Below are 57,671 nucleotides of genomic sequence, written 5' to 3' on the forward strand. Positions count from 1 at the left end.
ATCTTTTTCCTTTCATGCTGCTTATCCCCTTCCCGTTAATTTTAGTTTATACCATCAGGGGACAAGACTCAATTCTCATAAAGGGGCTAAATAGGGAAGACTTGGATCGTTTAGATGGTTGCCCACTAAAAAAAGCGGACAATTTAAAAATCCTGATAAATAAAAATATACTTCATAACACCAGGCAACGTTTTACTCTGGCTCACGAATTGGGGCATCTGCGAATTAAAAGTCATGACCAAAAAATGTATACATGTTTGCCGTCAGACAGCTGGAGGGGAAAAATCCCAAAGATATACTGGAACTTGCCAAGGTATTCTTTCTTTTCAGCGGAGATATGGCTGAACTTGCCAGGGGGATAAAGGCTTATTACCAGGAGTTGGGGATGGGGAGAATGTGCGCTGATAAATCCTTTGATTGAGTTCAGACAGTACCGGACAGCTTTAAAGAATATGACGGGGAGCACCTGGTTCTGCCCGGCCTGTCGCCTGATGGCGGCAAATCACACTGGCAATCGCTGCGAGAGAGGAAGTCGGTGCGCAAATGCACCGGGGAGAAGCTCTCCCCGGAGGAGCTTAGCAGGCTGTTGTGGGCGGTCATTGGTGCCACCAGGGGTACCACCCGCAGGGACTATTCCTTCAGATGGCCCCCCGTAGTAGAAAAGAGCAGGGGAGAACAAAGGAGTAGAGTTGTCCAAAAATACATAAAGGCTCTTTCCAAGAGGGATAACTAATTTAAATAGTTTGGGAAGGGGTGGTATTTCGAAACTATGGGTAATAAGGTCAACTCGGAAACAATTGCCAATAACCCATGACAGGGGTGGGCTTATTATCCGGCTTTGGTGTGCCGGATCAGCCCCCGGAGTACAATTTGGATCGATCTGAGCAAGAAACCAAACGTGATACGGACCTGGATAAAATAATGGAATTAGAAGAAATTGAATCCGGTAAGCGTCATAGTAAAAGCTTTATAGATTAAATATCAGAAAAACGCCCCTAGCGGGCGTTTTTCTGATATTGGGGAGAGCGGATTCTCTAATTCTAATAGTTGGATATATACATGGATTTATAATAAAGTATTATTAAGAGGAGCCAATTTAAATTTAAAATATAAGCGAGGTGCTGATGTTGAAAATAATTGGGTTAAATGGAAGTCCAAGGGGCTCACAGAGTCGAACCAGGCAGTTAATTGAACAGGTATTAAACTATACCCGGTCAAACGGAGCGGAAACAGAATTTTACGATATTGCCAAATTAGATGTTAAACCTTGTATAGCATGTGACAGGTGCCATAAAATTGGCTCTTGCTTCCAAAAAGATGATTATCAGCGAATCATTGACGGTATTTTGTCTGCGGATGGTATTGTTATTGGAAGTCCGGTATATAATTATCAGGTTACGGCGCAGCTAAAAACCTGGCTTGATCGCCTGGGGATGATCATTCATTGCCAAATGTTCTCGGGTAAATACGGTGTTGTGGTTACCACGTCAGGTGGAGCCGGAGAAACTGAAACAGCAGATTATCTTGATTTTGCAGTCAGACGTACTGGTGCGCAATGTGTTGGGAGGTTGGTCAGCGGCATAGAAAATGATGGATTATTGGAAAAAGGGTCACCGTTATTTGACGAGGCCAATAAATTAGGCCGGCAGTTAATGGATGCAATCAAGGAAAAGAAAGTTTTCCCCCGGCAGATCGAAGAACAGGAGCAGTTAAAAGGGTTTTTTGCCTACATGATAGGACAGCGGAAAGAAAAATGGGAATGGGAATATAACTACTGGCAGCAAAAAGGGTGGCTCTGATTATTTTAAAAAACTCTCTCCCCTGGGTAAAAGTGGCCCGGGGGAGAGCTCATATAACTGCATCATGTTGACAGAGCTAATTACCGGGATCAGTCGGATGACGGCGTGGGAACTAAGAGAAGCCGGGTTACAAAGGCTTGAATGCTTCCGTTTGTTCTGTTCACCTTCGTAAGCTTATTGACGAAATATTTAGAATATTATTATTGATCCCCCAAAGCATGTTCTGTATACTTTTAATAAGTAATTAAAAGGACATATTAAAATTAAATTGTTTTGATTGGGGGAAAACGACAATGAGACTTCAGGGGAAGGTTGCTGTAGTAACAGGAGCCGCTTTTGGTATGGGAAAAGCTATCGCTGAACTTTTTGCAAAAGAAGGCTCTAAAGTAGTAGTTTCAGATATTATTTTAGAGCAGCGAATGCAACAGTAGAAGAAATTAAGTCTAATGATGGGGAAGCAATATCAGTATTAGCCGATGTTGCAAAAGAAGAAGATATACAGAATTTAATTGATACAGCTGTCAATATGTATGGCACATTAGATATTCTGGTTAATAACGCTGGGATTATGGATAATTTTGAACCAGCCGGGGATATTGAAGATGATAATTGGGAACGTATCTTTGCTATTAATACTACGAGCGTAATGCGTGCAACACGCAAGGCATTACCTATCTTTTTAGAAAAACAGCAAGGGGTAATTGTTAATATCGCCTCAGCGGGCGGATTGGCTGGAGCTCGTGCTGGGGCAGCTTATACAGCTTCTAAACACGCAGTTGTTGGATTCACAAAAAACACCGGTTTTATGTATGCTCTAAAAGGTATTCGTTGTAATGCAATCGCACCTGGTGGCGTTGAGACAAATATTGGTACTACTATGACTAATATTAATAAATTTGGTATTGGACGCACAGAACCTGGAATGGCTGTTAATCCACGTATGGGTAAACCGGAAGAAATCGCAAAATTAGCCTTATTCCTTGCTTTAGATGAATCAAGTTTTGTTAACGGGGCAGTAATAACCGCAGATGCCGGTTGGACAGCGTATTAATAGAACCAAACCAAAAACAAAATATTAAATATGGAGTGTATAGAAAGCCATAATACGTACGGGCTTTTTCAACTTGAAACAATAAAGTATGTTAACCGCAGCACACCAATCTTATTTATGGGGGAAATAACATGGAAAAGCACCTGGGCCAACTATACCAGCAGAAAACGAAGTATTCCCGCAGCAGCCTGGAAGGAAGAAAGCTTGACTGGGACAACAGGCCGGACAGCTTTAAAGAATATGACGGGGAGTATCTAATTTTGCCCGGCCCGCTGCCTGACGACGGCAAATCACTGTGGCAATCGCTGCGGGAGAGGAAGTCGGTGCGCAAATACACCGGGGAGAAGCTTTCCCCGGAGGAGCTTAACCGGCTGTTGTGGGCGGTCAATGGCACCACCAGGGGTACCGCCCCCAAAGACTTCTACTTCAGAACGGCACCTTCTGCCGGAGGCCTATACCCCGTTGAAACATATATACAAATTAATCGAGTAAGGGATTTTAAACCCGGCATATATCATTACAGTGTTCCAAAACACGGGCTGCATCTACTGCAGGAGGGAGAATTCGGATCTTCTCTGGCCGGGGCGGCGTTAGACCAGCCCATGGTGGAAAACTCCGCGGTTAACTTCCTCTGGACGGCGGTTACCAGCCGTACTTTCTGGAAATACGGCCAGCGGGGTATCCGCTATATCTACATGGATGCCGGCCACGTAGGGCAAAATCTTTACCTGGCGGCTGCGGCGCTGGATCTTGGCTGCTGTGTTATAGGTGCTTTTTTTGACGATGAGGTGAATAAACTCCTTGGTGTGGACGGTGAAGACGAGACCATAGTATATATGGCCTCTGTTGGTAGACCATAGTAAGACAGGGGAACCCGCTGCAAAACAAAGAATATCCCACACCATCCTTTTCCCACAGAGTATGAGGCTCTGTCCAGGCACCTTTACCTCCGTGGAACTCAACTTCCCCAAGAGGGAATCCAAAGGGGCTTGTGCGATTCTCTTGCTTCTCTTTTTTTGTTGTGGTAAAAAATAAATAAAACTTTGGAATGATACTTACGTCACGAAAGGCTCGAGAGGGAAAAAAAGTGAAATCAGGGAGGTATCGTTGTTGAAACAAGAAGTTTTGAAAGCAATCAATGGCCGGCATAGTGTAAGGGCGTATCTGGATCGACCTGTTCCTGAGGATGTCATCAAACAGGTATTAATGGCAGCGCTGATGGCGCCTTCCTGGGGGAACAATCAACCATGGGAGATAGCGGTTGTAAGCGGGCCGGCGCTTGAACGGATTAAAAAGGGCTTCTTAAAAGCTGTGGATGAGGGACAACCTCTCGCGTCTGATTTTACTTTCCCCGCTTCATGGCCGGAGGCCAATCAGAAACGCTATTTTGAAAACGGTGAACGCATGTATTTGACCCTGGGTATTGCACGTGATGACCAAAAGGCCCGGGAAGAATTCGGGAGAAGAGGTTGTGAATTTTTTGGAGCCCCCCATGTTATATTTTTGTTTCTGGACGAGGGCCTGTCTCCTTGGGCTTTGCATGATCTGGGACTTTTTTGTCAGACGCTTATGCTGGCGGCCCATAGCATGGGGCTGGGTACCTGTCCAATGGCCAGCGCTATTATTTATCCGGACCTGGTACGCGAAGCGCTTGGGTTGCCATCGAACAAAAAGCTGGCTCTAGGCATTCCCATAGGATATCCTGATCAGGAGTCCAAAATTAACCAACATCGAAGCACGAGGATTTCCATGGATGAAGCAGTACGGTGGTACCATGAATAAGGAAGGGACGGAAGGGACCTTAGGAGCAGGTCCCTTCTGATTTATTAAATAGGACTTGCTGAACAGAACAAAAGAGACCTTGGCTTTTTATAAATTAAATTAGATTCTGAGTTTGGAGGTGCAAAATGAATATACCAAGAATCGCAGTAATGTCAGACATTCATGGTAATTTTTTGGTTTTGGATGCAGTACTTGATGATATAAAGAGTAAAAATATTACAACTATCATTAATTTAGGAGACAGTTTTTATGGTCCATTATTTCCCGATATTACAGCTAATCGATTAATTAAGACAAATGTAATTAATATTATGGGGAATCAAGACAGGTTACTTCTCGAGGGACTTGACATGTCAGAGTACCCTTCCCTTAAATTTGTCAAAGAACGTTTATCTCCAGACCATATATCCTGGATAAAGACGTTTCCTAAAAATATGGTTGTCTATGAAAGCATTTATGCTTGTCATGGTTCCCCTGACTCCGATCAAGCTTATTTAATTGAAGATGTAACTGAAGAAGGAGTAAGGATTCGTGGCGTTGAGGACATTATGATGGAAATTCAAAGAATAGATCAACCAATTATTCTTTGTGGGCATAGCCATGTTCCAAGAACAGTCTATCTTCCTGATGGAAGAATAATTATAAATCCTGGTAGTGTTGGCTTGCCAGCCTATGCAGATGATGTACCACAAAAGCATAAAATGGAAAGTTATTCTCCCCATGCTAAATACGCCATTGTTTCTAATAATGGTGGAGGTTGGTTAGTGGAACAGATTTCCGTTCCCTATGATTGGAACAAAGCATGGGAACAAGCCAATAAAAATAACCGAAATGACTGGGCTTTTTGACTTGAGACGGGTAGAGCCTTAGAAAATTTATAATAAGCCGTGCTCTTTTGCAATAATCAATCCCTTTTCAATTGCTTCTTCGTTGTCGGCAGCTTGGTAATACTCTATAGGATGGCCGTTACCGAATAAACCAACTGGTTTTTCCATAACAACATATTTAAAGGATGTTCCTTCTTCCTTGATAATCCAAAATTTATCGGCATTATGAATAATTAAGTTCCAATGGTCGGACACTTAATCACTCCCTTCGGGAATAAGGCTACTTTAATTATAGTATATTTTAAAGTCGATTCCGATATCCATGCCATAGCCCCCTGCAGTACGGGGTATCAGGCATCAAACTGAGGATAAGGCTGCTTCCACGTGCTTATTAAGGAAAGTAGGGATGATTTATCAAAAAAGCTGTTAAGTTTAGCTTGTTGGTTGTTTTGTTAATTTTTATCCTTGCAATTTCCATAAATATACCTAAGGCAAATATGCCTAAGGCTGCTGCTAAAGAAACTGGGAAACAGATAACGATTCTTTTTACGCATGATCTGCACGACCATTTTCTACCGGTCAAGGATGAACAAGACGGAGTATTGGTGGAATTAGGAGGATATGATCGATTACAGAGTGCAATTTTAACTGAAAAAAAGAACAACACAGGTGCTTTATTATTGGATGCCGGAGATTTCTCAATGGGAACACCTTTTCAGACGATATTTGAAAGTGATTCTCCGGAGCTTAGAATGTTGGGCAAGATGGGATATGATGTTGTGACGCTTGGAAACCATGAATATGACTATCAGGCTCCGGGACTTGCGGAAAGCTTGCAAGCCGCCCGACAAAGCGGGGATGAATTACCCCGGATTGTACAGTCCAATGTAATATTCCCAACAGATCAAAATGCCAATTTAACTCCTTCATTAAGGTCATTAAAGCAAGCTTATGATGACTACGGAGTGAAAGATTATGTGGTTATACAAAGAAATGGCATTAAAATAGGGATTTTTGGCTTGATGGGGGTGGATGCGGCTTCGAAGGCACCAATGTCTGAAGTGAAGTTTACCGTTCCAATTGAAAATGCCTTGCGAGTAGTAAAAATCTTAAAACAGCAGGAAAAAGCAGATCTAATTATTTGTCTTTCTCATTCCGGCACAGAGGTGGATCAGGCGAAATCTGAGGATGAGATCCTGGCCAGAAAAGTTCCTGAAATAGATGTTATTATCAGTGCTCATACCCATACTAAGCTCCCCGAACCGATTATGGTAGGGAACACGATTATTGGTTCCGCTGAAGACAGCGGGAAATATCTTGGTGTGATTAAGATTTCACAGGAATCAAAATCAGAGTGGAAGCTTAATGATTATCACCTGCTGCCAATCAATGAGCACTTACCCGGTGATGCGTATATTTCTAAAATTATAAATCGAGATAAGCAACTGGTTGATGAGAAATACTTTAGTCTATTTGATCTGAGTTTTGATCAGGTACTGGCTGTTTCGCCTTTTAACTTTCATACAGTTGACAGAATATATGAACAACACCATGAGGAACAACTCGGAAACCTCATCAGTGATGCCTATATCTATGCTGTGAAGAAGGCTGAAGGGGCAAATCATATTCCGGTTGATGTGGCAATTGTTCCGGCCGGCACTATCAGAAGTTCCTTTTTTCAAGGAAATATTACCGTCGCGGATGTCTTTAATCTAAGTTCTTTAGGAATAGGTCCCGACAATATTCCGGGTTATCCTTTAGTCTCAGCATACCTTACCGGCAAAGAACTAAAGACGGTTTGTGAGGTGGACGCATCGGTTTCTCCGATTATGGATGATGCCCAACTTTTTATGTCCGGCATGAATTTTACATTTAATCCAAACAGATTGATTTTCAATAAAGTAACTAAGGCGTCCCTGCAAAGACCGGATGGATCTGTTGAAGAAATTAATGATCAGAAACTTTACCGTGTTGTTGCCGGACTATACTCTGCTCAAATGCTCTCTGTTGCTGGGGATAAATCCTTTGGACTATTGTCTATTATACCAAAAAAGAGGGATGGGACTCCTATCACGGATTTTGAGGCCCAAATCGTAAAGGATCAGGTTAGTGGAAAAAATAATGAAGTGAAAGAATGGCTGGCAATTGCCGAGTATCTGCAATCCTTTGAAAAAGTTAACGGAGTTCCTCAGATCCCTCAGTATTATAACGTCACACATGGCAGAAAGATTGTTGATAACAGTCATAGTCTCTCAGCCTTGTTAAGTGCCCCAAATAAAATTGCACTGACGGTATATGCCGTTGTTATTATTGTGGCAGCTCTGGTGAGCTTTATTGCATATAAGATTGTGAAAAGGAAGAACCGCCTGGAACGCGACAGCAATAAGCCGGACAATTGGGTCAAAATTTGACCACTAACCAAATCAATCCCACCATTAAGCTGGAGTGTGCTGGACGGCGGGAAGCAGCCCGCTTTACTCTCGCGGATGTAAGGCAGGGCTGTCCCGCAGGAGGAGCAGTTTCGTCTAAACGCTTTTCAGCGCCGCCTTAAATATTGCCAGCCCTTCGTCAACAACTGACTTGCTGATATTCAGCGGAGTGATAAATCTAATGCAATTTTTGTAAACACCGCAGTTGTAGAACAATAATTTATGTTCCAGGCAGTAATTAGTTACCTTATTGGTCGCGGCGGGGTTCGGGCTGCCGCTGCTATCTACAAGTTCAACGGCAAGCATTAATCCAAGACCCCGCACATCTCCGATAACGGGGAATTGTTCTTGAAGGGCCAGCAGCTGTGCTTTAAAATACTCACCTACCGTATTGCAATTTTGCAGCACATTCTCTTCTTCAAACACTTCCAGCATCGCCACCGCGGCGGCACAGCTTACCGGGTTGGCACCGAAGGTACTGCCGTGCGCGCCGGGGGCCCAGTCGCCGATTATCGCTTCCCTGGAGGCTACGGCGGAAAGCGGCATGCCGCTGGCGATAGCTTTACCCAGGCACACAATATCGGGGATCACGCCAAAATGTTCAGCGGCAAACATTTTCCCGGTCCTGCCGAAACCGGTTTGCACTTCATCAAAAATTAAGTAAATGTTATGATCGCTGCATAACGCCCTCAACCCATGCACGTATTTTGCCGGAGGTACAATGTAGCCGCCTTCGCCCTGCACCGGCTCAAAAATCATCGCAGCAACATCCGAAGGAGAGATTACAGAGTTAAATACCCTTTTAATTTCCGCCAAACATTCCAGTGAGCATGCATCAGTCTTTTGGCCGTAGGGGCACCTGTAACAATACGGGTAGGGTACATGCACGATTGTAGGTAAAAAAGGCGCGTAGCGATCCCTAAAGCCGGCTCTGGATGATGTTACAGAAAGGGCCCCCATGCTGCGGCCGTGAAAGCCGCCCCGGAAGGCTATATATCCGGGCTTCTTTGTTTTCCACCGGGCCAGTTTGAGCGCTCCTTCTACAGCTTCGGCACCTGAGTTGCTGAAAAAGAACATATCCAAATCCCCGGGGGTTACTTCAGCAAGCTTTACTGCAAGTTTTAACGCGCTGGGGTAATACCCCAAACTAAATGAACCATGCATTAATTGATCAATTTGTTCTTTAGCCGCCGCAACAACTTTGGGGTGACAGTGGCCCAAATTGTTCACCGCAATGCCGCTGACAAAATCCAAGTACTTTTCCCCGTCAATGCTGTAAAGGTAGGCTCCCTCACCCCGTTCTATAATCATCTGGGTAGCCCTGGCCAGAACTGGTGACAAGCGCTTCTTACCTTTATTCAGCAAGTCCATGTCAACCATGCCAAACACTCCTTTCAAATTTTACTTTGCATCAGCCCGCATGGGAAAGCATGTTATATATTTACTTTATGAAGTTATGGCTTTAAAGTTCTGGAAATGCATTAATACAAAAAATAATTTAGTGCTCCGTCTGGCCCCGCGTGATGATGTCGGCACCTTGTAGGAAAAATCTGTACCAATCTATAGTAAAGACAACAAAGAAGGTTTTTTGCAACATTCCCCAGATGATTATAATCAGGGAGTGTTTCACTATAAGCGTTCTCTCATGCCCGTTGATATTTACTATTTTTGAAATTAGAAGAGGAGTAACTATTGAAGTCATTTTTTACCTGTATCATCAAGCTTTAGAAGAATGCCCTTGAGCTTTTGCGGAAACGGCATCTCCATTTTTGCGGCGTTTTCGAGGATGCTAATACCTAAAAATGGCTGAAAGCGTGACCTTGATAAAATAATTTAAATTGAGGTGTTGCAAAAAGATTTGTGGATTGTCTTTACATAATAAGAAATGCTATTAAGGAGGGTTCCTAATGAAACAGGGTATTATTATCAATAAAGAGAATAATTACTAAAAAGGAGGCATCATGATCAAAAAAGCTGTTAAGTTTAGCTTGTTGGTTGTTTTGTTAATTTTTATCCTTGCAATTTCCATAAATATATTTACCATTTACCAAATCAATCCCGCCATTAAACTAAAGGGTGCAATGAAGAATGACCTTCAATTGAATGCTTCTGTCCTTTTTTTATTTCAGCACTAATTTAAGATTGGTGTCCCCAAAGGATTGAGATTCTCTTGTCTAACAATTTTTGTTTGATTTTTGAAAATAAAAATTGGTTTAGATTGTTCAGAGTTCTAAAAAAAAAGATCTGCCCGGTAAAAATGTAGAATTATTTGCCAATCTCTTTGACCACCAGTTGTAAATTTGTTAAGGGGTTTCGGATGTTAACATTAGGTTGGTCGGACGGGCACTCTTTTGTTAATTATAATGAGCAGTAGTTTGGCTGCTAGTTGCACCTATTATTTGTATTTTAAAAATCCGTTATGGATTTACAGAGAGTTCTGTTTCAATATTCTTTTGAGAAAATTCATACCAAACAACATCTTTTTTTCCATCTTGTTCTTTAATGAAAGAATTAAACGATTCTTTTGTAACGGGTTTATTATTAATGTAGTATGATATGGTTATGCTATCATTGTTTTGACTTGACTTCATATACCCTAATATGTCAGTTTCATAGGCATTTGATTGGAATTTCAGTTTTCCATATCCATTATCTGCTGCACCGTTTGAATACTGAAATGTCCCGTCTGTTTTAAGCCCTTCTAAACCTCTGTATACAATATTGTATCCATAAACTGCACCATTCATATAATGCAAGACTTCGTAAAACTCTGGATTATTACCTACTGTTAATTCAAGAACAACTTCGGGCACCTTGTCACCATCCATGTCAAGTACTGTAAAGTGTGTTACTTTGAAGATGGCTCCATAAATCTCTTTGTTAGTTAAAAAGTCATTCAAAGATAATTTTTTCTTGTTATCTATGCTGAAAAATTCAGCATTATTTAGCAATACTGCTTTATATGCTTCTAATACCGAATTATTATTAGATGGCATCTTGGTCTTTGTATTTTCACTTTTGCTGTCTGAAGAAGGGGAAGAAGAACTCGTTGGAATACTGGTGTCAGTAATTTTGTTACCACTTGCACTACTGCTATTGTTTAGGTTTAAATTGTTTTTACTGCTCGAACACGCAGTAATTGAAGTACTTAACAGGAACACAAGAAGTACACGCATAATTCGTGATTTCATCTAAGCTCTCCTTTTAAAAATATAGATTGCATTTTAACTTTATCCTAATTATAACATCAATTTCAAGATAATGTATAACCCCTGGCGGGAAACTATGTCTTTCAGGGGTAATATTTCAATAATAGTAAAATAATTTCCAGTTCTATAGGTAGCCAGGTGCTGTATTTTTGTTGGCCGAAAATGCTGTATTTCTATTGACCGCTAACAGGGGTTACGGGACAGTTGTTTATAGCGAAGAATACCCGATTTCCTTTTCCTTGGAAATCGGGCATTTTATTATTTTCGAGGTTTACTTTATTAACAACATGGACCTGCTATTAGCCCAGAGGTTAGTTTTTGCATAAATATGGAAGGATGGTTTTTATAAGTTTTTTCATAATGTCTAATTCTTTTGGCGTTCATTTGTTGAGTAAATGTGTCAACTCCGTATCTTTATTACCTTCATAAGCATCGTAAGCAGTTTTGTCGAAAATCAAGTAATCTAAAGACAAATGTAAGCAATTTGCCACTTTTACCAGAACGGGGAGGCTCATTTGTCTCTTTCCTCGTTCCAGTTGCCTGATATAATAGTCCGAAAGTCCTAGTATTTCCGCAAACTCTTCACGGGAAAGTTTAAATTTTTCTCTTTCTTCCCGTATTTTCTGTCCGATGGCTTTGTTATCTATTTCAATGTTTTTCTTCATATTTCTTCCACTCTCCCTGTTTCGTTATACTCTATCTAAATCATGGTAATATACTAATCTTCGAACATGAACAGGACTTATCCTAATATTGTAGAAATATGTAAGAACATCATGGACTGGCATAAAGATGCAAATCTCCAGTACCCGTATGGGAATAAGAGATGTGGAGTATTACTATGGTTTTAGAAAATAAATGGCAATATTTGCGCAGTATTATACTATTGCGGGATAAAATAACTTCCTTTTCCCAGTATCCCTTTTCCTTGCCTGTGATTTGCACGTTGGAAACTCTGGAATTTCACCCAAGGGTTACTTTTATTGTTGGTGAAAACGGAACAGGAAAGTCCACGTTTTTGGAGGCCATTGCCGTAGCCTGGGGATTTAACCCGGAGGGCGGTACGATCAATTTTAATTTCCATACCCGGAATACCCACTCGGAACTGTATAAATATTTACGCCTGGTTAGAAGCGCCAAAAAACCCCGGGACGGCTTCTTCCTGAGGGCTGAAAGTTTTTACAACCTGGCGACGAATATTGACGAACTGGGGCCGGACCTCATCAATTCCTACGGTGGGCGTTCCTTGCATAAGCAATCCCACGGGGAGTCATTCTTTGCCGCCTTTATGAACAGATTCGGTGGCCGGGGTCTGTACATTCTGGACGAACCCGAGGCTGCTCTTTCCCCGGTACGCCAGATGGCCCTGGTTTCCAGAATACACGACCTGGTCCGGCAAGATTCCCAGTTTATTATTGCCACTCATTCGCCGATTATCATGGGCTATCCTGAAGCGGCCATTCTCCAGCTTTCGGCCGGGGGCTTCGAGACGGTCCGGTATGAAGAGACGGAACACTATATGGTGATGAAGGAGTTTGTAAACAACAGGGAGAAAATGCTCAAGGTGCTGTTGATGCCTTGAGATTACCTATTAATGTCTGCTTGCCTATAAAGTGCTATTAAATACTGCGAAGTTGCTCTTTAATCCAGCTGGTGACTAAGTCATGTTTAAATGTGTAACATAAGATGCCGCATTTAATTTTTAGGCCTCATTTTAACCAAACCACGATTTCCATCCACTTCGATAATACATCCATCCTTTAGAGTTCTTGTGGCATTCTTTATATCCAGCACCCCTTAACATGGATAATACAATATCCGGGTTTTCCCACCAAAAATCACTTGCTATTGAAGAGGCAAGGTAATTTTGGGATACGCATTCCCTGGCCGATTTTACCGACGAAGTTGAGGTAGCCAATATTATGTTTTCCAGCTTCAAGGGTAGAATATATAACCGGTAAAGATAATAATTATTTGGGGGTTTGCATCATGTTGACAGAGCTAATTACCGGGATCAGTCAGATGACGGCGCGGGAACTAAGAGAAGCCGGTGAACCGGAAAGAAAAAAGTTGGTTGAAGCACTAACCGACCTTACCGAGCTGGGCATTGCTTTACTGCACGAAAGTCCGGAATTTCGCCAGGCCTTCGCCAGAATCCACAGTGAATTTTTGATGTTCCCCGAAAGCCGGGACACTATTGAACAGGCGTTTACGGCTTATAACAAGTTTTGCCCGGAAAATTAACCCATGCCCGATAAAAGTAAGTAATTAAAGCGAAAGAAGAGTCCGCGATGTTTTTAATTTGCATCAATAAGCCTTGACTTACTTGATACACAAAACTAGTATATTGGTACAGATAATAATTGTAAGGGGGTAGACAAATGACGCTGGATCCCCATAACCCAATTCCTTTGCATGTGCAGTTGAAAGAAGTTATCCGGACACAAATCGACAAAGGAATTTACATTGAAAAAATTCCCAGCGAAAGAGAATTGATGGAGAGGTTTCTGGTTAGCCGTTCTACTGTTAGAGAGGCGGTATCTGCTTTAGTTCGTGAAGGTGTTTTGGAGAAAATTCATGGTAAAGGCACGTTTATCAATTCGCATACGGTTAACGAGTGGTTGGGAAACATAAGTGGCTTAACCGAGACAATTGATAAAATGGGCATGAAACCTGGTAGTAAACTGCTTTCTCATGGTCGTGGTAACGATAAATCCATTGCCCGGACATTGGGAGTAAAACAATACTATGCCATTGAAAGACTGCGTTTTGCCAACGACGATGCTATTGCCATTGAAAGAACCTATTACCGGGAAAAAGTAGGACTGGAACTGGCAAAGCAAAACCTTAATGAAGTTTCTTTATACCCGATACTGGAATCCATCGGCGTAATATTTGCTGAGGCTGAACAAAAAATCGTTGCCGATATGCCCTCCCGGAATGATGCCAAACTGCTTGAAATCTTACCGACACAGGCAGTATTGGTGGCTAAACGTGTTAGTCACGATGCTCGTGGTAAAGTTGTTGAATTTTATAATGGTATCTTTAGGTCAGACAAGTATGCCTTTTGCATCAAACTGTCCAAAAAACCCACTATGCTTTATGCCGGTAAGTAATTTCACTGCTTTTTTACCTACCCCGCAGGGTGATCTGACCGGGCCCCCGGCTGCTTATTTTACCCCAATCTCGAGCGGTAAGTTGTAAGTACCATAAATCACTTGTTAAAAATTATAGCGTCATTTAGATGAATTTTTTATGTCGGCTAGTTGACAGCTTAATTTGTAAAATATAAAATATCAGTAACTGGTACGTACGTCCCGACATTGCAATGTCATTACCTCTCGTTACGCGTATATTTGTAAGTCTTTAAATTAAAAAGGAGGGGAATACGGGCAAGCAGCAGGGTGGTTTTTATTGATTTGTGCTAGTGAAAACATTCATTAAGAATTATTTTTTCTGTTCCGTTAGATAGTATCATTATAAGTTTGAAATCTTAAAGGAGGAAAAGCTATGTCAACTAATAGTGCTAAACAGCAAGAAATAAATTTATTATCTAGAATCGACAGGCTGCCAATTACTGGTTTTCATATCAGCATTATGGCTTTATTGGTAATGGCATGGATTATCGAAGCCTTTGATATTGGTATTGTTGGCCAGGTTGTTCTGGTCCTGAAGAATATCTGGAATCTTTCCCCTGGAGACGTTGGTTTGCTGGGAACCTCCTCGACAGTGGGTATTGTAATTGGTGTATATTGCGCCGGGCGTTTGATGGACAGGTTCGGGCGTAAAAAAATTCTAATCTGGGGTGTTACATGGTTCTGTATCTTTACCGGTATCGGGGCTATCTTCCCTAATCTTTATTGGGTTGCAGCTATGAGATTTATTGCCGGTCTGGGGGAAGGTGCGGTATTTCCGATTCCCTACTTGATGATTTCTGAATTTGTCAGCGCCAAAAAACGGGGCACAATCGTAAGCTATCAAAACGCTATCCTCTGTGCGGCTTATATCCTGCCAAGTATTGTTGGCGCCTGGGCTCTTACCGCTTTCGATTTAAATATAGCCTGGCGGGTTCCCTTTCTCATTGGTGCTCTACCGATAGTATATGTGGGTTTATTAGCCAAATTTATGCCTGAGTCCCCAAGATGGTTGTTGCAGCAAGGGCGGGTGGAAGAAGTTAATAAACTGGTGCAAAAGTTGGAAAAGCAAGCCGGTATCGCACACGATGACGATTATATTGATGAAGGTATTGCCAAATCTTTAAAAAGTAATAAGCAAAACAACAAGGGCAGTATCGGCATGTTGTTTAAAAAGCCGTTCTTGTCACGTAGTTTAATTGCCTGGGGCATATATACCGGGACCATGATCTTCTGGTATGCCATGCTGGTATACGCTCCCACAATTTTTGCGGAAAAAGGATTTGAGATGAAGAACGCGGTTATGTTTACAGGCGCCATGATGGTTATCGGCGGGATTGGCGAAGTGGTTATCGGCCACCTGTCGGATACCCGGGGCAGGAAACCGGTATATTTCATTTTCAGTATTCTGGCGGCGGTTGGTTGTTTAATGTTAGCTCAATTCAACAGCCTGTCCGGACTGTTTATCGCAGGATTTGTTGCAGCTTTCTTTGGTTTCGGCACATTGCCCTGCGCCAAGATTTATATTGCCGAACAATATCCCACCTACCTCCGCGGCACCGGCAGCGGTGTAGGCGAAGCAGTGGCAAGATTATTGGGCGGCGTATTGGTTGCTTACTACATCTCTTTCATCCTGTCCGCGGGTGGCGTGAAAGCGGTATTCTGGTTTGTCGCAGTGGCCTTTGTCGTATTAGTAATCCCGATGATGCTCTGGGGCCAGGAAACTGCCGGCCGGAGCGTTGAAGAAACCGGTTCTGCAGCAGACGATGAGGTTGCCAATACTAAAATCATGAAAACTGAAACTGCTAATAAAACTACTTAAACTCTTTAGAAAGGAGAGACATAATGAGGCTTAAAGACAGAGTTGCTTTAGTTACCGGCGGCAATGCCGGACTGGGCCGGGGAATAGCCCTGGCCTTTGCCAGGGAGGGGGCCAAGGTTGCCATATGCGGCAGAAGAGAAGAAAAATTGCAGCAGGTGGTTAAAGAAATAGAAGCGCTGGGAGCCGGGGCGCTGGGAGTTAAAGTAGACATCACCAACAGTGAAGACGTCAAAAATATGTTTGTTGAAACAGTTGAAAGGTTTGGCACTTTGGATATTCTTGTTAACAATGCGGGTATTTTCCGATCTGATGAAGCGGGAGTACAGGACAGGAAGAACCACCTTGACTTGGTAACCACGCCAATTCCCGCCCGTTCTCTGAGCATTACTAAAAATATGAGTGATGAAAACTGGAAAAAAATGTTTGAAGTCAACGTGCACGGTCTTTTCTACTGTACCCGTGAAGCATTAAAAATAATGGAAGATAAGGGCTACGGCAAGATTATCAACATTGCTTCAATCTCCGGTATTTCCGGTATCAGCGCTCACAGCCCCAACTACTCGGCCTCTAAAGGGGCAGTGGTGGCCTTTACCAGGTCTTTAGGCTACGAGGTGGCCGGAGCGGGAATTTGTGTAAATTGTATTGCTCCCGGTTATATAGAAACAGACGAGTTTATGAGAGGCATTAATTCAATGGATCCTGAAACCCGGGCCCGTTTCATGCAGCTTATGCCAACCCGCCGGGTGGGTAAAGTTGAGGAATATGCAGCATTGGCCGTGCACCTGGCTTCCGAAGAAGGCAACTATATGGTTGGCCAGATTATAAGCCCCAACGGTGGCCTGGTTATCGCGGCCAACTAAAGGGTTAAGTATCATTAAAAAGGAGGAGACGCCATGTCCTGTTGTTGTACATTAAGCCCGCAGGAAGAAAGAATTTTAAATGAAAAGCTGAGTCAGGCGGAAATGCAAAAGGGTAGAGAAAGAGTATGCCGTATTTTAAATAGCTTTAAAGGTGATGTACCCCGGATTAGCGTGGAAAGAGCCCGTTTAATGACCGAGTCCTTTAAAGGGACGGAAGGCCAGCCGCTGGTTTTAAGATGGGCCAAAGCATTAAAGCATATTTGCGAAAACATTACTGTTTATATCGGCGATTATGATATCGTTGTTGGCCGGGCCGACGGTCACCCGGGCAGACATGGTTTGGTTTACCCTGAGTTGGATGGCGCTTTCTTGGATGTGGCCGTTGATATGTTGCTTAAAAGCAAAACTCCCTATAAGGTATCGGAAGATGATTTAAAGGCGATTAAGGAAGATATCGTACCATATTGGAAGGATAAAACCCTGCACGAAGTATTTGCAGCCTCAATGCCCGAGGAAACTAAAAATATTATTTATAACCCGGAAAATAACTTCTACCAACGGTACATTATTACCCAAACCGTTACTATCAGGTCATCTTTACAGTGGATTCACGACTATGAAAAGGTTTTGCAGCGGGGTTTTAAAGACCTGAAAAGAGAAGCCCTGGAAAAATTAACGGCCCTTGATCCCAACAACCCCAAAGATACAATTGAAAAAAGACCCTTCCTGGAAGCTGCTGTAATAGTTTGTGACGCAACCGTCATCTTATCCAGAAGGTATGCGGCAATGGCTGCCGGCATGGCGGATAAGGAAACCGATGAACAAAGAAAAAAAGAACTTTTAGATATTGCCGCCATCTGTAACTATGTTCCGGAAAACCCCGCCCGGACGTTCCGGGAAGCTGTGCAGTCCGTATGGATGGCCCAAATTGTATCCAGATTGGAACAGAACGTCGGCGCCGTAGTGGGCAATGGACGTATGGATCAGTATTTCTATCCCTATTACAAGAAGGATATTGAAGAAGGCCGCATCAATGATGAATTTACCCTGGAACTGCTGGAGTCATTGTGGTTAAATATGGCCCAATTCCTGAACTTAAAAGTATCTCCCGCAGGTGCCGCCTTTACCGAAGGTTATTCCCACTGGGAAGCGCTGACTGTTGGTGGTAAGACTAAAGACGGACGGGATGCAACTAACGAATTATCTTACTTAATTCTAAGGTCTAAACGGGAATTTCCTTTAAACTATCCCGACCTGGCCGCCAGGGTACACGCCCGGACCCCGGAAAAGTTCATGCACGAAATTGCCGCTACCATTAAAGAAGGTTCAGGATTTCCCAAACTAATTAATGATGAAGAAGTAATTCCCCTGCTATTGTCCAAAGGTGCGCCTTTTGCGGATGCCAACGATTATGCTGTTTCCGGTTGCAGTGAAGTAAGGATGCCCAATCGTGACACCTTTACCAGTCCCTGCGCTTGGGTCAACCTGGGCGCCGTTTTGGAAATGGCTCTCAACGACGGTAAAATCAAGTCCTTAAACAATGAACAAATTGGCCCCCAAACCGGTGATCCCAGAGAGTTTACTTCCTTTGAAGATCTCTGGCGGGCTTACACCACCCAGCAAGAGTTTATCTTAAAGCATACCTTTATTCAGCAGTACCTGGCTGACATGATCAGATCAAAATATCTGGCAGCACCCTTTGCCTCGGTGCTCCACGATCTCTGTATGAATGATTGCAAAGATTTGTATTCCGGACCTATTGAAGGTGGCGTAAGCCTGGGCTTCTATGATCTGCTGGGCTTCGGCACCGTAATTGATTCCCTGGCAGCTATTAAGAAGCTGGTTTTTGAGGATCAGAAACTTACCATGGCTGAATTAATTGAAGCGCTGGATGCCAACTTTGAAGGTAAAGAAGTAATCAGACAAATGCTGCTGAATGCTCCCAAGTACGGTAACAACGATATGTATGCCGACTCCATCGGCTTTAACATTGAGTCTCACGCCATTAACTTTGCCAAACAGTACCGCACAGCTTTTGGCGGACAACTAGATGCCAGATATGTTCCGGTTACCGCCCACATACCCCTGGGTAAAATTGTGGGTGCCACTCCTAACGGCAGGAAAGCCGGCATGCCTTTGGCCGACGGCGGTGGACCTTCCCACGGCGCCGATACCAAAGGACCAAGCGCAAGCCTGCAGTCCATAGCCAATACCAAGTGCATGGGTGAAAAAGAAAGAGCGGCCCGTCTGGTTAACCTTAAACTTAGCCCTTCGACCGTTGCCGGCGATGAAGGAACCCAAAAGTTAATTGCTCTAATGAGAACCTTCTGCGACTTAAAACTGTGGCACCTGCAGTTTAACGTAATCAACCGCGATACCCTGCTGGCTGCTCAAAAAGACCCCGAGAAATATCGCAACCTGCTGGTGCGTGTTGCCGGTTATAGTGCTTATTTTGTAGACCTTTCACCTGAATTGCAGGATGAAATTATTGCCAGAACAGAACACAGTTTTTAAACGCACTCCATTTAGTTCAAAGGATCAAAGTCCTGCTCATTTAGGGCAGGACTTGCTCCTTATTCTTTCAACAGAGCAGAGGAGAGTATTATGACACACAAGGATGCGGGTCTTGTTTTCAATATACAACAGTTTTCAGTTCACGATGGTCCCGGTATTCGAACCATTGTTTTTTTTAAAGGTTGTCCTTTAAGATGCCAATGGTGTGCCAATCCTGAATCTCAAAATCAAAACACCGAACTATCCTTTAATTACAATAAATGTATTGGTACCAAGGAGTGCGCACTGTGCATTAAGGCCTGCCCGGAAGAAGCCATAGCGGAGTCGGGCGATAACAGCATCAAGATCAACCGGGAACTATGCGTTAATTGTAATATTTGTGCCGGAGTATGCCCCGCAAAGGCGCTGGAGATTTTTGGTAGATTTATGACCGTCAATGAAGTGTTAAAGATTGTGGAAGAGGACAGTGTGTTTTATTCAAGATCCGGCGGCGGTATAACACTAAGTGGCGGAGAGCCGCTAATGCAGGCTGATTTTGCCTGGCAATTGCTTAAGGAAGCAAAAAGCAGGGGGATCAACACGGCTATCGAAACTTGCGGCTATGCTAATTGGGATAACGCCAAAAAGGTATTTAAATATGTAAATACAGTATTTTACGACATTAAGTGTTTAGATGCAGATAAACATAAGCAGTTCACTAGTGTTTCCAATAAAATCATTCTTGATAACCTTGAAAAACTGTGCCGGGAATTTCCCCATATCCCGGTTATTGTAAGAACGCCGGTTATTCCGGGCTTTAACGATGGTGCTGAGGATATCATAGCCATCCGGGATTATATCAAGAATATACCCAATATAAGCTATGAGCTTTTGGCTTACCACCGCTTCGGTGAATCCAAGTATCCTTACCTCGGAAGAGATTATTTGTTTAAAGATGCTGAGCCACTTTCACAAGAACGGATTAAACAGCTTAAGGCAATTGTTGAATGAACAATAAGCAGGTAAGATGGACCTATGCCCCGGACATTCCAATGCTCCGGGGCACAGCATTTGATATTGAATGCAAATTGTGAAATTTGCGTTACAGATCATTACCATTTAGTTTATTGATTACATAAGTATTGAGGATGCAATTAAAGAAATGGCGGGATTAAACAGCTCATTGGTAAACTTTCTTTTCAAAGGAGATATGGCTGAACTTGCCAGGGGGATAGGGGCTTATTTATAATTAAAATTGTAGATGAGACGAGTTAATTTAAGAGGAGAGATAATGATGAGCATGGCAATTCCTGTTAAACAAGCATCCTTTGATTTAAACATGGCCATTGAGTATCTGACCCAAAATAACGGCCTGGTTAAAGTAGGCAGTGAAGTTGACATTTATCAGGAGCTGGCCGGAGTGGCCAAATGTTTTGAAGGGCGCCAAACGGTACTCTTTGAACGGGTGAAAGGTCAGGATTATCCCGTGTTTACCGGCCTTTACTGGAACCGTGAGCTATTGGCCGGTTTGTTTGGCTGTGATGGCCGGCGGCTGCCTTTTTTGCTGCGGGACGCGGTGCAAGCATGGCAGCAGTCCCCAATTCATCCGGTGGTGGTTGATCGGGGACCCGCCAATAAAGTGGTTGAGCCGGTTGTAGATTTAACCGGACTTCCGGTGCCGGTGCACGCTTTGCAAGATGGAGGGGCATATTTTACCTGCAGCGTGGTTATCGCCAAAGATCCGGATACCGGTGTGCGTAATGCCTCGGTCAACCGGATCATGGTCACAGGGAAAAACCGGCTGGCTATGCTGATGGATGTGGGTCGCCACCTGCGCCATTACTATGAGCGGGCTGAAAAGGCCGGCAAACCGTTGGAAATAACTATCTCCAACGGAGTGGACCCCACGGTTTATATGGCGGCGGTGGTTCCTGCCGCATCGGCGCCTATTGATAAGGACGAACTGGGGATAGCCAGTCACCTGCTGGGCCGCCCGCTTGAACTGCTGCGGTCACAGATTGTGGCTGTTGAGGGAGTGGCTAACGCTCAGTTTGTCATAGAAGGTGAAATCTTGCCCGGGGTGCGGGAACCGGAAGGGCCTTTTGCCGAGGTTACCGGTTATTATGCAGAGCGGGCGCCCCGCTGGGTGGTCAACGTAAAAGCCGTTACCAGGCGAAAAAAGCCTGTGTTTCATACATTGATGCCCGGCAAAGAGGTTTTTAACTCGGTGGGTATTATGGGCGAGGCCAATATTTTTGACATGGTCTCCCGCCAGGTGCCGGGTGTTCAGGGGGTGCATCTGACCACCGGCGGGTGTGGTTTTTACCATGCGGTGGTGCAAATTGCCAAGCAAAGGGAAGGCATGCAGCGCAATGCCATCCTGGCTACCTTCGCTGCGTTCCCTTCACTGAAACAGGTTACTGTGGTGGACGAAGACGTGAATATTTACGATCCTGACGAAGTGGAATGGGCTATGGCCACCCGCTTTCGCGCCGACAAGGATATCCTGGTTATACCGGATGCTTTCGGGCACGAGCTTAACCCCTGCACTCGGGACGGCCTGACGGCCAAAGCGGGCTTTGACGCTACGACTCCGTATCCCCGCCCGGACGGCTTTACCAGGGTGAGTGTCAAACCGGTAAATATAAAGGATTACCATATCGAATAATCTGTTTGGCAGCCGCCTAACAGCTAAGGCCATATTTCTCTTGAATTACTTTCGGAAAAAGAAAACAGCCGGGCGATCCGCGTGGGATCTCCCGGCTGTTCGTTTCACGACATTTCCGTGCAGATATGTTTATAGGTTTTCAAAGGTTGGCTCTTAACTATCACAATATCTTCTTTGCCTATACCATATCGGGACTTTTGGGTCTCATCCACAAACCCTACCAAATCTGATAATTTTCTCTAGTGCTTCACTTGCATTATCATGGTTGTTTTCATCTAGTACCTCTGGTGTAGCACATATACTAGCATATATACACCTATAAAAAAAACCGGGTTAAAAAACCCGGTTTATATGGAAGGAAGAGGAGGTTGTGTGCTGGTATATGTATGCTGTCATAGGTATGTGGTAATACCTATGATATAATTATACAGCTTTCTTTTATATTGTCAATATTTATTTTTAAATCCGAGTTTGAGTAAAAACCTTATACTGGTTTTGGGAATGCATGATATAAGGCAGGATACAGGCATCTATAGATATTAACCACAGAGCACATCCCCGCAGTGGTAGGCGTGGAAAATGCCACGAAAATGATCAAATACAAGCAAGAGTTCGTTCGGCCACGTGCGTAACCTCCAAAGGATTAAACCCGTAAATAAAACAGATTAAAACTGTTAAATGTGATTGACAATGTGCAAAATAAGCTTGTATAATTTGTTTGTTTAAAGGTGGTAAGACCATATACCCATAACAACATACCTAAGACAACATACATTGATAAAATTCAATTATGAAATTGTATATTTAATGGTCTAATCAATAAATTTGTAAATGAGAGGCGACCTAATGAAAACAGTAATAACTGAATTAAATTGGGCCAAGGGTAATGAAATATTAACTAAGGTGGGTGAAATCATTTATGATCCGGACTTGTGGAAAAAACAGGATTTACCAAAAGTAATTCAAGATGCAGATGTACTTATTGTCCGTAATCAAACTAAAGTTACCCGATTACTTTTACAATCCGCACCGGGTTTAAAAGTGATTGGCCGATTAGGGGTAGGATTGGATAATATCGATCTGCAGGCTGTAAAGGATAGGAATATAGCTTTAGTTTGTGCAAAAAATGCAAATTCCATATCGGTGGCGGAATATGTTTTTGCTGTAATGTTTACTTTTGCAAGGCATCCTGCTGAAGCGACAGTTAGCGTTAAACAAGGGTATTGGGACCGGAAGCGCTATACTGGTGCTGAAATATATGGCAAAACACTGGGCCTTATAGGTATCGGTGAGATTGGTACAAGGATTGCGATAAGGGCTAATGCGTTTGGTATGAATATTATAGGATATGATCCATTTCTGCCTCCTTATGAATTAGCAACTTCTGATTTTGGGGTTAAATTGGCCAGTTTGGAAGAGGTAATCAGTTGTTCAGATTTTATTAGCCTTCATGTTCCTTTAAATAAATCGACCAGGTACTTAATAAATAAACAAGTCTTAAAGTTAGCTAAACCTACCGCAATTATTATAAATTCGGCCAGGGGTGGGGTAATTGACGAGAAGGCTCTTTACGAAGCACTTGTCTCCGGAAAATTGGCAGGTGCCGCCTTGGATGTGCTTGAACGTGAGCCGCCGCTTGATTCGTCTCTGCTTGAGCTGAATAATATTATACTTACGCCTCATATTGCCGGGCTCACGGAAGAGTCTCAAATCAAAACTTCAGTAATGGTGGCCAGAGAGGTAATAAAAGTACTCAACGGCGAGCCGTCAAGTTGCTTGGTTAATATGTGAAGGATTCTATCGGTAGAAACTTAAGGAGAAGTTTAGTTTATGAAATATAATATTGCAGCGATAGATTTAAAAAACTTTTGTTTAAACCTATTAAAGGGAGCAGGTGTTTCCTCAAAAGATGCTGAAATTGTGGCCGGCGTTCTGGTGGATACCAGTCTTGACGGTATTGACACCCATGGAATTAGTCGTCTACCTGTCTACCTTACAAGGTTACAAAGTGGCCGTATAAATCCCCGTCCGAATATAAAGTTCATACGCACAGCTCATTCTGTGTTTTTGCTGGATGGAAATAACGGATTAGGTCAGCTGGTGTCTGTGCGGGCAATGGAAAAAGCTATCGAAACAGCTATGGAAGCTGGCTTTGGAGTGGTGTCGGCCCGGCATAGCAATCATTTTGGTGCCGCCACATATTATTGTAAAATGGCTGCGCATGCCGGTATGATTGGCATCGCTATTACCAATTCTCCCCCTGGCATTCCACCTTGGGGTGGTAGAAAACCATATTTGGGAACCAACCCAATTTCATTTGGTTTTCCTCGCGACGGTCAGCCGGTTATAGTTGACATGTCGTCCAGTAACGTGGCCAGGGGGAATATTATTCTGGCAGCCAAAGAAAACCGTCCTATACCCGAGGGATGGGCTATTGATGCTGATGGTAATCCAACAACGGATGCTCAAAAAGCTTTGAAAGGAGCAGTACTTCCTGTTGGTGGCCCAAAAGGGTACGCTTTGGCTTTGGCTGTGGAAATATTGTCGGGTGTAGTTAGCGGCGCAGCTTATGGTGAGCATGTGGGGTGGATTTACGATGATAGCCAGGAGCCGGTAAATATTGGCCATTTTTTTATGGCCATGAATATTGAGTCTTTTATGCCGAAGGATGAATATCTCAATCGCATGGAACACTTGATAGCTGAAATAAAAGCCGTTCCCAGGGCAAAAGGCTATGATCATATATTACTGCCGGGAGAGCGAAAGAATATAAAAGCCGGTCAAAGATTAAAGGAAGGTATTCCTATTGGTGCTGTTTTATTAAACGAGCTTAACGAGATAGCTGCTTCCCTTGGTATTGAAAAACTTACACTTTAGGTTTATACATAAAAATATTTATAAAGGGATTAAGGAGCAAAGCTATAGATTCAATGAGTTATGGTTTTGCTTATAGATACTGTGAAAATAAGAATCAAAATTAAACCATAATTGTGGTAAATATTACCATGATGTGGTTTATGAGAATGTTATAAAAAAAGGGGGGTACATAATTTTTATGAAAGCTGGTTTAAAAAAGGGGACAAGCCTTAGGTTTAAGCTCATAGTTTTTTTTGTTTTAGTTGCCGTAGTGCCGCTGCTGGCGGGGGGCATATGGACGGGTATTAACGTGAAGAATAAATTAATTAGTAACGTGCACGAAAATAATATGTTGGTGGCCAAGCAACTGGCCAGTCAGGTTGATCAGTTAATTAAGGAAAAAGTCGATATAGCCATTTCATTGGGTAATACGGCCAACGTCAATAAAATGAACCCACAGGAGCTAAAATCCTTAATCACTCCAGTCAAAGAACACTATGAAGATATAGACGTAATTGGAGTAATAAACGGGTACGGAATGCAAATTGTACGATCAGATGATGGAGAACTGTTGGATCTGCATGATCGTTCGTATTTTACCGATATTATGGCCGGAAAAGAGTACTCTATAAGCGATGTTATAGTTTCCCGCTCTAATGAAAAACCTATCGTTGTTGTCAGCGCTCCGATCAAGAAGGATGATGTGATCATTGGAGTATTTCAAATATCCCTATCCCTGGCCGGTTTGGATGATATTCTAAGCGAAGCAAAAATAGGCAAGACCGGCTACTCGTATATAACAGACGTTACTGGTAAAGTAGTAGTACATCCTGACACTCAAATAGCTATCGAACGTACGGATTTTTCAGCCGTGGGTCCCGTTGAGGCCGGGCTGAAAGGCCAAAATGGCAATATGGAATATACAAGCGGAGGAAAAAGCTGGCAATCATGTTATCGCAGCACACCATACCTAAAATGGGTGGTGGTGACACAGGAAACAACGGAGGAGGTTGTAGCTGAAGCCAATAGTATAGTGCAAAATACTTTAATCATCATGGCTATAGGCGCGCTGCTTGCCGCATTACTTGGTATCTTGCTGAGCAACAAGACCATCTATCCTTTAAATTCCTTAAAAGAGGGGCTTCTGGCATTGGCGGAAGGCAATTTGACCAAAAACGTGCAAGTTAAATCGCGGGACGAAATCGGAGAACTGGCTCACGCTTTTAACGAGACTATAGTTGACTTGCGCGGACTCATTACAGGAATCAAAAAGAATTCTGACGAACTATACACGAGCAGTCAGGATCTGGCTTCCTCCAGTGAAGAAGTCAGTGCTACCGTTGAAGAAATGGCCAGCACTGCAAACGAAGTTGCAGTCACATCCACTCACGGAAAAGAGAATGCGGATATTGCCGCAAGGGAATCCGGGCAGGTTCAAAAGGTGGCCGGAGAAGGAAACCGGGCAGTTCGGGATACTATTGAAACAATACATTTAATTGCTGTAGCATCTAAAAATATTTCCGATGTTATTCAAAAACTTGGCAGGCAATCTAAACAAATTGGAGAGATAATTAATACCATTACGAGCATAGCGGATCAAACCAATCTTTTGGCTCTGAATGCTGCCATTGAGGCCGCCCGGGCCGGGGAACACGGACGGGGTTTTGCGGTGGTGGCGGAAGAAGTTCGTCAGCTGGCCGAGCAATCAGCTAGTGCCGCAAGGGAAATAATCGGTCTAGTAGAAGAAATTCAGGCCGGTATGGCAAATGCTATTGATGCAATAAAGCAAGGTGACGGTGAAGTAAAAGAGGGTGTTAAAGTTGCCAATAACGCCGGGCTCTCATTGGAACAGATAATCAAAGCCGTTGAAATGAATACGGAGTTAATTGTAAGTGTTGCCGAGGGGGCCAAACAAGCCGACGAGGGGACGCAGCAGCTTACCTGTGCCAGCGAACAGATAGCGTCTACCATTCAAGAGGTATCCGCCACAGCTCAAAAGCTTGCCAATATGGCTACTGAAATGCAAAACATCGTGATCAAGTTTAAGATTGACGAAAGCGAAAACAAATAACCCGGAAGCAGGTAAAAGGCTGATGAGCTAAAGGGAGCAGCATCCGTCAGGCGCTGCTCCCTTTAGCTCAAGTTATTATTTAACCATGTATTCTTAGCTTATTTAGTGACTTGTTTATGGGTATAGACGCTAAAATTAACAACACACCGAATATAGAAGTACCTATTATGGTTACCAGGTCACCGAAAAAGTGCCAAACTACCAAATATACAGCACATATTACCAGGCTTAGCAACATCAATGGAAAACCAATCTTAAAGAATTGCATAAAGGTTATTGGCATACTTCTTTTTTCTGCCATACCGATAACGACTACATTGGCTGATGCGCCAATGATGGTACCATTTCCGCCCAAACAGGCACCCAGAGACAGCGACCACCAAAATAGGTTTATAGTATTAGGGTCACTTATATTCATCATCTGGCCCATATCATGAATCATGGGTATCATGGTTGCGACAAATGGTATATTATCCACAAAAGCTGATGCAATGCCGGACAACCAAAGTATTAACATTGAGGTTGGAATCATGGTCCCTCCGGTTATGTTCATAGTACTTTGGGCAATGGATGAGATAATTCCTACTTTAACTAACCCGCCCACTAGAACAAACAGGCCGATGAAGAAGAAAATCACCGGCCATTCCACAGCGTGCAGAGCATGTTCGGGATCTTCCCCGGAGATTAACAGCAGCAAACCGGCTCCGGTAAGGGCAATAACTGAGGATTCCATATTCAGGTGCTGATGCAGTACGAAACCCAGCATGGTTAATCCTATAACCAGCAAACACTTGCGTAGTAGGGGTAGGTTTTTAAGCTCGTCTTTTTCCTCAAGCTCCATAATTATTTTCTGACGTTCTTGATCCGCAGAAAGTTGCGATCGGTAAATTAATCTAAGCAGTGTAATGTTCACAACATATACTAAAATAATAACTGGCGTTAGGTTAATGACAAAGTCCATAAAACCTAGGTGAGTAGCGCTGCCGATCATAATATTAGGTGGGTCGCCGATCAAGGTGGCAGTGCCACCGATATTAGATGATAATATTTCTGCTATTAAAATGGGGATGGGGCTAATTCTAAGTTTCTGGGCGATGGCAAAGGTTATGGGAACAATTAGCATCACTGTAGTTACGTTATCCAATAAAGCAGACAACACTGCGGTGACCAGTGACAGCGCAGCCATAATTTTAAGCGGCTGACCTTGGGAAATCTTGGCGGCCTTGATGGCTAAATATTCAAAGATACCTGTTTGTCGGGTGATGCCTACTATTATCATCATGCCCACCAGCAGGCCTATTGTGTTAAAATCAATATGGTGTGTTGCTTCTTCGGGGCTGAGAATTTTAAAAACCACTAAGAAGGAAGCGCCAAATAAAGCAATGACTGTGCGGTGAATTTTTTCGGAAATTATAATGATATAAGTAGTTAAAAACACGCCTGCAGCTAAGTAAAACTGTATATGGTCGGACAAATCACTTCCCCCTTTGTCTACCAAAAAATGTAAAAAATCGGTACATTAACGATGTTTATATGTCGATTTGCAGTTGAAAAATGAATGATTTAGGTAAAAACCGGGAAGTAGCAACGTAGACATGTTTAGCATGTTCTACGTTGCTTTAATAGTTAAGTTGATTCTAAGTTAGTTTTATCAATTGATCCTATGGTTATATAGCTAAATACTGATGTTGATAATGGTTTAATCATATAATGTTAAAAGCAAACTCAAGCATGACTATATGATTGTTTTTATGCTGCAGTATCCAGTGATTTATTTATTTTTTTGTTTCTGGTCAGTAGCTGGAATATAAAAATTGCCCCCGCAATGATAAATCCAATGTAATCGGTGGCGGAACCGGCCAATATAAGCAGTATTGCTCCTACGGCCATAATCAGCCGTTCAACCAGCATCAGCTTGCGCAGCATCCAGTTTTGGAAGAAGCATGCCGCTAAGATCATGCCCAAGGTTACTGAAGCGATGGTGCGGTAGATATCGGACGGTTCGCCAACCAGAAGTATGGCCGGCGCGTAAGCAAATACAAAGGGCATGATATATAATGGTTGCGCGAAAATCATAGATGTTAAACCGGTTTTCATCGGTTCAGCTTTGGCAATGGCTGCGGCGGCAAAAGCTGCCAGGCATACAGGCGGGTTGACGTTGGCGATCTGAGATGCCCAGAAGATGATTAAGTGCGCGGGCAGAAGAGCGACGCCCAATTCCTGCAGCGCCGGTGACGCCAGCACACCGAGAATAATATAGGAAGTAGTGGCCGTAACGCCCATGCCAAGAGCATAGGAGGCAACGGCAACAAACACGATGGCCAGGGGCAAGAATCCTCCGGAAAGGGATAGCATAATATCCGAAAACTTAAGTCCCAAACCAGTTAGGTATACGACGCCAATGATAACACCGATGGCACCCACGGTGGCGCCTACGGTCAAAGACGTTATAGCCGACTTTGCCAGGGCATTGAAAATATCCTTGGGGTACATGCGCGTTTCCTTGTTGAACCAGCTGCATATAATGGTCAATACCACAGCGATTACTGCAGCCATGGGGGGGGAATACCCGGCAATAAGCATGTAAATGATGACTATAACCGGAATGATAAAGTACCAGCCGGACTTAAAAACTTCCATTGGATTGGGCAACTCGCTTTTGTTAAGACCCTTCAAACCCAGGTTGTGGGCTTGGAAATCAACCATTAAATACAGATACAAATAATAAAGGATAGCCGGAATAATGGATACTTTGACGATATCCCAGTAAGGGATTCCGGTGAATTCCGCCATGATGAATGCGCCTGCACCCATAATTGGCGGCATCAGCATCCCGCCCGTGGATGCCACGGTTTCGATGGCACCGGCCATGTGAGGTTTATAACCTACGCGTTTCATCAGGGGGATGGTGAAAGTGCCTGTAGTAACCACGTTGGCGGTTGCGCTGCCGTTAATGCTGCCCATGAAACCGCTGGCCAGAACGGCCACCTTGGCTGGACCGCCGCGGGCTCTTCCGAGTAAGGAATATGGGAAGTCGATAAAAAATCTTCCAGCTCCGGAATACTCCAAAAAAGTTCCAAATGTAATAAACAGGAAAACAAATGATGCGAAAATTGATGCCACTGAGCCATAAATACCGTAAAGAGAGGCGTACATGAAACTGGCTATTCTGGTAATACTGAATCCTTTGTGAGACAGCATGCCTGGCAATAAGTTTCCGAAATAAGCGTATAATAAAAATCCAAGGGCTATAAAGAATAATATGTTGCCTGTTACACGTCTGACGGTTTCAAGCGCCAGTAATATCGCGATGATGGCCATGATCAAATCTGGCGTGGTGACAAACCCGATGCGATATGCCATCTGAGGATACATAAAAATGAAATAACATGTAGTAACCAGGGTCAGAATACCCAGAAGAGCATCCAATATCGTAATTTTGTCATTAGGTGATTTCTTTGAGGCAGGGTAAATAAGTAAACATAAAAAGATGGTTATACCTACGTACACACCTCTATTGGCCTCCGGCGAAACAACTCCGAATGCGCCTTGATATAGAAAAAAAAGGGTGAAAATGGCGGCGATAAAGGCAATAAATTGACCAAAAAAACCAGTGAAATTTCTTTTGGAAGAAGCCCCTTCATATTGTTCAATCATTTTTTCCATATCCTGCTCTGTTTGTGGTGGGCCTTGGGTTGCTACAAAATCTTTGTTCATAAATTTACACCTCCTAATTTGCCAAGAATATATTGACATCAAGGGTGATGACATAACTGGCACCATTAAAGATGCCAGTTATGTAGTTATACGGTATTAAAAATACAGTAGCTTAACCTTCAATCAGTTCTTGTGGAATTTCCAGACCTTTTTCTTCAAAAAACTTGATTGCTCCGGGATGTAGTGGTACTCCCATCTCTTCCATGCCTTGCAAAGCATTTTCCAGCGTCATGTCTTCTGCTGCCTTGTTGGTTTGTTTCAGTCGTTCTTGTCCTTTGTCGGAATAAATAGCCGTTAAAAGGTCATACACGACTTGATCGGAAATATCTTTTCTTACGACCAGATAAACCGGGTTGTTATACATACTAACATCTTGATCTTGACCTGAATAAGATCCCTTAGGTATGACTGTTTTAGTATAAAAGGGGTATTTCTGGGAGAAGTTTGCTTGAGCACCTTCAATGGTTGGATCTAGTAATTTAATATCCGTTACTGCTGCGATATCCATCAGCGATGCCATTGGCACCCGTGAAAAATATCCGAACACATCTATTTTTTTATCTTTGAATGATGTTGCCTGATCGTCGGGGGGCAAATACATTGGTTGGACCTTGTCCCACATGCCGATAGCCCTAAAGTAAGTTTCACCAAATATAGCTGATCCGGACCCTTGCGGACCAATACCGACTTTTTTGCCTTTCAGATCTGCAAAGCTGTTGATATTACTTCCTTTATGAACCGCCCAGTGGAAAATGGCGTTCCAGCCAAAGTTTACAACTCTAAAACTCTTTAATTCTTGCCCCTTAAAGAATTCTTCACCGTTCCAGGCCCAGTATATTTCAGAAGCGTTGGCCCAGGCCAGCTCAGTTTCACCGGCTTCAATAAGCCGCAGATTCTCGGCGGAACCGCCGCTGGTTTCCACGGCTATTTCATAATTTGTAGCATCTTGGACGACACTGGAAACGCCGCCTCCCATAGGGTAGTAAGTGCCCCCCGTTCCCGCCGTTGCCAAACTGAAGCTGGTTTGACCGGCCTTGTTTTGTTCTTCTCCGCCTTCGCCGCCACTTCCGCCGCAGCCGGCTACAAGAAGGCCGAGCGCAAGCAGGGAAACAATAAGCAGAAAAATCTTAGCAGTAAATTTCATTTTACTCCTCCTTTGTATAAATGGTTAACTAGGTTGTTTAAGTAGTAATTTTTTTAGTTCACCTCCCGTATTTAATAAAATAACTAACTTCAAAACTTTAATAAGCAGTGTTTGGGTTATCGTAGATAAAAACTATTAAAATAGTATTGAGTACTTTTTCACAAGTAACATTGGTCATACCTCCAACCTTAGACAGCGATTTTACAGAATTATAACAGTTTATCTTTTTAAAGGCAATTACTAGTTAATAAATTTATCAAATATTAATAATGGTTTAACAATAGTTCTTAATAATTAAAAAAAGCCCGCTCAGGAAAATAAAAATGTTTACAATAAAAATAAATTGATGATCGGTGAGCTTATTAATTAACTTACTACCAAACCAACTGCCTAAAAATAAAGCCGGAGTTAATAGCAAGCCAACAATAAGGATTTCTGAATTTAGTATCCCCAATTTTGCAAAAAGCGCCATCTTTAAAATATCACCGGCAAATAAGAACAAAATCAGCGTGGCAACAAAGGCCTGCTTGGCCAAACCCAGGGTAACCAGATAAATGGAGATAACTATTCCGCCGGAGTGGGCAACTGCTGATGCAGCGCCTGCCAAAACGCTGATCAATGCGCCGTGGGCAGGTTTCATATTAAGATTGGTGAAATATTCAGACTTTTGTTGGCGCACGATTTGTAAAGATGAGAAAACCATAGCAACTATGCCAATAGTAACCTGGGTTATACTCAGTGAAGCCCAAGCCAGGTAATAACTTCCAATAAACACTCCGATTACCCCACCGGGAATGAGTATTTTAATATGACTCACATCCCATTTTTTCCAGTGCAGTCCGATGGTTGAAAGGTCAGAAAACAGCATCATTGGTGCCATCAACGCGACGGCAGTTTTGGGGTCCATGTTTATGGACAGGAGAGGAGTTAGAAAAACCCCTGCGCCAACACCAAAAGTTGTCTTAATTAACCCGGCTAAAAATGCAGCGGCGGCGGAAAAAAAAGTAATCATATGCGCCTCCTGAATCTAGATCTAATGTTATACCCCTATTTTCATACCACTGATGTCATACCAATTTATTAATAATATAGCATCTTTTATCCAATAGCGCAATAAGCTTATTATTTTTATGGGAAGCGGGCGCTTATCATGCAATATAAGTCATTTCTAAAATAACCATGAAGGGTTTTAATTGTTTGATTATTATTTTTTTTTAATAGACATGCTAGGTGTTGAAAAATGAGGATCTTTGCTCGATTAAAGTCTGATACTGGCAGTGGGCTATTAAAGACAAATGTTAAAAAATATATTTATTGTTTGTTGACACCTTTATTGGGCTGTGATAAATTATCTGCAAATAATTTGAGAAACATTCTCAAATAATGAGAAATCTATTTAATAGCTTAAAATTAAGTAATTTTCCAATTGGTCATGTAACTAAATAATACGAATGGGGTTAAAGAGTATGTCAGGAGTTGTTGAAAGATTGGTAATTATCTTAAAATCACTGGTTCCGGAAGGTAACAAAAAGGAATGGGGTGCTTCCGAAATAGCTCGCCGGTCCGGGCTTCCCGTTGGCACAGTACATAGAATCCTGCTTGATTTAAAAAAGTACGGCATGGTTATACAAAATGATAACAATAAAAAGTTTCGTTTGGGGTTATTGATTATGGAACTTGGTTTGATCGCCAGATCTAATATGTCAATTATGGAGTCTGCCAGACCGATTCTGAAGCAATTGATGGAAAAAAGCATGGAAACTACCCATTTGACTGTCAGGGATGGTTATGAAGGGGTATTGATTGACAAAATCGACACGGTACACGAGCTCAGATTTGTTCAAGCAATAGGAAAGAGAACGCTTTTAACCCAGGGTGCTTTGAAAAAGGCTATGTTAGCCTACTTGCCTGAAGATGAAATAAGCTGCGTACTTGACCAAATTGAGCAAATATTAGGAGCTATGGGAAAAAGTATAAATAGAAAAAGCATTATTGCTGAATTGAGTCAGATTCGGGAAAACGGTTACGCGTTCAGCTTTGGTGAAGTAAATCCAGGAACCGTAGCAATTGGCTCCCCGGTGTTTGACTATAAGGGAAGAGTCGTAGCATCAATTGGAATTATGGGTCCGGAAAACCGTTTTTCCCAAGACGAAATACCTTTTAAGATAAAAATTGTTAAAAAAGCGGCCGTAGATTTGGTTAGGAGCATTGGAGGCTACATTAGGTCTCAGGAATCTTGAACCAATAAGTTTTCCAGTAAACCATATAAAAAACAACTAGTAAAGAGGTGAGAGGATTGGATACTTTATGACAAAACGCAAAGGTTGTGGTTATTGATTGCATAAGGGTATAAGAAAAAGTAGATTGTGAATTAAGGTGCAATATCGCAATAAATATGACAACAAGGAGGTTTAGTATGAGACAAGAGGTGAACAACGAAAATGTTAAAATTTTGCAAGGTAATGAAGCCATCGTCGAGGCTGCCATAGCTGCCGGCTGCAGGTTTTTTGCAGGTTATCCGATAACTCCGGCTTCGGAGGTGGCGGAAACAATGGCCCAGCGCCTGCCCCAGGTCGACGGTGTGTTCATGCAAATGGAAGATGAGATTGCCAGTATCTGTGCCACCATTGGCGCCTCTTTCGGCGGCCTGAAAGCGTGTACGGCGTCCTCCGGTCCAGGCATCAGCTTGAAACAGGAAGGTGTTGGCTATGCTTCGGCGGTGGAAGCGCCAATAGTGGTGATCAACGTTATGCGGGGCGGACCTGCCACCGGGATGCCCACTGCGGCGGGGCAGCAGGATATTATGCAGGCCAAATACGGTTCGCACGGTGATTATGAAATTATCTCCCTAATGCCTTCCTCGAGCCAAGAGGCTTTTGATTTGACGTATAAGGCGTTTGAACTATCCGAACACTACCGGGTGCCGGTTTATGTGTTATCCGACGAAATCGTGGGCCACACCCGCGAGAAAGTGCGGATTCCGGCCAACCTGGCCCCGGTGGAGCGGAAAAAGCCGGCCAAAGATGGCTTTCAACCTTACGAAGCTCAAGCAAATGGACTGCTGGACGGTATGCCCGGTTTCAATGAAGGTTATAGACTGCTGATTGACGGTCAATTACATGACGAGCAAGGTAACCGCGCGGCCCACCTGCCTGATGTATGTGCACGGCTTACTGAACGGTTGTGCCGGAAAATAACCGATCACGCCAACCAACTCGTTGATATAGAATCAAGCTATCTCGAAGATGCGGAAATAATCGTAGTCAGCTTCGGGAGTCCATCAAGGCCCTCGCTGCGAGCGGTTAAGGATGCCCGCGCTCGGGGAATCAAAGCGGGTTACCTGAAACTGCGCATTATTTGGCCGTTTCCGGAATCAAAACTGGTTGAACTAACCACTGGCGCGCACACCCTAATTGTGCCCGAATTAAACATCGGCCGCGTAGTAAACGAAGTTAAACGTGCAGTTGGCGGACGGAAGGAAGTGATCAGCCTGTCTAAACTGGGTGGGATACTGCATACTCCCGGTGATATTCAGGTTGAAATCGAGAGGAGGGTCCGGTCATGCACCTGTTAGGAGAAAAATATCTGAGGAAAAAGGCACTTCCGTTATTATGGTGCCCCGGTTGCGGCAACGGCACCATCTTAAACGCTACGGTCAGAGCCATCGACAACTCCGGCATCCGCGAACGGCTGGCGCTGGTAGGCGGCATTGGCTGTTCGGGTTGGATACCGGTGTATATTGACGCGGACGTACTGCACGTACTCCATGGTCGCGCGATCCCTTTTGCCACCGGCCTGAAAATGAGCGACCCTGACCGTAAAGTTATCGTATTCAGCGGTGACGGCGACTGCCTGGGCATCGGCGGTAACCACTTTATCCACGGGGCCAGGCGCAACATTGATCTAACTGTGATCATGGTTCATAACCAAATCTACGGCATGACCGGTGGACAGGTGGCGCCCACCACACCCACGGCCTACAAGACCAAAACGTCGCCGTACGGCAACCCGGAAATGCCCTTTGACGCCTGCGAACTGGCCTGGGCCTCCGGCGCTACCTATATCGCCCGCTGGACCACGGCACACCCGCGTCAGCTCAGCAAAGCCATAACTGAAGCTATAGACCACCGGGGGTTCTCCTTTGTGGAAGTGCTAACCCAGTGCCCCACCCAGGCCGGGCGAGTAATCCACGGCACGGCAGATCCCGCCAAACTGCTGGATATGATCAAGGCGAGCACCATCAGCGTAAGCGCGGCCACGGAGAAGAGTGCGGAAGAGCTGGCGGGAAAATTTCTGATCGGCACCCTGCACCACGACACGCAGCGTCCGGAATTTGCCGGCTACTATTACGAAAAAATCCATCGAGCGGCAGCTGCCAACTAAACGAGGACGGTGAAGAAATGATAATTATAGACGAGCTGTATTGCAAGGGCTGTTATCTTTGCTCTCATTGCTGTCCGAAGAAAATCATTAAGCCATCCGGAAAAAGGAACGGCAAAGGCTATATCATTCCGTGCGTAACCGAACCTGGAGAGTGCACCAAATGCAAAACCTGTGAACTTATTTGTCCGGAATTGGCCTTGACAGTCGGGGAGGGAACAAATTGAGAACTGAAATAAAGCTGGCGGGTTTTGGCGGTCAGGGTGTAATCCTGATGGGAGTACTGCTGGCCCAGGCCGCAGGCTACCACGAGAACAAAGAGGTTGCCCAGACCCAGAGTTACGGCCCCGAAGCCCGGGGCGGCGCTTGCCGGGCCGAGGTGGTTATTTCCGATGAACCAATCGACTACACTAAAACGCTAAACCCCGATATTTTTGTAGCCATGTCTCAGCCTGCTTTTGATAAATACATTAAAGAAATTAATATCAATACTGCGGACATTTTCATCGACGATACCCTGGTAACTGAAGTTCCGGAGGGAATTAAGAAATTGCATCGGGTATCCGCCACCAAACTGGCCGAGGAAAAAGTAGGCAACAAGATGGTCGCCAACACAGTTATGCTTACTGCGTTGGTTAACGCCACTAAAATGGTGTCCTTGGAAGCAATGAAAAGCACTATTGCCGAGAATCTCCCGGCCAAGATCCGGGCGGTGAACATGAAGGCCGTCGATATGGCTCTGGAATACTGTGGGCAGCAAGGTGATAAACAATGAAACTTTATGAGTTTGAAGGCAAACAAATTTTCAGTCAGGCTGGCATTCCCGTTCCCAGCGGCGCGGCCGTGCGCACTCCGGAGGCGGCTGTTGAAACGGCCCGGAAAATAGGATTTCCCGTAGTGGTTAAGAGCCAGGTGCTGCGCGGTGGGCGCGGTAAAGCGGGCGGTATCAAATTCGTCGCGGATGAACGGGAACTGGTGCGAGCTTTTGCGGATCTACAATCCCTGAAACTATCCGGGGAGCTTGTAGAAATAATTCTAATCGAAGAAAAGCTGGATGTAGCGCGGGAGTTTTACCTGGGAATCACCCTGGACCCCCGGGAATCACTGCCGCTGTTGATGGTCTCCGCTCAGGGCGGTATGGATATCGAACAAGTTGCCCGGGACTATCCCCAGCGACTGTTTAAAACACACCTCGACCCGTTGGCTGCGTATCGGTTGCACCAGGCGCTGGACCTGTTGCTTAAAACCGGGCTGCAAGGGCGGCAATTGGTTCAAGCGGCAAAAATATTGCATAACCTGGTGCGCTGTTATTTTGAACATAATGCCTTAACTGCGGAAATCAACCCACTGGTCATTGATGCATCCGGCAATGTAGTGGCTGCCGATTCCAAGATTGAAATCGACGACTCGGCTCTTTTCAAGATCAAGGCTGTGCAGGGTTTTGAACGCAAGACCGATATTTCAGACCCGCTGGAAGCGGAAGCCAAGTCACTGGGTATTTCCTATGTGGGTATGGATAAAGGCAATATTGGACTTATTGCCGGCGGTGCCGGTTTGGGCATGGCATCCATGGATATGATCTGGGCCCATGGTGGTGCACCGGCTAACTTTTTAGATCTTGGTGGGGACGCCACCATGGAGAAAACGGCAAATGCCCTGAGGGTAGTGCTCAAAACATCCGGTGTCAAGGGTGTTTTCATCAACTTGTTTGGCGGTATCAACAACTGTGAACAAATGGCCCGGGGGGTTGTTCGGGTCATTAACGAACTCCAGCCCACCCAGGCTATCGTGGTCAAGATGAGAGGTCACTCCCAGGATGAAGGTTGGGCCATTTTAGAAAGCGAGAACATACCTATAATCAAGTTTGGCACAACCGAGGAGGCGGTAATCCTGCTGCTGGAACAAATGAACAAAAAGAGGGTGACTGACCATGGCTATATTAGTTAATCCGGATATCCGCGTCATCATCCAGGGAATAACCGGCAAGCAAGGCACCTACCACACGTTGAAGATGTTGGAGTATCATGTCCACGTTGTCGGTGGAGTCACTCCCGGCAAGGGTGGTCAAAAAGTGCACGGCGTCACCGTTTACGATACCGTGGCCGCGGCTCAAAAAGAACACCAGGTTGATGCTTCCATGATCATGGTGCCTCCTGCCGGTGTGTTAAGCGCGGCCATCGAAGCCATTGACCATAAAATACCACTGATTGTTATTATTACCGAATTCGTTCCCGTTCACGACAGCCTGGTGATCAGAAATATGGCCCGTAAAGCGGGGGTGCGCGTAATCGGCCCCAATACCATTGGCGTTATCAGCCCCGGCAAAGGCAAGGTAGGGATCATGCCCGGCTACATTTACAGCGAGGGCAGCGTGGGCATCATTTCCCGCAGCGGCACTTTGACCCATGAGGTTTCCTCAAACCTTACCTATAAAGGGATCGGCCAGTCCACCTGCGTGTGTATCGGCGGTGACCCCGTCAAAGGAACCGATTTTGTCGACGTTCTGCGCCTGTTCCGGGATGACGGCCAGACCGAAACCGTCGTTATGATCGGCGAGATCGGCGGTGCCGGTGAGGAATTGGCTGCCAAATACGTAACCGAAAACGGCTATCCCAAAAAAATCGTAGCCTTTATCGCCGGCCGGACGGCGCCTGCCGGCAAAAAGATGGGACATGCCGGGGCTATTGTCGCGGAAGGCTTCGGTACCGCGGAGTCCAAAATAAAGAGTTTGGCTGAAGCCGGGATTGTCGTGGTCAGGACGCTGGACGAGCTATTGCAGGCGGTCAAGTAAAGCCTTGCCGGTAATAGTTGTTCCAAGCAGGCTGTAAAGGGGGTGGAAAAAAGCGGTATTCTTATGGATGCGGGTGGTTACTTTTTAGCGGCCAAAACTTATTGACCCTAAAAGGAGGAGAGCAAATGAATAAAAAACTGCTTGCCATTATCCTGAGCTTAAGTTTGGTGCTTTTGGGAGCACTGGGCTGCAGCAGTTCGTCCGGCGAAGGTTCGGACAATGAAAACACAGACTCTTCAAGTCCGGGCAAGAAAACCTACGTTAATATTTCAACTGCTACAACTGCGGGAATCTACTACGCTTTAGGTAACGCTATTGCCAATATGTGGAATGAGAAGGTGGACGGGCTTCAGGCATCTGTTCAATCTACCGCGGGATCAACACAAAACGTTGAGCTGCTTACCAGGAATGAATCTCAGGTTGCCTTCCTGCAAAACGGTGTGGCCGGGGATGCTTGGAACGGTAAAAATGTTTTTGAAGGAAATCCCAAAAATGATTTTTACGGCATGGCTTACCTGTATCCCAATTATTGCTATTTTGTAGTGCCGGTCAACTCAGGCATTAACGAACTGGCGGATTTGAAAGGCAAAAACATTATACCCGGTCCCGTTGGAAGCGGTACTGAACTGAACGCCCGGGAAATCCTCTCCATAGTCGGGATTGATTATCAAAATAACAAAGACGCCAAAGCCAACTATGTATCAAATTCGGAAGCTGCTGAAAAATTTACGGACAGGCAGACCGACATGGCCTTTATCGCCGGCGGCATTCCCCACGCTTCCGTGACGGAAATGACGACACGCGTAGAAGCAAAAATTCTACCGGTTGACGGTGACGTGAGGGAGAAGCTGATCGAGAAGTACCCGGCCTACATTCCGGTTGAAGTGCCGGCCAACTCTTATAAGGGCCAAAGCGAACCGGTGCAAACAGTAGCCGTGGGTAATATTCTGGTTGCCCATAAGGATCTCAGTGAAGACATGGTATATAAAATGCTGGAAAGTATTTATGCCAACAAGGACGCCCTGGCGAATTCCTATAAAGGGGCCGCTGATTTTAAAATCGAAGAGGGCCTGAACGGCATGACCCTGCCGCTGCATCCGGGCGCGGTCAAATTCTTCGAGGATAACGGTGTAACAGTTCCTGATAATTTAAAGTTGCAGTAAACAGACCAATATAGCTGAATAGAAATTAGAATCCGGGGGCTGTACAGCCCTCAGATTCTAATCAATAGGGCCATCAGAAAGAGAGGTGACCTCGCATCTTGAATGAACAGGAGTCAGTCATCAGTAAAGAGAAGCAGCAAGAGATACTGAAAAAGTACTCCAGTGAAAGCAACTACCGGGAGTTTGACTCGAAATTCTGGTTTTATGTAGTTGCCGTCGTCGCGATCGGTTTATCACTGTTCCACCTGTACACGTCCGGGTTTGGCCTGCTGCTGGCTATTAAACAGCGTTCCATCCATCTGGGGGCTGTTTTGTTCCTGGTATTCCTGTTGTACCCGGCGAACAAAAAAAGATCACCCATGGGAAAACCTACTGTTTTTGATGTTTTGTTCGCGCTGTTGAGTGCTATTACCTGTGGTTATCTGGTGTTTTTCTTTGAAAATATTGCCATGCGGGCCGGAATGGCCAATTCCACCGATATCATCCTGGGCACCATGTTAATGCTGCTGGTGCTGGAGGCGGCCAGGCGTACTATGGGGATGATTCTCCCGGTCCTGGCCATTACTTGCGTGTTTTATGCCATGTGCGGGGAATGGATTCCGGGTGTGTTCGGGCACATGAACTTCACTTATCCTAGAATCATAGAACAAATGTATATCAGCACCGAAGGGATATTCAGCATTGCTCTGGGGGTTTCCGCACAGTATATTTTTCTGTTTGTCCTGTTCGGCTCATTTATGGCCGCGTCGGGCATGGGCAGGCTGATCAACGACGGGTCAATGGCTTTGGCCGGTAAATCGCCCGGAGGACCGGCCAAGGTTGCTATTCTGGGCAGCAGCATCATGGCCACGATCAACGGCGCAGCGGTGGCTAATGTGGTGACAACGGGGGCATTTACGATCCCTTTAATGAAAAAAATTGGTTACAAACCCAGGTTTGCCGGCGCGGTGGAAGCAACCTCATCCTGCGGCGGGCAAATCATGCCTCCCGTCATGGGAGCGGCGGCCTTTGTATTGGCGGAACTCACGGGAATTCCTTACGGAACGGTGATGATCGCCGCAATTGTCCCGGCCCTGCTGTATTATTTGGCTGTTTGGACCATGGTTGACCGCGAGGCCAGAAGGTTGGAGCTGCAAGGTTTGAATATGTCGGATATTCCCAGACTAAAGGATGTTTTGAAAGCCAGGGGGCACATGTTGTTTCCATTGCTAGTAATAGTCGCTATATTAGTTAATGGCTTTTCAGCGATGTATGCGGCATTTTACGGTCTTTTGTCTACACTGCTGGTGGCATCTCTGCGTAAAGAAACTCGGATGACTCTGTCCCAAATTGTTAATGCAATGATTGTCGGGGGCAGGACGGCGTTGGCCGTGGCGGTTGCCTGTGCTGTGGTGGGTTTTGTCATCGGCGTCGTTTCTTTGACCAGTGTAGGTGTGGTTTTTACCGATAGCATTCTCAGCTTTACAGACGGAATGCTTGTTCCCACCCTAATTCTAACCATGTTGGCCTGTATCATTCTGGGTATGGGGCTGCCGACCACTCCGGCATACATTATGGCTGCTACCATAGCGGTTCCAGCGCTCATTGCGCTGGGAGTAGACGCCCTGGCCGCCAACTTGTTTGTATTTTACTACGCTATTCTTTCAACTCTGACACCACCGGTAGCCATAGCAGCGTATGCTGCCGCAGGATTAGCCGGTGCGCCCGTGTTCAGCACCGGATGGGCAGCGTTGCGGCTGGCTATGGGCGGGTTTATCATCCCTTACATGTTTGTTTTGGAACCGGCGCTGCTGATTGTCAGGGGCTCGCCGGTGGAAACATTGCTGGGGGTGGTGCCGGCAATACTGGGTGTAATCTTGCTGGGTTGCGCGGTCATAGGCTACTTTCGCGTTAATTGTAATGCTTTTGAACGGATTGTGCTTTTTATCGGCGCTTTTGCACTGATCATACCTGAATTGGCCACCGACTTAACCGGTTTGGCGGTTACGGTTCTCGTCTACCTGCTGCAGAGCAGAAGAATGATGGGCGGAAAATCCGTTGGCCAAAATGGGATGTAATAACATATTTAATTAACTGTTTTGCGAAGGAGTATCTATAAAAGGAGTAGCTAAAATGAAACATTTCCCGGTTACAGATTTAAGAAAAATATGTGTTGATGTGCTTAAGAGTTATGGTGTACCGGAGGAAAACGCGGATACCACGGCATCAGTGATGATTTCCGCAAGCCTGCGGGGAATCGATTCACATGGTATTGCATACCTGCCGGTATATGTGGAGAGAATCAAACGGGGCGTTATAGATCCCAAGGCTCAGCCCGAAATAGTTATGGAAACAGCCAACACTGCCGTGGTAGATTGCAAAAACGGGCTAGGACAGGTTGGCGCTGTGTTTGCCATGAATCTGGCGGTGAAAAAAGCCCTTTCATCCAACACCGGATTTGTAGGAGTGCGCAATTCGGGTCATTTCGGGATGGTGTCTTATTACACCATGCAGGCGGCTGAGAACAACTGCATCGGCTTGGCCATGACCAACGCTCCGTCAAGCGTTGCTCCCTTTGGCGGCATGGAACCTCTGTTTGGGACAAACCCCATGTCTTTTGCTTTTCCGGTGAAGGGCAAGCCTGGCATTGTTATCGACTTTGCCACCAGTGCCATAGCCAGGACCAAGCTGCGGAACATGGCCGCCGATAAACAGGCAATACCCGCAGGTTGGGCTTTAAACAAGGAAGGGTATATGGCGAAAACGGCTGACGAAGGGTATGAAGGCGTGTTGCTTCCCGCCGCCGGGGTTAAAGGCTATGGATTGGCCATTATCGCGGAAGTACTTTCCGCTGTTCTTACAGGCGCCGCATTTACAACCCGGGTCGGGGGACTGGTGGATGACTTCTCCCGCTCCCAAAACGTCGGCCATTTTCTCGGGGCCATAGCCATTGAATCCTTCCTTCCGGTGGATCAATATTACGAAATAATGGATCAGTTTATTGGAACCATCAAGAGCGTCAAGCCCATGCCCGGTATCCAGGAGGTATTGTACCCCGGCGAACTGGAATTCCAAAAAGAAATTCTGCGCCAAGCCGAAGGTATACCGGTGGATAATGCGGTATGGGAAAAAATCAAAAAATACATGGAAAATCTAGACAAGTGATTATGTAAAAAAAGTCGCAGGAGATCGGTCGAAGGAGCTAACTGATATGTTACCTATGTATTTGGTAAAGCAATATCTCGATTGCGGTTCCATTGCTGATGTTGAAACGCAGGTTCGTTCCGAGATGAACAGCATGTGCCTGCGGGATCGCGTCACCCCCGGAATGAGAATATGCCTGCCTTATGGTTCCAGGGGTTTCCCTTACGGCTTGCGCGTAATCCGTGCCTTGGTGGATGTTTTTAAAGCCTGGGGAGCCGAGCCCTTTGTTGTTCCTGCCATGGGGAGTCATGGTGGCGGGACCGATGAAGGCCAGGTTCAGGTGCTGGAAAAAATGGGCATCACCGAAAAGAGCCTGGGTGTGTCTGTTAAGTCCTGTGTGGATTCGGTCTATCTCGGTGATACTTCCGGCGGGGTGCCGGTGTACTGTGATAAATACGCGCTGGATGCTGACGGAGTATTTTTATTTAATCGCGTTAAGCCTCACACTGGCTTTCGCGCCCCGATCGAAAGCGGCTTGACCAAGATGATGGCCGTTGGGCTGGGGAAAGTTAAAGGAGCCGAGGCGGCGCATCGCGCCGGGCTAGGACATGTTCTTGTGGAAATGGCTCGCGTGATTGATCAAAAAATTAATTTGCTGGGTGGAATTGCTTCTGTGGATAACTTCCATGGCGACGCTCTAGCTTTACAAGGAGTTAAGCCGGAAGAACGCGAAAATGCTGAAAAGGAATTGATGAAATTGGCATGGCAGCAATTGCCAAGAATTCCTTTTGATCATTTACATGTGCTCATAGTGGACGATATGGGTAAAAACATCAGCGGGTCGGGGATGGATGTTAACGTAATAGGTATGCACCGGCGATTGGGTGGCGAACCAGTGCAGAATTTTGAAACCCTTGTAGTGCTGAATCTGACACCTGAATCCAAAGGAAACGCTTTGGGCATAGGATTTGCCGATATAACCATCCAGGGTTTGGTTGATACAATTGATTTTCAAAACACTTATAAAAATTCTTTGACCACAGGTTATTTAAGTTCGGTCAAAATACCGTGTACCCTGCCCACCGAGCATGATGCAATTGAAACGGCATATAATCTACACCGTGGTGAAGACTGCCGGGTGGTTAGGATTAAGGACACCAAGCACCTTGAGTACCTGTGGATTTCCGAGTCCCTTCTGGCGGAAGCCCAAAGCTTTGATATTATAAGAAGAGTGGATAGTATTTTTGATACTGTCGGTTATAATAGCTAGAGCTTTAAAATTCCATAATGCATGTGATTTTGGTTCACTTTTCGTTATAACGACTACAATGTGCTGCTTTGTGCACTTCAATCCGGTCTGACGTTAGAGCTCTTTCCGGGAGGCGTTATCGTAGACCGGGTTGATCTCTTTTTTTTCACGGGGTTTTCGCGCGCATACAAAAAACTTAAGTATGGAGAATGTGCGGTTGATGGTAGCGTTATTACGACTTCTCACAGTGTTTATGTTAACGTAAAATCCAAACGGACAAAGCAGGAGGTTCTCCTTGGCTATTGCTGAATGTAAACCATTATCAAATGGGAAAGTTTGCCAGTTGAAAAGCCTGGTTTTTTTATTGATGATCCTTGGTAGCATACTTATTGTGTTTTATCCTCATCAATTGTTTAAAACACTTGTAAGTTATATAGCTATTTTTGCTGTTCTTGTCAGTATTCCATTTGCTGGTCGCGGCACAAGGATTGTCTGTCTGGGGCTTTTGGGCGTAGGCGCTTATTTAATGTTCAATTCCGGTGCTAGTTTAGATTATTGGGTTGAAGCCATGGGGAAAAATGTAAGCCTTCTGGTGTTGTTGATAACAGTTCCTCTGTTGGGTATGCCTTTAGAAATTGGCGAGTATATTGAAGTACTTGATAGTTTAACAGCCAAGTATATGAAGAGAAGATGGCAAATGTATTGGGTTCCGGCTATTTGCAGTCATATATTCGGTGTTTTTATGAATATTGGTGCAGTGCCATTGACGTATAAAATTACCGCCCGGGGTGCAGTGCTTAATTGCTTTAGTATACTTACCAAAAGCATATCAAGAGGGGTGGGTACTATTTTTTTTTGGTCACCCAATACAGTAGCTGTTGCACTGGTATTGGATTATTTAAATGTTCCTTGGCCCCAATTTTTCTGCTTTGGTATATTGTTTGCGAGTATTGCTTTGGTGTTGGGGTATATATCCGACTTCATGATAAAGAAAGAAACAAAGAATGAGAAATTAGTTGAAATACAATATTGTTATTACAATATTGATAAATTTAAAGTTATTCAACTTGCCGCATATGGTGTGATATTTTTATCAGCAATAATTATGATTGAAATCGCAAGTAGCTTTTCTGTAATTAATATGGTTCCAATAATTGCTCTGATCTACCCCGCTTTGTGGTTATTATTGATGAGACGGAAAGAAAGTCTTGTCGGGGGATATCTTGACTATTTTAAAAACCATGCCAACAAATACGACTCGGAAGTGATTTTATTTACATCTGCTGGCTTTTTTTCAAGCGCTTTATCTATTTCAGGCTGGTCCGAAAAATTGTGTCATTTAATCATGCATTTTGCTGGGAAATCGGTAGTCTCAGTATCACTGACTATTCTTGTTACTATTGTGCTGACCAGTATAGCGGGTATCCACCCGATGATATCGGTTTCAACTTTTGCCGCTCTTGATACTAGTACAATTGGCATTGATCCTGTAATATTTGCCTTGATTTTGGCCGGAGGATGGTCGCTGGGGTCGACAATATCGCCCATTTCTGGTAATTGCCTGGTTGTTGCCAACATTATGGGGAAAACTCCTTTGGAGGTTTCGTATATGAATTGGTTTTACTCCTTTTGGGTTATGGTAGCGCTGCTGTTATTTGTTACTTGGATATCATAAAGGTCCGGTTTACGTTTTTGCTTAATAAACAGTGAGTATATTGATTGATTTTTTTAGAGGAAAATAATTTTTGATAGTTTTTCAGGTAAATCAAATTATTGACATTAAAAAGAAAAGAGAGTAAAATGACTGGTATAACCACATACCTCTGATGGCATACCTATGAAATTTATAGGTTCTAATTCACTAGCTACATAACATATAAGATTATCTTGCGCTTAATCCGGGTTGTGTTTAACAATGCGATGTTGGCATTATTTATTGTACTTTAATGAATTACAACTAACATTGGAGGTGATTAATAGCATTTTTTGTAAATTAGTTAATTCTTTACTTAATTAAAACAAGGTTTTGAAGGGAGGATAACCAGTAATGAATCAACCATACTTTATCATTCATGACGAAAATGATACCGTTGGCGTAGCTGTAAAGGAAATCAAGGCTGGAGAAACTTTAGAAGGTTGGGTAATGTCCAGTGACACCACAGTTTCGATAACAGCTAAAAACGACATTAAAATCGGGCATAAAATCGCCATGAAGGATATAGAAGAGGGAATGTCAATCATTAAGTATAACAGACCTATTGGTAAAGTTAGCGCGCCGATTAAAAAGGGCGAACACGTCCATACTCACAACTTAAAGACTGCGAGGTGGTAAATTTTATGTCAGAGTACAAGTTTGCGAAATTTATGGGCTATCGCCGTGAAAACGGCAGAGTAGGTATTCGTAATCATGTTATTATTTTGCCTTTGGACGACCTTTCCAATGCAGCATGTGAAGCTGTTGCTCACAATGTTAAGGGAACAATAGCCTTACCGCATGCATATGGTCGCCTGCAGTTCGGTGAAGACCTGGATTTGACCTTCCGGACTTTAATAGGAATCGGTAGCAACCCCAACGTTGCAGCAGTTGTTGTAATTGGAATTGAGCCCGAATGGACTAACGTTATCGTGGACGGTATTGCCAAGACCGGTAAACCCGTATGCGGGTTTGCTATTGAACGCAATGGACAGCATAAAACTATCGAACGCGCTTCATGGAAAGCTCAAGAGTACACCCAGTGGGCAACGGAAATTCAAAAAGTGGAATGTTCTGTTGATGAATTATATGTTTCGGTAAAATGTGGTGAATCCGACACTACCTCCGGCTTGGCTTCTTGCCCTACAGTCGGTAGGGCCTTGGAAAAGCTTGTGGCTGCCGGTGCAACTTGTAGTTTTGGTGAAACTTCCGAGATTACAGGCGCGGAAGATATCTGTAAAGAACATGCCGCCACTCCTGAAGTGGGTGAAGCTTATTACCAAATTTGGAATGAATATAACGAGTTCATTATAAGCCAGGGAGTTGACCTTTCCGGCTCCCAGCCCACCAAGGGTAATATTGCTGGCGGTTTAACCACTATTGAAGAGAAAGCCTTGGGTAATCTCCAAAAGATTGGCAATTTAAAATATGTTGACGTGTTAAAGCCTGCCGAAGCTCCGGTTTCCAAAGGTTTGTGGTATATGGACACTTCATCGGCAGCTGCCGAGGCTGTAACGCTGTGGGCGGCTTCCGGGGCTGTGGTACATTTCTTCCCAACGGGGCAGGGTAATATTATAGGTAACCCGATTGAGCCGGTGATCAAGCTTTCCGCCAATCCCCTTACCGTTGTTGATATGAAAGAACATATCGATGTTGATGTAAGCGGTATTTTGCGCCGGGAAATGAACTTGGATCAGGCTGCGGATGCTTTGCTGGATATGATGATCCGCGTTTGCAATGGCCGGTTTACTTGTGCCGAAGCGCTTGGTCACCAGGAATTTGTCTTTACCAAGCTTTATCGCAGCGCATAGGTATAAGTTAATAATTAATTTTAAGGCACTTAAGTAAAGGCCTCTCACAGTCAAAATATCCTGACTGTAAGAGGCCTTTTAACAAATAAACACAGATCAGAGCTTAATACGGTTTGGAAGCTTCCAGGGCTATTAAAGCGTTTTAGCTAGGCTATAAATTTCATTTAATAACTATTGCATCTATGAAAAAATTGGTGTTATAATTAGTCTGATGTCAGAGGAAAGAGGTAATACCAAAACATATCTAAGATTTCCATTCTTAAATAGTTAATTAAATATCAATTATATGGAGATCAATTTATTGAAGATTAATCTATCGTTAACAAAATTAACAAAGGGGGGAAACGGCTCTTTATAAAGAACTTTGCGTAAACAGCAACTACATAATTAAACAAAGGAGGGAAAAATGTGATAAAACAAACTGTGGCGGATTCTTTTTACAAAACCGTTGAAGAACTGTGCAAAGAGTTATACATCAAGGCCCTGAAGGATTTGCCGCCTGATGTAAGGGAAACTTTGCAAAAAGCATATGAACAAGAAGAGACTGAAACCGGTAAACAAGTTTTGTCAACCATGCTGGAGAACATAAAAATAGCCGATGAGAAAAATCGTTTGATCTGTCAGGACACGGGCATACCCATATATTTTGTCAAGGTAGGGAATAAACTGAGCGTTGACTTTGTACAGCTTGAAGAAACTATTATCAAGGGCTGTCAGCGGGCTACCGTGGAGCACCCGCTGCGCTCCAGTGTTGTATCGCCTTTTAAACGCCAAAATAACCAAAACAGTTCAGGGTATCGTATACCGTCAATACATTATGATGTTGTGCAGGACAACGACAAAGTAGAAATATTGATGGTTCCCAAGGGATCAGGTTCGGAAAATATGAGTTTTCTAAAAATGTTAATTCCGGCTGAAGGTGTGCGCGGAGTAAAAAGATTTGTTCTCGATACAATTGCCACGCAGGTTGGAGCGAACCCGTGTCCTCCTTATATTGTCGGGGTCGGAATTGGCGGAACGGCGGATATGTGTGTAAAACTGGCCAAATTGGCCGCAGTGACTCGCCCCATTGGCTCGCAGAACCCGGATCCGGAAATGGCTGCGTTTGAGAAGGAAATGTTTGAAGCAATCAATGAACTGGGTATTGGGCCCATGGGATTGGGCGGGTTGAATTCCGCCATAGCCGTTAATGTTGAGCATGCCTACACTCACATTACTCAAAACCCCGTGGCAATTAATATTCAGTGCTGGCCGGCACGCCGCGCAAAGGCTATCCTCGGCGCAGACGGCAAGTACGAATTAGGTTATTAGAAAGGGGGGGATAATAATGGCTGAATACACCTTAAAAACTCCATTATCCGAAGAAGATGTAAGAAAACTTAAGGTTGGTGATAAGGTTACCCTGGAAGGAATCATTTTTGGAATCAGGGATGCCAATTTAATTCGTATGTTTGATGGTAAAGTATCGGCTCCTACCGACCTGACCGGTGCGGCCTGTATACATACCGCACCGAATGTGCGCAAAGTTGGGGAAGGCAAGTATGAGCCCGTTTGTATTGGAACAACTACCAGCAGTCGTATGGACAGGTTTACGCCGGGCCTAATGGAACAATATGGAGTGCGGGCTATTATCGGCAAGGCGGGCATGATGGAAGCAAGTATGGAAGCTATGAAGAAATGCGGTGGTTGTTATCTTGCTATCGTTGGCGGAGCAGCTGCGTGGGAAACCGAAAGAATTCTGGAAATTGAGGATGTTTGGTGGGAAGATCTAATGCCCGAAGCTATTTGGAAATTCCGGACTAAGAATTTCGGTCCCCTAATTGTGGCCATGGATTCTCACGGCAACAATTTATATTTTGATGTTAAAGCCAAGGCGGCCGCCAAATTAGACGGCATCTATAAAAAAATTGGAGTTGAATAAATAAGAGCAAGTCCGTGGGCTAATAAAGCCCATGGACTTGTATCAATATCATTATCTTTAAGGAGGAAGAACTTATGCCCAACCGGGAGATGGCAGTATCGCAGAGATATGCTACACACAGCCAGGTATGGGGTGCGGTAGGCATGTGGGCTTGGATTCTGCACCGCATAACCGGTATCGGTCTTGTGTTATATTTACTGCTTCATGCGACGCTCATGGCTTTCTCACTCATTAAAGGCAATGAAGCTTTTAACGCCGTACTTACTGCGCTAATGACTAATCCAGTGCTGCACTACATGGAACTGCTTCTGGTGGGAGCGATAATTTATCATGGCTTAAATGGAATCCGACTGCTGCTTTTTGATATTGGAATAGGTTTTACAAGGCAAAAGGAAATTTTTTGGGTGGCCATGGTTTTGGGTGCCGCTTTGTGGATCTATGTAATGATGGTCAAACTTTCCTAAACAATACCAACGGGGGAAGGTGTGCTCGTGAACGCTATAACGTGGTTATTGCAAAGAATTAGCGCCGCTTTGCTGCTGGTTGTCCTAGGTTTGCATTTGTGGTTGCTTTATGTTGCAAATCCGGCTGAAATCATACAATTTTCCGAAGCCAGAGACAGACTGGTTACTGGTTCGTATGTGGCTATCTATATATTATTGTTATTGTTTGGATTGTTCCACGCCCTGAACGGATTATATACCGTTATGGTCGATATGGGGCTAAGGGCAAGAATTATTACGATTTGTATACTTGTTATTCTGGGAGTAATTTTATTCGGAGTTGGTTTATATTCGGTTGTGCAATTTATTATATAGCTTAGGAGGCGGATTACATTGTCCTCGCAAGAAATTAATGTTAAGATATTCCGCTATGATCCGGAGGCTGATGCTGAGCCCAGGTTTGATGAATATAAAGTGCCTTTGATTAAGAATATGGCGGTGCTGGACGTCGTGATGCATGTACAGAACTATATCGACAAAACCCTGGCATTTCGTTGTTCCTGCCGTATCGGAATGTGCGGTTCATGTGCCATGTACATCAACGGTAAACCGAGACTGGCCTGCCGAACTCAGGTAACGAGCCTTGGGACCGATAACATCACCATTATGCCGCTCCCCAATTTGCCGATTATCAGGGATTTAGCAACGGATATGGCACCGTTTTTTGAAAAATGGAAAAAGATCAAACCTTATTTTGTGGCTAAAAGTGAGCTGACCGAACCGGCTGTAATCAGACCCGATTCAGGCGAAAGAGAATTTATCGATCAGATGCTGGATTGTATTACTTGTGGATGCTGTTACAGCGCCTGTTCCATGGTCGCCACGAACAAAGATTCCATCGGTCCGGCGGCTTTAAACCGAGCCTATACGCTAATAGCGGATAAACGTGATGCCGTTAGGATTGAAAGACTAAAAATCGTCGGGCGTTCTTACGGGGTGTGGAGATGTCACGACCAATTCAACTGTGCGGAAGTATGTCCCAAAAAGCTGATTCCCACCAAATCGATCCAGCAGTTAAAGAAACGTAGCGTTTTGCAAAAATTCGGCATGTTCAAATGATCACCAAAGACGTCTTGAAATAAGAGGTGTAAGGAGCGTGGCTTTTTGTGAATGAAATTAAAACTGACGTGTTAATTCTGGGTAGTGGTGGAGCAGGCTTGTTTGCAGCGTTGCATGTTTATGATAATAACCCCGGTTTAAATGTGGTACTGGCGACAAAGGGATTGATTGGCAAGTGTGGCTGCAGTCGCATGGTGCAGGGTGGATTGAACGTTGTTCTGAACCCGGCGGACTCTGTTGAAAAACATTTCATGGATACCATCAAAGGGGGCGGCTTTGTAAATAACCAGGATCTGGCCTGGACGCTGGTAAAAGACGCTCCAAAAACAGTGCATGAGCTGGAAGTTAAGGTAGGTTGTTTTTTTGACCGGGCGGAGGACGGCCAAATCCACCAAAAGGCCTTTGCGGGACAATCCTTTGACAGGACCGTTCACGTTGCTGACCTCAGTGGTATTCAAATAATATCCCGGCTCACCGACCAAATTTTCCGCCGGGAAGAAAAAATTAAAATTTTGGAGGAAACTCGAGGCCTTGATTTGCTTACCACTGAAGAAGGCGACCGTGTGATTGGAGCTGTTATGGCCAATGTTCGCTCGGGTGAAATTTTTGTTATCAGCGCTAAAGTTGTAATAGTTGCTACAGGCGGTTCAGCCTCCATGTATAAGATATCCGCACCTTCTTTTGACAAGACCGGGGACGGTATGGCCATGTGTTTTCGGGCCGGTGCGGAATTTGTGGACATGGAAATGCTGCAGTTCCACCCGACCGGGCTGCTGGCCGGACAGTCAAGGCTGAGCGGAAGCGTTCTGGAAGAAGGCTTGCGGGGCGCAGGCGGTTATATGATTAACGGCCTGGGTGAGAGGTACATGGAACGCTATGACCCCGAACGGATGGAGCGCTCAACCCGTGACCGCGTTGCCAGAGCAGGGTACATGGAAATTATGGCCGGCAGGGGCACCGAAAACGAGGGTGTAATGATAGATATGACTCATTTAGGTGCCGAATTTGTGGAAAATAAGTTTCCCGGTATGTGTGAACGTGTACGAGATATAGGTAAAGACCTGGCCCGGGAGCCTGTAGAGGTTAGCCCAACCGCGCACTTCCAAATGGGTGGAGTTAAAATTGACATCCATTGCCAAACAAACTTAAAAGGGTTGCTGGTTGCCGGTGAGGATTCAGGCGGGGTGCACGGCTCCAACCGCCTTGGCGGCAACGGCATTTGCGAGTCCACTGTTTTTGGACGAAGAGCCGGCGACACTGCGGCGGCTCTTGCTGAACAGGAAATATTAAGGCCATATCGGCAGGAACAAGTTGAGAAAATCAAGAGGCGCTGGCTTTATTTGTATAAACGCAGCAACGGGGTAGATATTTATCCCATCAGGGATGAAATCAAACTTTTAATGTGGGAAAAGGTTGGCGTGGTGCGCGACGGCCTAAAACTGCAGGAAGCGGTTGACAGGTTGGATGAGCTGCTGGAAATGGCAGGACAAGCCTGTGTTGCAAAAGGAACGCTAAACAGGTATAATATGGAATGGAACGATATCATAAACGTCACAAACTGGATAACAGTTGGACGCCTTGTGGCTAAATCAGCTTTGTTGAGGACAGAAAGCCGCGGCTCTCATTACAGGTCTGACCATACGGAAACAGATAATCAAAACTGGCTTGTGAATATTTACCTTAAAAATAAGGGGAATCTACAGCTGGAAAATTACGCTAAACCAATAATTGCTTCTAAGTTTTCCGCCAACGATATTAGAAAGTCCAATATCAAATATTGATGAAATAATGTGGCGTGCTTCCTATTTTAAATGGAGGTACGTCGCATTTATAAAATTAATATGGATTGTTTATATTTTATAAGATAGGAGTTGGGACAATGCAAAACCATTTTCAGCCAGTTGTAACAGAAAAATCCAGCAGGTCCCAAAGGATTGTAGTACAAATCCGTGAACTTTTAGCCGACGGTAAACTAAAGAGTGGTGATAAACTGCCACCGGAACGAGAACTGGCAAATATTTTCAATGTCAGCCGTACGTCAGTGCGAGAAGCGATTAGGACGTTGGCTGCCATGGGTTTGGTTGAGATAAAAAAGGGTTATGGTGTGTTTATCAAGGAAGCAAGTATTGATTCTGTGATCAGTAATGTTGCTGATGCGCTAATTTTAAGCCAAGATGAAATAAAGCAGTTGTTCGAGATAAGAAAGGTTCTTGAAACCCAGGCTGCAGCGTGGGCGGCTCAAAGAGCCACTGACGAGGAAATAGAAGAATTAGAGACAATTATCTCCGAAGTTAAGTTATCCAAAAAAAGAAAACTTGACCTTGCACTGGCAAGAGAGTACGATGAGAGATTCCACGGGGCGATAATAAAGGCATCACACAACGAGGTTCTGGTTAAGATTATGTCCGGTTTATTTGATGTGCTGGACAAGGCGCGTACCAAAACAGCAATAGTGCCTGGGCGCGCGGCACAATCCATTAATGATCATGAAGCCATTGCCAAAGCCATTCTAGAGCACGATGACCAGAAAGCTATGCAAGCAATGTATGAGCATATTGAAAGCGTGGAAAAAACCATAGAAAAATAATATTAGACCCAATCAAGACCATTATTGAGGTCTGTAATGGAATAAGATTAAGGCGTGATGCTTATGGAATTTTTAGGATTCATTAGACCGGATGGCAGCGTGGGAAGCCGCAATCATTTGCTCTTGATATCTACCGATCCAGCAGCGGACAAGCTATGTTTAAAAGTCGCTGATACCATTTATAATGCTGTTCCGGTTGTCTATGGACCGGTTAGACACCAATCATTTGCTAAATATCTATTGGCTATAATAAACAGCCCAAATGTTGCGGGAGCGGTATTGCTGGGGATACAATCTCAGGGGTTAAGTGAAAATATAGCCAGGGAAATGTCTCTAATTGGTAAGCCTGTCGAAGTAATTGACATAAGCGCCGCGGGGGGGCCGGTTCAAGCTGTTGCCAGGTCTACCCGGGCCGCTGTGTCCATAGCCAGAGAAATTAGCACTTACAGGCGCCAGTTATCGCTTCTTTCCAGGCTGACATTGGGTATTATTTATAAGGAAGATACTAAAATAGCTGATTTACTATTACCGTGTATGCGGGATATCATTGAAAATAACAACGTGCGCATTGTTATAGCCAGGGAGGTAGTGGACAAAAAAGACAAAATCAACAGCCTCCATGTTGTTAAAAAACTGGGTGTTGATGATCCTGTGGGTAAAGATCGGGGCTTATACGAGCTGGAGCTATCGAAGGACCCAAATGAAATAATGCGGAGCATGGTTTTAAAGGGAGTACAGGTGGTTTTAGCGGCGACAGACAGTTTATTTGCCGGCAACAACGCCCTTGTTCCCGTAATTAATATAACTACTGATAAAAATTGTTACGAGACATTGGAAGACAGTATTGAACTGAATTTAAGCGGTTTGGATTACAAACGATATGATGCTAATGAGTATCGTTTATTAATAATCAATGAAATTATCGCTACGGCTTCCGGTAAATTGACAAAGGCCGAAACTTTAATGCTTTAAACTGGGATTGATAAGGGGTGAGATAGGCCTATTAAAAGAGGCCTATTTTTAACTCTATAAAGTTAATGCTTCTATAATGCATTAAAATTATTTTTACCGGATTGTTTATAGACAATTTAAGTTTTCCATTATTATTTAGAAAAATTAATTGCATGAGTTGTTAAACTAGCCATTCTTGATAATGTTTTCAGGGTGGCTCTTTTGTTTTTTGAGACTGTGGTTTTTTAGTAAAGTTCCGAGAATAATAGGCGCAGAAATAGAATAATTTCTAAACCTTCGGCGAAAGAAAAATAATTCCAATTTAATAATTAATTAATTTATGTTTGGCAACTTTTCAATTATTTGAGAAGGAGGTTGTTAAACTAATGAATATTGTAATTTTTAATTCCCATAGGTTAAATAATGAAATTAAGAAGGTATATAACGAAATACAAACTTATTGTTATTTTGATATACAAATAATAGAAGAAATGTTTGACAAAGCTCTTTTAATTGCAAAAAAACTCGAACTGCAAGATAGCGTGGATGCCATCATTACCGGAGGGGCGACGGGTGAAATGATGCGGGACAAAATAAACATACCAGTTGTCAGCTTTTCGGTAACGGGTTTTGACTTGCTAAAGACGCTTATGAATGCGAAAACAGATTCTACCGATACCGTTGCAGTGGTAAACTTTAAAAAAAGTTATCAGGAACTGAGATATATTGAGGAATTATTAAAAATTAGATTGGATGAATATGTATATAATGATCAGCACGAATTGCTAAATATAATTAATAAAATCAGAAAAAAAGGTTATGATTTTGTGGTGGGAACCACTATAATTTGTGATTTGGCAACAGAGCATGGAATACGTAATTACGTGGTCTATTCCAGGGAAGCAATAATGAATGCCATGAAAACAGCATGTGAATTAGTTATCACACGCAGGCAGGAATTGGAAAAAATTGAGCGTCTGAAAGCTATTTTAAACTTTGCCTATTGTGGTATTATTGCTACCGATGAAAAGGGCCTTATCAAAATGTTTAACCCGGCAGTTCAAAAGATCCTGCGAATGGAACCGGCTTTTGCCTTGGAAAAGCACATAGACCAGGTTGCGCCCGGTTTACAGTTAACAAGGGCATTACATTCCGAATCACCCCAAATAGATCAAATAAAAAAAATTGGTAACTTAAATATACTGGTAACTCATGTGCCAATTATAGTCAAAGGTAATGTAAAAGGTATAGTAGCCACATGCCAGGATGTCAACACACTGCAGCAAACGGAAGCTAGAGTTAGACAAAAATTACACAAAAAGGGATTATACGCTAAAAATAAATTCACTGATATTATTGGCAAGTGTATAAGGATTCAAGAGACTGTAGCCAGGGCTAAAAGCTATGCGGTTTCTGATTCAACCATACTTATTTACGGTGAAACGGGAACCGGTAAAGAATTGTTTGCCCAAAGCATACACAATTACAGTAGGCGTAGTAACCAGCCTTTTATTGCTATAAACTGTGCCGCTTTACCTGAATCACTTCTTGAAAGTGAATTATTTGGGTATGAGGATGGGGCATTTACCGGGGCGCGAAGAGGGGGGAAAGCAGGCTTGTTCGAACTGGCACATCTAGGCACCATTTTTTTAGATGAAATCAGTGAAATTCCTTTAAAGATGCAAGCGAGGCTGCTAAGGGTGTTACAAGAAAAGGAAATTATGAGAATTGGTAGCGACAAGGTAATCAATGTAAATATTCGTATTATATCCGCTACTAATCGAAATTTATGGCATAGGGTGCAGGAAGGCTTGTTTAGAGAGGATCTATTTTACCGGCTTAATGTTTTGAAATTGGACTTGCCACCATTGCGGGAAAGAATTGACGATATTCCGCTACTGCTTAATAATCTAAACTTACCGAAAGCACTGGACCCTTATGTATCCTTAATAATAAGTAAGTTTAATAATTTATATTGGCCTGGCAATATCAGGCAAATGGAGAATATTATAGAAAGATTGATGGTGATATTCCAAGGATTTAAGGGAATGGTTAGTAAGGTTGAGTTTATGCAAATATTGGATGAAGTGACGGAAAATATACCTTTGGTTGACGCAATGAAGACAAGAACGAGCATCCCAACAAGCTTGAATGCCTGCTCCGAGCGAAAAGTCACTGATGAAAGTATTTTAAAGGTTTTGAGAGATGTAAACGGAAATAAAGTGGCGGCAGCCAAAAAATTGGGGGTTAGTCGTATGACCTTATGGCGCTGGCTTAAAAAGATAAATATTTAAAACCATATGCTGTATTTTATAATAACAAGATAAAGAGATATGGCTCTCCGGTATGTGGAAATGGGCATTTTATGCATAATAAGGCATATGTCAATATAACATTGAAACAATGAATAGTATGATGCTGATAAAAAAGGTGGCAGTGCTTACTCTGCCACCTTGATTTCGGTTTGCTCAATATTTCACAAGAGTTTTTAGTACGATTTAAAATAAACTATGGGTTTTTAACTTATCTATATTTTAGAAGTTCAATTAATACGTTATCTAAATAATGTTGATAAGGC

52 protein-coding genes and 2 pseudogenes (1 of these 54 running past the window's edge) are annotated in these 57,671 nt (G+C 43.9%); 43 read left to right on the forward strand and 11 right to left on the reverse strand.

Annotated elements, in window-relative coordinates; translation table 11 throughout:
• Window positions 1–14: 14 nt before the first annotated feature.
• Window positions 15–227: pseudogene (locus BM056_RS27720) on the forward strand (ImmA/IrrE family metallo-endopeptidase); the annotation flags it as partial.
• 26 nt (window positions 228–253) lie between these two features.
• Window positions 254–421 (forward strand): hypothetical protein, encoded by a 168-nt coding sequence (locus BM056_RS27015; RefSeq protein ID WP_238456609.1) that lies wholly within the window; start codon window positions 254–256, stop codon window positions 419–421.
• A gap of 2 nt (window positions 422–423) precedes the next feature.
• On the opposite strand, the gene BM056_RS25915 is transcribed toward BM056_RS27015, so the two are convergent.
• Window positions 424–609 (reverse strand): hypothetical protein, encoded by a 186-nt coding sequence (locus BM056_RS25915; RefSeq protein WP_131820819.1) that lies wholly within the window; start codon window positions 607–609, stop codon window positions 424–426.
• 201 nt (window positions 610–810) lie between these two features.
• Here BM056_RS25915 and BM056_RS26410 point away from each other — a divergent pair, with 201 nt between their 5' ends.
• From BM056_RS26410 to BM056_RS22130, 6 genes and pseudogenes are all read left to right on the forward strand, one after another.
• Window positions 811–978: a hypothetical protein gene (locus tag BM056_RS26410; RefSeq protein WP_165613665.1), complete on the forward strand. Its 168-nt coding sequence runs from the start codon at window positions 811–813 to the stop codon at window positions 976–978.
• Window positions 979–1,124: 146 nt separating this feature from the next.
• Window positions 1,125–1,799 carry a flavodoxin family protein gene (locus BM056_RS22110; protein WP_092474581.1) on the forward strand — a complete coding sequence of 225 codons (675 nt, stop codon included), beginning with the start codon at window positions 1,125–1,127 and terminating at the stop codon, window positions 1,797–1,799.
• Window positions 1,800–2,092: 293 nt separating this feature from the next.
• A pseudogene (locus BM056_RS22115) lies at window positions 2,093–2,850 on the forward strand (SDR family oxidoreductase).
• A gap of 131 nt (window positions 2,851–2,981) precedes the next feature.
• Window positions 2,982–3,710 (forward strand): SagB/ThcOx family dehydrogenase, encoded by a 729-nt coding sequence (locus BM056_RS22120; RefSeq protein ID WP_092474583.1) that lies wholly within the window; start codon window positions 2,982–2,984, stop codon window positions 3,708–3,710.
• Window positions 3,711–3,960: 250 nt separating this feature from the next.
• Window positions 3,961–4,632, forward strand: coding sequence for a nitroreductase (locus BM056_RS22125; protein ID WP_165613666.1), 672 nt, complete (start codon window positions 3,961–3,963; stop codon window positions 4,630–4,632).
• Window positions 4,633–4,757: 125 nt separating this feature from the next.
• Window positions 4,758–5,480: a metallophosphoesterase family protein gene (locus BM056_RS22130; RefSeq protein ID WP_092474587.1), complete on the forward strand. Its 723-nt coding sequence runs from the start codon at window positions 4,758–4,760 to the stop codon at window positions 5,478–5,480.
• A gap of 27 nt (window positions 5,481–5,507) precedes the next feature.
• On the opposite strand, the gene BM056_RS22135 is transcribed toward BM056_RS22130, so the two are convergent.
• Window positions 5,508–5,714 (reverse strand): hypothetical protein, encoded by a 207-nt coding sequence (locus BM056_RS22135; RefSeq protein WP_092474589.1) that lies wholly within the window; start codon window positions 5,712–5,714, stop codon window positions 5,508–5,510.
• Window positions 5,715–5,896: 182 nt separating this feature from the next.
• Here BM056_RS22135 and BM056_RS22140 point away from each other — a divergent pair, with 182 nt between their 5' ends.
• A complete protein-coding gene (locus BM056_RS22140; RefSeq protein WP_238456610.1) occupies window positions 5,897–7,870 on the forward strand; it encodes a bifunctional metallophosphatase/5'-nucleotidase in 1,974 nt (657 codons plus the stop codon).
• 114 nt (window positions 7,871–7,984) lie between these two features.
• Here the strand turns inward: BM056_RS22140 and BM056_RS22145 are convergent, their stop codons facing one another.
• Together BM056_RS22145 and BM056_RS27405 are read right to left on the reverse strand one after the other, a co-directional pair.
• Window positions 7,985–9,268: an aspartate aminotransferase family protein gene (locus tag BM056_RS22145; protein ID WP_238456611.1), complete on the reverse strand. Its 1,284-nt coding sequence runs from the start codon at window positions 9,266–9,268 to the stop codon at window positions 7,985–7,987.
• 318 nt (window positions 9,269–9,586) lie between these two features.
• Window positions 9,587–9,721, reverse strand: coding sequence for a phage holin family protein (locus BM056_RS27405; RefSeq protein ID WP_337833538.1), 135 nt, complete (start codon window positions 9,719–9,721; stop codon window positions 9,587–9,589).
• 128 nt (window positions 9,722–9,849) lie between these two features.
• On the opposite strand from BM056_RS27405, the gene BM056_RS26415 reads away from it, so the two are divergent.
• Window positions 9,850–10,023: a hypothetical protein gene (locus BM056_RS26415; RefSeq protein ID WP_165613667.1), complete on the forward strand. Its 174-nt coding sequence runs from the start codon at window positions 9,850–9,852 to the stop codon at window positions 10,021–10,023.
• A gap of 282 nt (window positions 10,024–10,305) precedes the next feature.
• On the opposite strand, the gene BM056_RS22155 is transcribed toward BM056_RS26415, so the two are convergent.
• A complete protein-coding gene (locus tag BM056_RS22155; protein ID WP_092474591.1) occupies window positions 10,306–11,079 on the reverse strand; it encodes a hypothetical protein in 774 nt (257 codons plus the stop codon).
• A gap of 398 nt (window positions 11,080–11,477) precedes the next feature.
• Window positions 11,478–11,762, reverse strand: coding sequence for a helix-turn-helix domain-containing protein (locus tag BM056_RS22160; RefSeq protein ID WP_092474593.1), 285 nt, complete (start codon window positions 11,760–11,762; stop codon window positions 11,478–11,480).
• Between the two features lie 176 nt (window positions 11,763–11,938).
• Between BM056_RS22160 and BM056_RS22165 the strand changes: the two genes are divergently transcribed.
• From BM056_RS22165 to BM056_RS22215, 11 genes are all read left to right on the forward strand, one after another.
• Complete coding sequence (locus BM056_RS22165; protein ID WP_092474595.1) at window positions 11,939–12,679, forward strand: AAA family ATPase; 741 nt, start codon at window positions 11,939–11,941, stop codon at window positions 12,677–12,679.
• Between the two features lie 407 nt (window positions 12,680–13,086).
• Window positions 13,087–13,341 carry a hypothetical protein gene (locus BM056_RS22170; protein ID WP_092474597.1) on the forward strand — a complete coding sequence of 85 codons (255 nt, stop codon included), beginning with the start codon at window positions 13,087–13,089 and terminating at the stop codon, window positions 13,339–13,341.
• A 137-nt stretch (window positions 13,342–13,478) separates the two neighbouring features.
• A complete protein-coding gene (locus BM056_RS22175) occupies window positions 13,479–14,213 on the forward strand; it encodes a GntR family transcriptional regulator (protein WP_092474599.1) in 735 nt (244 codons plus the stop codon).
• 394 nt (window positions 14,214–14,607) lie between these two features.
• Window positions 14,608–16,053 carry an MFS transporter gene (locus BM056_RS22180; protein WP_092474601.1) on the forward strand — a complete coding sequence of 482 codons (1,446 nt, stop codon included), beginning with the start codon at window positions 14,608–14,610 and terminating at the stop codon, window positions 16,051–16,053.
• A 23-nt stretch (window positions 16,054–16,076) separates the two neighbouring features.
• Window positions 16,077–16,913 (forward strand): SDR family NAD(P)-dependent oxidoreductase, encoded by an 837-nt coding sequence (locus BM056_RS22185; protein ID WP_092474603.1) that lies wholly within the window; start codon window positions 16,077–16,079, stop codon window positions 16,911–16,913.
• Window positions 16,914–16,946: 33 nt separating this feature from the next.
• Window positions 16,947–19,427 (forward strand): (2S)-3-sulfopropanediol dehydratase, encoded by a 2,481-nt coding sequence (gene hpsG, locus BM056_RS22190; RefSeq protein WP_092474605.1) that lies wholly within the window; start codon window positions 16,947–16,949, stop codon window positions 19,425–19,427.
• Window positions 19,428–19,517: 90 nt separating this feature from the next.
• Window positions 19,518–20,417 carry a (2S)-3-sulfopropanediol dehydratase activating enzyme gene (gene hpsH / locus BM056_RS22195; RefSeq protein ID WP_092474607.1) on the forward strand — a complete coding sequence of 300 codons (900 nt, stop codon included), beginning with the start codon at window positions 19,518–19,520 and terminating at the stop codon, window positions 20,415–20,417.
• Window positions 20,418–20,697: 280 nt separating this feature from the next.
• Window positions 20,698–22,074 carry a UbiD family decarboxylase gene (locus BM056_RS22200; RefSeq protein WP_165613668.1) on the forward strand — a complete coding sequence of 459 codons (1,377 nt, stop codon included), beginning with the start codon at window positions 20,698–20,700 and terminating at the stop codon, window positions 22,072–22,074.
• An 846-nt stretch (window positions 22,075–22,920) separates the two neighbouring features.
• A complete protein-coding gene (locus tag BM056_RS22205) occupies window positions 22,921–23,865 on the forward strand; it encodes a hydroxyacid dehydrogenase (RefSeq protein ID WP_092474612.1) in 945 nt (314 codons plus the stop codon).
• Window positions 23,866–23,904: 39 nt separating this feature from the next.
• Window positions 23,905–24,951, forward strand: coding sequence for an Ldh family oxidoreductase (locus BM056_RS22210; protein ID WP_092474613.1), 1,047 nt, complete (start codon window positions 23,905–23,907; stop codon window positions 24,949–24,951).
• Between the two features lie 178 nt (window positions 24,952–25,129).
• A complete protein-coding gene (locus BM056_RS22215; RefSeq protein ID WP_092474615.1) occupies window positions 25,130–27,001 on the forward strand; it encodes a methyl-accepting chemotaxis protein in 1,872 nt (623 codons plus the stop codon).
• A 79-nt stretch (window positions 27,002–27,080) separates the two neighbouring features.
• Here BM056_RS22215 and BM056_RS22220 read toward each other — a convergent pair whose 3' ends face one another.
• The 4 genes from BM056_RS22220 to BM056_RS22235 all read right to left on the reverse strand — a co-directional run bounded on the left by BM056_RS22220 (window position 27,081) and on the right by BM056_RS22235 (window position 32,874).
• Window positions 27,081–28,475, reverse strand: a complete 1,395-nt coding sequence (locus tag BM056_RS22220) for an ArsB/NhaD family transporter (RefSeq protein WP_092474617.1) — start codon at window positions 28,473–28,475, stop codon at window positions 27,081–27,083.
• A gap of 275 nt (window positions 28,476–28,750) precedes the next feature.
• Window positions 28,751–30,718, reverse strand: coding sequence for a TRAP transporter permease (locus BM056_RS22225; protein WP_092474619.1), 1,968 nt, complete (start codon window positions 30,716–30,718; stop codon window positions 28,751–28,753).
• Window positions 30,719–30,830: 112 nt separating this feature from the next.
• The gene (locus BM056_RS22230) at window positions 30,831–31,862 is read right to left on the reverse strand and encodes a TAXI family TRAP transporter solute-binding subunit (protein ID WP_092474621.1); all 1,032 of its coding nucleotides are present in this window, start codon (window positions 31,860–31,862) and stop codon (window positions 30,831–30,833) included.
• Window positions 31,863–32,136: 274 nt separating this feature from the next.
• Window positions 32,137–32,874: a sulfite exporter TauE/SafE family protein gene (locus BM056_RS22235; protein WP_092474623.1), complete on the reverse strand. Its 738-nt coding sequence runs from the start codon at window positions 32,872–32,874 to the stop codon at window positions 32,137–32,139.
• Between the two features lie 454 nt (window positions 32,875–33,328).
• On the opposite strand from BM056_RS22235, the gene BM056_RS22240 reads away from it, so the two are divergent.
• The 22 genes from BM056_RS22240 to BM056_RS22350 all read left to right on the forward strand — a co-directional run bounded on the left by BM056_RS22240 (window position 33,329) and on the right by BM056_RS22350 (window position 57,387).
• Window positions 33,329–34,102 (forward strand): IclR family transcriptional regulator, encoded by a 774-nt coding sequence (locus BM056_RS22240; RefSeq protein WP_165613669.1) that lies wholly within the window; start codon window positions 33,329–33,331, stop codon window positions 34,100–34,102.
• 176 nt (window positions 34,103–34,278) lie between these two features.
• Window positions 34,279–35,436 (forward strand): 2-oxoacid:acceptor oxidoreductase subunit alpha, encoded by a 1,158-nt coding sequence (locus BM056_RS22245; protein WP_092474630.1) that lies wholly within the window; start codon window positions 34,279–34,281, stop codon window positions 35,434–35,436.
• Window positions 35,424–36,245: a thiamine pyrophosphate-dependent enzyme gene (locus BM056_RS22250; RefSeq protein ID WP_092474633.1), complete on the forward strand. Its 822-nt coding sequence runs from the start codon at window positions 35,424–35,426 to the stop codon at window positions 36,243–36,245. Before BM056_RS22245 ends, BM056_RS22250 begins: the two co-directional genes overlap by 13 nt.
• A 220-nt stretch (window positions 36,246–36,465) precedes the next feature.
• Window positions 36,466–37,017 (forward strand): 2-oxoacid:acceptor oxidoreductase family protein, encoded by a 552-nt coding sequence (locus BM056_RS22260; protein ID WP_092474639.1) that lies wholly within the window; start codon window positions 36,466–36,468, stop codon window positions 37,015–37,017.
• The gene (gene sucC, locus BM056_RS22265) at window positions 37,014–38,189 is read left to right on the forward strand and encodes an ADP-forming succinate--CoA ligase subunit beta (protein ID WP_092474642.1); all 1,176 of its coding nucleotides are present in this window, start codon (window positions 37,014–37,016) and stop codon (window positions 38,187–38,189) included. Before BM056_RS22260 ends, sucC begins: the two co-directional genes overlap by 4 nt.
• Entirely contained in the window at window positions 38,173–39,033 is an 861-nt protein-coding gene (gene sucD / locus BM056_RS22270) for a succinate--CoA ligase subunit alpha (protein ID WP_092474645.1), read from the forward strand. Before sucC ends, sucD begins: the two co-directional genes overlap by 17 nt.
• Window positions 39,034–39,158: 125 nt before the next feature.
• The gene (locus tag BM056_RS22275) at window positions 39,159–40,196 is read left to right on the forward strand and encodes a TAXI family TRAP transporter solute-binding subunit (protein ID WP_092474648.1); all 1,038 of its coding nucleotides are present in this window, start codon (window positions 39,159–39,161) and stop codon (window positions 40,194–40,196) included.
• A gap of 98 nt (window positions 40,197–40,294) precedes the next feature.
• A complete protein-coding gene (locus tag BM056_RS22280) occupies window positions 40,295–42,253 on the forward strand; it encodes a TRAP transporter permease (RefSeq protein ID WP_238456612.1) in 1,959 nt (652 codons plus the stop codon).
• A gap of 55 nt (window positions 42,254–42,308) precedes the next feature.
• The gene (locus BM056_RS22285; RefSeq protein WP_092474655.1) at window positions 42,309–43,340 is read left to right on the forward strand and encodes an Ldh family oxidoreductase; all 1,032 of its coding nucleotides are present in this window, start codon (window positions 42,309–42,311) and stop codon (window positions 43,338–43,340) included.
• Between the two features lie 46 nt (window positions 43,341–43,386).
• Window positions 43,387–44,589, forward strand: coding sequence for a nickel pincer cofactor-dependent isomerase, group 22 (locus BM056_RS22290; RefSeq protein ID WP_092474659.1), 1,203 nt, complete (start codon window positions 43,387–43,389; stop codon window positions 44,587–44,589).
• Between the two features lie 274 nt (window positions 44,590–44,863).
• Entirely contained in the window at window positions 44,864–46,243 is a 1,380-nt protein-coding gene (locus BM056_RS26420; protein WP_092474661.1) for a transporter permease, read from the forward strand.
• Window positions 46,244–46,615: 372 nt separating this feature from the next.
• Entirely contained in the window at window positions 46,616–46,900 is a 285-nt protein-coding gene (locus BM056_RS22300; protein WP_092474664.1) for a UxaA family hydrolase, read from the forward strand.
• A 5-nt stretch (window positions 46,901–46,905) separates the two neighbouring features.
• Window positions 46,906–48,072 (forward strand): UxaA family hydrolase, encoded by a 1,167-nt coding sequence (locus tag BM056_RS22305; protein ID WP_092474667.1) that lies wholly within the window; start codon window positions 46,906–46,908, stop codon window positions 48,070–48,072.
• Between the two features lie 408 nt (window positions 48,073–48,480).
• Complete coding sequence (locus BM056_RS22310; RefSeq protein WP_238456613.1) at window positions 48,481–49,383, forward strand: fumarate hydratase; 903 nt, start codon at window positions 48,481–48,483, stop codon at window positions 49,381–49,383.
• A gap of 16 nt (window positions 49,384–49,399) precedes the next feature.
• Window positions 49,400–49,993 carry a FumA C-terminus/TtdB family hydratase beta subunit gene (locus BM056_RS22315; RefSeq protein ID WP_092474670.1) on the forward strand — a complete coding sequence of 198 codons (594 nt, stop codon included), beginning with the start codon at window positions 49,400–49,402 and terminating at the stop codon, window positions 49,991–49,993.
• A gap of 74 nt (window positions 49,994–50,067) precedes the next feature.
• A complete protein-coding gene (gene sdhC / locus BM056_RS22320) occupies window positions 50,068–50,457 on the forward strand; it encodes a succinate dehydrogenase, cytochrome b556 subunit (RefSeq protein ID WP_092474673.1) in 390 nt (129 codons plus the stop codon).
• A gap of 27 nt (window positions 50,458–50,484) precedes the next feature.
• A complete protein-coding gene (locus BM056_RS22325) occupies window positions 50,485–50,811 on the forward strand; it encodes a succinate dehydrogenase/fumarate reductase transmembrane subunit (RefSeq protein WP_165613670.1) in 327 nt (108 codons plus the stop codon).
• 18 nt (window positions 50,812–50,829) lie between these two features.
• A complete protein-coding gene (locus tag BM056_RS22330) occupies window positions 50,830–51,555 on the forward strand; it encodes a succinate dehydrogenase/fumarate reductase iron-sulfur subunit (RefSeq protein WP_092474679.1) in 726 nt (241 codons plus the stop codon).
• 47 nt (window positions 51,556–51,602) lie between these two features.
• Window positions 51,603–53,336: an FAD-binding protein gene (locus tag BM056_RS22335; protein ID WP_092474682.1), complete on the forward strand. Its 1,734-nt coding sequence runs from the start codon at window positions 51,603–51,605 to the stop codon at window positions 53,334–53,336.
• Window positions 53,337–53,434: 98 nt separating this feature from the next.
• Window positions 53,435–54,142 (forward strand): FadR/GntR family transcriptional regulator, encoded by a 708-nt coding sequence (locus tag BM056_RS22340; protein ID WP_092474685.1) that lies wholly within the window; start codon window positions 53,435–53,437, stop codon window positions 54,140–54,142.
• A 63-nt stretch (window positions 54,143–54,205) separates the two neighbouring features.
• Window positions 54,206–55,114: a UxaA family hydrolase gene (locus BM056_RS22345; protein ID WP_165613671.1), complete on the forward strand. Its 909-nt coding sequence runs from the start codon at window positions 54,206–54,208 to the stop codon at window positions 55,112–55,114.
• 365 nt (window positions 55,115–55,479) lie between these two features.
• A complete protein-coding gene (locus tag BM056_RS22350; protein ID WP_092474691.1) occupies window positions 55,480–57,387 on the forward strand; it encodes a sigma 54-interacting transcriptional regulator in 1,908 nt (635 codons plus the stop codon).
• 229 nt (window positions 57,388–57,616) lie between these two features.
• Here BM056_RS22350 and BM056_RS22355 read toward each other — a convergent pair whose 3' ends face one another.
• Window positions 57,617–57,671: the end of a hypothetical protein gene (locus BM056_RS22355; RefSeq protein ID WP_092474694.1), read on the reverse strand. 224 nt of this gene lie beyond the right edge of the window; the window shows 55 of its 279 coding nt (coding positions 225–279); its start codon lies off the right edge, out of view — the gene reads right to left on this strand; it ends in the stop codon at window positions 57,617–57,619.

The sequence above is a fragment of the Desulfotruncus arcticus DSM 17038 genome (assembly GCF_900113335.1).
Lineage (GTDB): Bacteria > Bacillota > Desulfotomaculia > Desulfotomaculales > Desulfallaceae > Desulfotruncus > Desulfotruncus arcticus.

Excerpts from the sequence above, each read along its gene's own strand:
- hpsH (WP_092474607.1), top strand. The coding sequence starts at position 19,518 with ATGACACACAAGGATGCGGGTCTTGTTTTCAATATACAACAGTTTTCA.
- BM056_RS22225 (WP_092474619.1), bottom strand. The coding sequence starts at position 30,718 with ATGAACAAAGATTTTGTAGCAACCCAAGGCCCACCACAAACAGAGCAG.
- BM056_RS22305 (WP_092474667.1), top strand. The coding sequence starts at position 46,906 with ATGTCAGAGTACAAGTTTGCGAAATTTATGGGCTATCGCCGTGAAAAC.
- BM056_RS22285 (WP_092474655.1), top strand. The coding sequence starts at position 42,309 with ATGAAACATTTCCCGGTTACAGATTTAAGAAAAATATGTGTTGATGTG.
- BM056_RS22185 (WP_092474603.1), top strand. The coding sequence starts at position 16,077 with ATGAGGCTTAAAGACAGAGTTGCTTTAGTTACCGGCGGCAATGCCGGA.
- BM056_RS22165 (WP_092474595.1), top strand. The coding sequence starts at position 11,939 with ATGGTTTTAGAAAATAAATGGCAATATTTGCGCAGTATTATACTATTG.
- BM056_RS22110 (WP_092474581.1), top strand. The coding sequence starts at position 1,125 with ATGTTGAAAATAATTGGGTTAAATGGAAGTCCAAGGGGCTCACAGAGT.
- BM056_RS22215 (WP_092474615.1), top strand. The coding sequence starts at position 25,130 with ATGAAAGCTGGTTTAAAAAAGGGGACAAGCCTTAGGTTTAAGCTCATA.
- hpsG (WP_092474605.1), top strand. The coding sequence starts at position 16,947 with ATGTCCTGTTGTTGTACATTAAGCCCGCAGGAAGAAAGAATTTTAAAT.
- BM056_RS22145 (WP_238456611.1), bottom strand. The coding sequence starts at position 9,268 with ATGGTTGACATGGACTTGCTGAATAAAGGTAAGAAGCGCTTGTCACCA.
- BM056_RS22210 (WP_092474613.1), top strand. The coding sequence starts at position 23,905 with ATGAAATATAATATTGCAGCGATAGATTTAAAAAACTTTTGTTTAAAC.
- BM056_RS22350 (WP_092474691.1), top strand. The coding sequence starts at position 55,480 with ATGAATATTGTAATTTTTAATTCCCATAGGTTAAATAATGAAATTAAG.
- BM056_RS22275 (WP_092474648.1), top strand. The coding sequence starts at position 39,159 with ATGAATAAAAAACTGCTTGCCATTATCCTGAGCTTAAGTTTGGTGCTT.
- BM056_RS22290 (WP_092474659.1), top strand. The coding sequence starts at position 43,387 with ATGTTACCTATGTATTTGGTAAAGCAATATCTCGATTGCGGTTCCATT.
- BM056_RS22200 (WP_165613668.1), top strand. The coding sequence starts at position 20,698 with ATGATGAGCATGGCAATTCCTGTTAAACAAGCATCCTTTGATTTAAAC.
- BM056_RS22240 (WP_165613669.1), top strand. The coding sequence starts at position 33,329 with ATGTCAGGAGTTGTTGAAAGATTGGTAATTATCTTAAAATCACTGGTT.
- BM056_RS26415 (WP_165613667.1), top strand. The coding sequence starts at position 9,850 with ATGATCAAAAAAGCTGTTAAGTTTAGCTTGTTGGTTGTTTTGTTAATT.
- sucC (WP_092474642.1), top strand. The coding sequence starts at position 37,014 with ATGAAACTTTATGAGTTTGAAGGCAAACAAATTTTCAGTCAGGCTGGC.
- BM056_RS22230 (WP_092474621.1), bottom strand. The coding sequence starts at position 31,862 with ATGAAATTTACTGCTAAGATTTTTCTGCTTATTGTTTCCCTGCTTGCG.
- sucD (WP_092474645.1), top strand. The coding sequence starts at position 38,173 with ATGGCTATATTAGTTAATCCGGATATCCGCGTCATCATCCAGGGAATA.
- BM056_RS22180 (WP_092474601.1), top strand. The coding sequence starts at position 14,608 with ATGTCAACTAATAGTGCTAAACAGCAAGAAATAAATTTATTATCTAGA.
- BM056_RS22160 (WP_092474593.1), bottom strand. The coding sequence starts at position 11,762 with ATGAAGAAAAACATTGAAATAGATAACAAAGCCATCGGACAGAAAATA.
- BM056_RS26410 (WP_165613665.1), top strand. The coding sequence starts at position 811 with ATGACAGGGGTGGGCTTATTATCCGGCTTTGGTGTGCCGGATCAGCCC.
- BM056_RS22340 (WP_092474685.1), top strand. The coding sequence starts at position 53,435 with ATGCAAAACCATTTTCAGCCAGTTGTAACAGAAAAATCCAGCAGGTCC.
- BM056_RS22235 (WP_092474623.1), bottom strand. The coding sequence starts at position 32,874 with ATGATTACTTTTTTTTCCGCCGCCGCTGCATTTTTAGCCGGGTTAATT.
- BM056_RS22155 (WP_092474591.1), bottom strand. The coding sequence starts at position 11,079 with ATGAAATCACGAATTATGCGTGTACTTCTTGTGTTCCTGTTAAGTACT.
- BM056_RS22345 (WP_165613671.1), top strand. The coding sequence starts at position 54,206 with ATGGAATTTTTAGGATTCATTAGACCGGATGGCAGCGTGGGAAGCCGC.
- BM056_RS22170 (WP_092474597.1), top strand. The coding sequence starts at position 13,087 with ATGTTGACAGAGCTAATTACCGGGATCAGTCAGATGACGGCGCGGGAA.
- BM056_RS27015 (WP_238456609.1), top strand. The coding sequence starts at position 254 with ATGTTTGCCGTCAGACAGCTGGAGGGGAAAAATCCCAAAGATATACTG.
- BM056_RS22245 (WP_092474630.1), top strand. The coding sequence starts at position 34,279 with ATGAGACAAGAGGTGAACAACGAAAATGTTAAAATTTTGCAAGGTAAT.
- BM056_RS22130 (WP_092474587.1), top strand. The coding sequence starts at position 4,758 with ATGAATATACCAAGAATCGCAGTAATGTCAGACATTCATGGTAATTTT.
- sdhC (WP_092474673.1), top strand. The coding sequence starts at position 50,068 with ATGCCCAACCGGGAGATGGCAGTATCGCAGAGATATGCTACACACAGC.
- BM056_RS22300 (WP_092474664.1), top strand. The coding sequence starts at position 46,616 with ATGAATCAACCATACTTTATCATTCATGACGAAAATGATACCGTTGGC.
- BM056_RS22205 (WP_092474612.1), top strand. The coding sequence starts at position 22,921 with ATGAAAACAGTAATAACTGAATTAAATTGGGCCAAGGGTAATGAAATA.
- BM056_RS22250 (WP_092474633.1), top strand. The coding sequence starts at position 35,424 with ATGCACCTGTTAGGAGAAAAATATCTGAGGAAAAAGGCACTTCCGTTA.
- BM056_RS22175 (WP_092474599.1), top strand. The coding sequence starts at position 13,479 with ATGACGCTGGATCCCCATAACCCAATTCCTTTGCATGTGCAGTTGAAA.
- BM056_RS22315 (WP_092474670.1), top strand. The coding sequence starts at position 49,400 with ATGGCTGAATACACCTTAAAAACTCCATTATCCGAAGAAGATGTAAGA.
- BM056_RS22120 (WP_092474583.1), top strand. The coding sequence starts at position 2,982 with ATGGAAAAGCACCTGGGCCAACTATACCAGCAGAAAACGAAGTATTCC.